The following is a 57,003-nucleotide window of genomic DNA, read 5'->3' on the forward strand; positions in this document are numbered from 1 at the left end:
TATGCTTCTTTTTTATCCAAAGAGATGCCGGACTACGATCTACGACTCCGTCCGGACGCCTGGGAGATTTTTATACGACACAGCTGTGGGCCTGCCCCCTCCTGACGGCCCCCACTTTTTGTACCCCCTTCGGCAGTACAACACGCTGGCCCCGCTTCGGGCCTACCAAAACCCCGCGGCTGTCGCCGCGCCCCCTTGAGTCAAGGGGGCGCGGCGACAGCCGCGGGGTTTTGGCAGGCCCGAAGCGGGACCCGCGTTTTGTACTGCCGCAGGCGGTACAAAACGTGGGCGCCTTCAGGCGGGCGCAGCCCGACAGAAGGCGGCGGAGCCGGCCGATAAGCCGGGTTCTGTCGTGGACAGTCATTCGTCTAGGCGCCGCGTCACCGCGGCGCTCGAGCAACCTACCCGGATCCAGCGCGGGCCACGCCAATGGATCCCTATTTGGTCTTGCTCCAGGTGGGGTTTGCCGTGCCGGTCCGTTACCGGACTCGCGGTGCGCTCTTACCGCACCATTTCACCCTTACCGGCCCCTCGAAAGGAACGTAGGCGGTATCTTTCTGTTGCACTTTCCGTCGGCTCGCGCCGCCCAGGCGTTACCTGGCACCTTGCCCTATGGAGCCCGGACTTTCCTCGGCACTCTTGCGAGTGACGCGACTGCCTGGCCGACTCCGCCATGCCTATTGTCGCATGTCTGGCCGAGCACCGGCGCAGCCAGAGCGTGTGATGCACGTTGAGACGAGATGCGTGGGCCGTCAGCGGTGCGGAGCGGGTGCTGGGTGGCGCCGGCCTGGGTGGCGACAAGGCAAGCCGCGCGGCGCGCTCCGTGCCGCTGACGGCCAACCCTCCGGGAAGCGCCCTGCGGCGCGCCGAGACCGCGTTGTGCGCCTTGTCTCGACGCGCCACAGGACGCTTCGCACTTACCCAAAGCACATAACACGCTCTAGTCCTGGCGATTGCCGTACAACGCCTTGCGCGGCGCACCGGTGAGCTCGGCGGCCAGCTTGGCCGCCGTGGACGGCGGCAGGTGCTCGACCAGCTTGGCGTAGACGCGGCGACCTTCGGCCAACTGGCCATCACTGGCGTCGGCAACGCCCTGCACCATCACCACGAACTCGCCCTTGCGCTGGTTGGGGTCGGCCTCGACCTGCGCCAGCAAGTCGGCCAGGCTGCCGTCGAGCACGGTCTCGAACAGCTTGGTCAACTCGCGGGCAATCACCGCCGGGCGATCGTCGCCAAACGCCGCGCGCAGGTCGGCCAGCGATTCGACGATGCGGTGCGCCGATTCGTAGAACACCAGGGTGCGGGTTTCCCCGGCCAGATGCGCCAGCCGTTCGCGCCGGGCGGCGGCCTTGGCCGGCAGGAACCCTTCGAAGCCGAAGCGGTCGCTGGGCAGGCCGGCCACGCTGAGGGCGGCGATCGCCGCACAGGGGCCTGGCACCGGACTGACACGGATGCCGGCGGCACGCGCCGCGCGCACCAGCCGAAAGCCCGGATCGCTGACCAGCGGGGTGCCGGCATCGCTGACCAGGGCCAGCGACTCGCCCTCGCGTAGCCGCGCGACGATGCGCTCGGCCATCGCCTCCTCGTTATGGTCGTGCAGGGCCAGCAGTGGTCGTTCGACACCGAAGTGGCTCAGCAGCTGGCGCGTGTGGCGGGTGTCCTCGGCGCAAATAGCGGCCACGCCACGCAGCACCTCCAACGCACGGGTCGATAGGTCGGCCAGGTTGCCGATCGGCGTGGCGACCACGTGCAGGGTTCCAGCAGACGTCATCAGCGGTGTTCCAGGGGCAAAGGGTAGAATCGTAGCGGGTTTCACCGGTCCGCCCCCGCGGCCCCTGTCCAATGGATCTGAAATGAACAAGCGTGTTGCCAGGATCTTCGCCCTCTCCCTGCTGGTCATGCTGGTGGCCGGCTGTGCCACCAGCAGCGTCACCCAGACCGCCTCGCCGACGCCGAGCGCGGCGCTGGCGCTGCTGGATCAGGGCAAGCCACGCGAGGCTGCGCAGCAGCTGGAAGCCGAGGCGGCCAGCGCCAGCGGTGCCCAGCGCAGTCGCCTGCTCGCGGCGGCCGCGTTCGGCTGGCACGATGCCGGCGACGATGCGCGTGCGCGCAACCTGCTGACGCAAGTGGTCCCGCGCCAGCTGGCGGCCGATGAGCGGGCCCGTCTGGGCCTGCTGGAGGGCGAGCTGGCCATCATCGACAAACAGCCGGCCAAAGCGCTGCAGGCACTGGGCGAGGATCCCGCCGGCCTGCCGCCGGCCTTGCAGACGCGCTGGCTGATCGCGCGCGGCACCGCGCTGGAAGCGCACGGCGATCTGTTCGCCGCGGCCGCCGCACGTGCACACGCCGATACCGGCCTGGACGGTGCGCCGCGCAGTGCCAACCAGCGGGTGATCGTGCGCCTGCTGGCGGCACTGGACGACGCCACCCTGAGCAAGCGCACCGCCGCCCTGCCCGCCGGCGATCCGCTGTACAACTTCGCTGGCCGCGCCTTGATCAGCCGCGGGTTGCCACTGCCACGCGCCTTCGAGCGCGATGCACAATGGGGCTTAGATACCAGCAAACGGCCGCCGGCCGAGCGCGATGGCTATCGCCCGCCGGTCAAGCTCGGCGTGCTGCTGCCGCTCAGCGGCGGCCTGGCCACCGCCGCCGCGCCGGTTCGCGACGGCTTGCTGGCCGGCTACTACGCCGAGACCCGCCGGCGTCCGCAGTTGCAGTTCTTCGATACCACCGGCACCCCCGCCGGCGCCAACGCCGCGTACGACAAGGCGGTAGCTGCCGGGGTGGACTATGTGGTCGGCCCGCTCGGCCGCGACGAAGTCAGCGCCCTGTTTGCGCGCGGCCAGCTCGGCGTGCCGGTGCTGGCGTTGAATCGCCCGAGCGACAACAAAGCCCCGCCCGCCGGCAGCGCCGGCTTCTCGCTGGCGCCGGAGGACGACGGCATCATGGCCGCCGAATACCTGTTGTCGCGCGAGCGTCGCAACGTGCTGGTGATCGGCACCAGCGACGACAACGGCAAGCGCACGCTCAAGGCCTTCGGCGACCGCTTCAAGGAGCGCGGCGGCCAGGTGATCGGCAACATCAGCGTGGCCGATATGCCGGGCGACATCAGCGCGCAGCTGCGCACCTTCGGCAACGCCGATGCGGTGTTCCTGGCCGTGCGCGGCGGCACCGCACGCGCACTGGCTCCGCAGCTGGCCTTGACCGGCTTTGCAGGCAAGACGCGGGTGGCCACGCCACAACTGACCGCCGGAACCGGCAAACCCGAAGAGGATATCGCCCTGGACGGCATCGTCTTCCCCAGCGAAACCTGGAGCGCGCTCGGTGTGTCCGGCCTGCCGGCCGCCAGCCAGGTCGCCACCAATCTGCCCAGCGCGCGTGGCCTGGGCACGCGCCTGTTCGCGTTCGGCTATGACGCCTGGAAGATCAGCGCCTACCTGGAAAAACTGGCCACCGGCAGCGATGGCGGCCTGCGCGGCGCCACCGGTGTGCTGCATCTGGACGGCTTCGGCAACGTCCTGCGCACGCCGGCCTGGTCCACCTTCAGCGGTGGCCACGCGGTGCCGATCGCCGACGGCCGCTGACGCCATGCCGGCAGTGCGTCAGCAACGCGGCGCAGCGGTGGAAGCGGCCGCGCGCGCGTTGCTGGAGCAGGCCGGCCTGCGGTGGGTGGCAGGCAACGCCAGCTACCGGGGTGGCGAACTGGATCTGGTGATGCGCGACGGTGCGGCGCTGGTGTTCGTGGAAGTGCGCTACCGGCGCGACACGCGCTTCGGCGGCGGTGCCGCCTCGGTGGATGTGCACAAACGGCGCAAGCTGGTGCTGGCTGCGCAATTGTTCCTGGCCTCCCACCCGGCACTGGCCGCGCTGCCCTGCCGCTTCGATGTCGTCCAGGCCAGCGGCGATCCACCGCAACTGCACTGGATCCGCGACGCGTTCCGCGCCGACGATTGCTGAGGACGCGCGGACGTCGATGCCGACCATCATGACCCACGCCGCCGTGCCGCTGGCGCTTTGGTGCGCCAGCGAACGCGGTCGCCTCTCATCGCGCCTGCTGGCTGCCGGCATCGTGGCGGCGATGCTGCCCGATGCCGATGTGCTGGCATTCGCGCTGCACATTCCTTATGCCGACGCCTTCGGACATCGCGGCGCCAGTCATTCGCTGCTGTTTGCCGGTGTGCTGGGCCTGCTCGGTGCGCTGGCGCATCGCCTGCTGCGTGCCGATGCGCTGCAGGCGGCACTGTGGCTGCTGGTCTGCAGCGCCTCGCATCCGCTGCTGGATGCGATGACCTCCGGCGGCCTGGGCGTGGCGCTGGGCTGGCCGTGGGACCAGACGCGCTGGTTCGCGCCCTGGCGGCCGATCCGGGTCTCGCCACTGGCCTCCGGTTTCTTCAATGCGCGCGGCCTGGAGACACTGCTCTCCGAACTGCGCTGGGTCTGGCTGCCGCTCGCCACCGCCGTGCTGGGATGGAAATGCCTGCAGCGCCCCCCACCACAGGAGCATGTGTCATGAGCGACGTTCTTCCCACCGCGCTGAGCGAGCTGCTGGCGGCGCGACTCGGCAGCGATGGCTGGTTGACCGGCGAGACGGCGCGACGCCGTCATGGCGAAGACGATTCGCGCCGCTGGGCCTTGCCGGCTGCCGTCGCCTTGCCGGGTACGACCGAGGACGTGGTGGCGATCGTGCGGGCTTGCCGCGCGCACGGGGTGCCGATCGTGGCACGTGGCGCCGGCACCGGCACCACCGGTGCGGCAGTCCCGTTCGACGGCGGCGTGGTGCTGTCGCTGGCGCGCATGAATCGCATCGTGGCGCTACGCCCGCAGGATCGCTGCGCAGTGGTGCAACCGGGCGTGCTCAACGACGATCTGCAGCAGGCCTTGCAACCGCATGGACTGTTCTGGCCACCGGACCCGTCCAGCGCGACGCAGTGCAGCGTGGGCGGCAACCTGGCGACCAACGCCGGCGGTCCACGCGCGGTCAAATACGGTGCCACCCGCGACAACGTGCTTGGCCTGGTCGCGGTGACCGGCAGCGGCGATGTCATTCACTGCGGCGGCGCCTACACCAAGAACTCCACCGGCTACGACCTCACCCATCTACTGGTCGGCAGCGAGGGCACGCTGGCGATCATCGTGGAGGCGACCTTGAAGCTGAGCCCGCGCGCGATCGCGCAGGCCGGACTACGGGCGCTGTATCGCGACGCCGCCAGCGCTGCGGCGGCGGTGTCGCGGATCATGGCGCAACCGACCACGCCGACGATGCTGGAATTCCTCGATGCGCGCGCCATCGCGCTGCTGCGCCACAACGGCAGTGACGTGCCGGAGGCCGGCGCGATGCTGCTGATCGAAGCCGATGGCGATGACGACACGCTGCCCTACGCATTGCAGGCCCTGCATGCCGCCGCCGATGGCGAGGGCGTGCTGAGCCTGGACATCGCCGCCGACGGCAGCGCGCGCGACAAACTGTGGGCGGCACGCCGTGCGCTATCGCCGGCCTTGCGCACGATCAAGCCCGGCAAGATCAACGAAGACGTGGTGGTGCCGGTGTCGCGCATCCCCGACCTGGTCGCAGGCGTCGAGGCGTTGGCGGCCGAATACGCGCTGCCGATCGTCAGCTTCGGTCATGCCGGCAATGGCAACCTGCACGTCAACATCATGTACGACCCCGCCGATGCCGACGAAACCGCGCGCGCGCAGGCGGCGCTGCCGCGGCTGTTCGCACTGGTGCTGGCGCTGGAAGGCACCTTGTCGGGCGAACACGGGATCGGCGTGGCCAAGCGCGATTTCATGGCACAGGCCTTCAGTGCGTCGACGCTGGCCGCGATGCGCGCGCTCAAGGCCGCACTGGATCCAGATGGCATTCTCAATCCGGGCAAGGTCTTGCCGCCTGCCGAGGGCTGAGTTTGCCGGCTGATCGTCCTGCGCGCGGAATGGGGTCGCTGACACATCCACGGCGATGACAGAGACGCAAGGGGCATCGCCCACCTCTGGATAGCGCGCGAGTGCGCGCGTCAGCGTGCTACGCCGATAAAGCGCAATCCCACGCCCGGCTCGGTGACGATGTAGTGCGGATCGGCGGCATCGTCGCGCAGCTTCTGCCGTAGCTTGCCCACCAGGATGCGCAAGTAATGCGTGTCCTCTTCATGGGTCGGACCCCAGACTTCGCGCAGCAATTGCGGCTGCGTCACCACTCGGCCGGCATGCTTGAGCAATAGCGCGAGCAAGGCGTATTCCTTGCGGCTCAACGGCACCGGTTCGCCATCCAGGGTGACTTCGCGCAGGCCCAGGTGGATGTGCAGGTGGCCGTCGTCGAACACGCTTTCCTCGACGCTGGTGCCGGCACCGGCCTGGCGCAGCAGCGCGCGGATGCGCGCCATCAGTTCCTGCACACCGAATGGCTTGGTGACGTAGTCGTTGGCACCGGCGTCGAGCGCAGCGACCTTCTCGGTCTCACCGGCGCGCACGGTGAGCATGATCACCGGCACGGTGGACCATTGCCGGATCTCGGCCAACACCTCGTGGCCATCGCGATCGGGCAGGCCGATATCGAGCACCACCAATTCGGCGCCCTGTGCGGCCAACAGCGCCAGCGCCTCCTCGGCCGTCCCGGCCTGGAGCACGCGGTATCCCTGCGCACGCAGGCTGATATCGAGGAAGCGGCGAATCTGCGGCTCATCGTCGACGATCAGCACGCGTGGGGGCGGGATGGCAGTGGCGTCAATCGGCATGGGGTCGGGGCGGCGCGGCGGGAACGAGCAACGGCAGCGTAATGCGGATCGTGGTGCCTTGACCATGCGGCCCCGCCAAGGCCTCCACGCTGCCGCCATGCGCCCCGATCATGCCCTGGCAGATGGTCAGGCCCAGTCCGGTGCCGTGACGGCCGCGATCGCCGCGCTCCACGCTATAGAACATGTCGAAGATGCGCGCACGTTCGTCTTCGGGAATGCCAGGACCACGGTCGCCGATCTCGATCTGCAGCGCCCCGCCCTGCATCATTGCCTGCACGGTCACCGCCTCCTCCGGCGGAGAGAACTTGGCCGCGTTCTCCAGCACATTGAAGATCGCCTGCTCGACCAGCGCCGGATGCACCCAGATCGCCGGCAGCTCGGGCGCCAGCTCCAGCTGCACGCGCACCTGCGGCTGGTAGCGCTGCAGTCGACGGATCGCCGAGCCGAGCAACTCGTCCACGCCGATCCAATCGCGGTTCAAGGTCAGCCCGGTGTGGCCCAGCCGGGTCATGTCGAGCAGGTTCTGGATGTAGCGATCCAAGCGCTCGCCTTCCAGTTGGATGGTATCGAGCAGGCTGCGCCGATCCTGCGCGTCCATCGCATCGCCATAGCTGGCCAGGCTGCTGGCCGAGCCGATCATCGAGGCCAGTGGCGAGCGCAGGTCGTGCGACACCGAGGACAGCAGCGCCGAGCGTAGCCGCTCGGTCTCGCCGCTGACGCGCGCGCCTTCCAGGTCCGCCACCAATCGCGTCCGCAGCGCGGCCTGGCCGATGTCCTCGACCATCGCTTCGGCCAGACGCCGCTGCTCCAGCCCGGGCCGCTGCGCCGACTGCCGGAAGCGCAATGCCGCCACCCCCAGGGTGCCGCGTTCGTGCCGCACTGGCAGGCACCACCAGTGCGCGCCGGCCAGGGTGTCGGTGAAGCGACCGGCTGGCTGGCCGTGCCGCTGGGTCCAGTCGGCGGCATTGCGATCCAGCGCCCCGAAGCTAGCCGGCGCCTCACTCTCGCGCTGCTCCAGTCGCAGCCAGACTTCGGCATCCAGCGCGGTGGCCAGCGCGCGCCGGCCGGCTTCCAGCACCTGGCCCAGGTCCGCCGCCGTGCTGAGCTGACGCCCCAAGGCCTGCAACGCATTGGCATGCCCATTGGCCGCACGCAGCGCCAGCACCTGGCTGCGTAGCCGCGAGGCCAGTCGCCCGGCTACCAAGGCGGCGAGCAGGAACAGACACACGGTCACCAAGCCCTGGCGTGCACTGATGTACAGGGTGAAACGCGGCTCGATGAAGAAGAAGTTGTAGGCCAAAAAACTCAGCAGCGCGGCGATGAACGCCGCCGCCATGCGGGTGCGCGAGGCCACCAGCACGACCGCCACGATGAACACCATCGACAGGTCTTCGATGTCGGTCCAGCGCTGCAGCAGCCAAGCCACGCCCACCGCACCGGCCGCGGAGACCGCCGCATAGACCAGGTCATAGCGCTGCAGCCACTTGCCTGGATTGCGCCAGCGCTGGCGTGCGCGGGCGCGCGCATCGGCAGAACTGACGATGACCAGTTCGTAATGGGCACCCCGCTGCAACAGTTGCTGGGTCAGGGTGCGATTGAACATGCGCGCCAGCGGCCGCTCGCGGGTGCGGCCGAGCAACAGGGTGGAAACACCGTTCTGCGAGGCGAAGTCCAGCAATGCCTGGGCGACATTGGTTCCATGCAACAAGGCAGTCTCTCCGCCGAGCCGACGTGCCAAGGCAAAGGCGCGATCGATTTCTAGTTGCCAGGCAGCATCGGCCACGGTCTGGGTCTGCACGGTGACCACCGTCCAGGGCGCATCGCGGCGCTCGGACAGCCGCCGCGCCACCCGCACCAGATAGTCGGAGCTGCCGCGTCCATCGATGGCCACCACCACCCGCCGCCGCAGTGCCGTGGTACCGGGCAATCCGCGCGCGGTCTGGGTGTCGCGCAAGTCGCTGTCGACGCGATCGGCGGCGGTCTGCATCGCCAACTCGCGCAGCGCGGTCAGGTTCGACGGCGAGAAGAACGCCTGCAACGCCTGGCTGGCCTGCTCGGGCAGATACACCTTGCCCTGCTGCAGGCGCTCGATCAGTTCGCGCGGCGGCAGGTCCACCAGCACGATGTCGCGCAGGCGGTCGAACACCGCATCCGGCACCGTCTCGGACACGCGCACACCGGTAATGCGCAGCACGATGTCGTTGAGGCTCTCCAGGTGCTGAATGTTGACCGTGGTGTAGACGTCGATGCCGGCATCGAGCAACTCGACGATATCCTGCCAGCGCCGCTCGTGCCGGCTGCCGGGCACGTTGCGATGGGCCAGCTCGTCGATCAGGCTCAACTGCGGTTTGCGCGCCAGCACCGCATCCAGGTCCAGCTCTTCCAGCGCGCGTCCCTGGTAGTTGACGCGCTTGCGCGGCAGCAGCGGCAGCCCGTCGAGCAGCGCGGCGGTTTCGCTGCGTCCGTGCGTTTCGACGATGCCAGCCACCACATCCACGCCCTGGCGCAAGCGCTCGCGCGCGCGCGACAGCATGGCGTAAGTCTTGCCCACACCAGGCGCCGCACCCAGAAATACCGTCAGCCGCCCGCCGTGTTCGCGCTGGAGTTCGCCGATCAGGGCATCGGCTTGTTGGGTGCGGGCGTCAGGCATCGAGGCGTTGGCGGTGGAGATGAGGGGACGGCGAGGCGGCGGTCCCGGGTGCTCGGGACCCGGGACCCGGGACCCGGGACCCGGGACCCGGGACCAGCAAGAGCCTACCGCGCAATGCGGTCGGTGACGGGTTTGGCGTTAGCGTTTCCCGGCCTCATCCGCATCCAGCGCCAGGTTCAGCGCCAGCACATTGATCCGCGGCTGCCCCAGCAAGCCGTATTGCGGGGCTTCGGTCGCCGCCTGCACCAGCGCGGCGACCCGCTGCTCGGGCCAACCGCGCGCCGCAGCCACCCGGCGGATCTGCACTTGTACGCCGGCCGGACTCAGGTGCGGATCCAGCCCGCTACCGGATTGGGTCAGCAGTTCCGTGGGCACCGCCGCCGGATCGATGCCATCGCGTGCCGCCACGTCCTTGCGGGCAGCGTCGATGCGTGCGATCAGCTCAGGATTGGAACGCGCCTGGTTGCTGCCAGACGCTGCGGTCGGATCGTACTTGGCCGCCGACGGGCGCGGCTGGAAGTAGCGCGCTGCGGCGAATGGCTGCGCCACCAGCGCCGAGCCGACCACCCGCTGCTGCACGCGCAGCAGCGAGCCGGTCGCCTGGCTGGGGTACAAGGCGCCGGCCAAGCCGGTGGCCAGCAGGCTGTAGATCAGCCCTACCCCAAGCAGCGTAAACACGGCCAGGCCCAAGGATGCCCGCAGGACACCGCCATCACGCAGAGGAAGCACGGAAGACATGGAAGAAGAATCGCTAGAAGTAGTCATGAGTCAGGCCCCCAACACGGCGACCAACGCCAGGTCGATCAGCTTGATCGCGACGAACGGCAGCAGCACGCCGCCCACGCCATAGATCAACATGTTCCGCCGTAGCAGCGAGGTCGCACTCGATGGACGAAAGCGCACGCCGCGCAGTGCCAACGGAATCAGTGCCGGGATGATCAGCGCATTGAAGATCAGCGCGGCCAGCACCGCATGCCGCGGGCTGGACAGCTGCATGATGTTGAGCGCCGCCATCGAGGGGATGGCCGCGGCAAACAACGCCGGCAGGATCGCGAAATACTTGGATACGTCGTTGGCCAGCGAGAAAGTCGTCAGCGCGCCGCGGGTGATCAGCTGCTGCTTGCCGACTTCCACCACCGACAGCAGCTTGGCCGGATCCGAGTCCAGGTCGACCATGTTGCCCGCTTCCTTGGCGGCCTGGGTCCCGGAATTCATCGCCAGGCCGACATCGGCCTGCGCCAACGCCGGCGCATCGTTGGTGCCGTCGCCGACCATCGCCACCAGGCGGCCACCGGCCTGCTCGGCGCGGATCCGCGCCAGCTTGTCCTCTGGCCTTGCCTGGGCGATGTAGTCGTCCACGCCGGCTTCCGCCGCGATGGCAGCCGCCGTGAGCGGGTTATCGCCGGTGATCATCACCGTCTTGATGCCCATCGCACGCAGCTGGGCGAACTTTTCCTTGATGCCCTGCTTGACCACGTCGCTGAGCTCGACCACGCCGAGCACATGCCGGCCTTCGGCCACCACCAGCGGGGTGGCGCCACCGCGTGCGACTTCCTCGATGCGCCCCTGCAATTCCGGCGACACCGTGGCGCCCTGCGCCTGCACGTGGGCGACAATGGCATCGCCGGCCCCCTTGCGGATGCTGCGCCCGCCCATGTCCACGCCGGACATGCGGGTCTGCGCGGTGAAGGCCACGAAGTGGGCGCCGTCCGGCTCCACCACCACCGCACCCTGCTGGCGTGCCAGCTTGACGATGGATTTGCCTTCCGGCGTCGGATCGGCCAGCGAGGCCAGCATCGCCGCATCGCGCAACTGGGCGCGGTCGACGCCGGCCAGCGGATGGAAGGCGGTGGCCTGGCGATCGCCATACGTGATGGTGCCGGTCTTGTCGAGCAACAGCACGTCCACGTCGCCGGCCACTTCCACCGCCTTGCCGGACTTGGCCAGCACGTTGGCCGACAACGCCCGGTTCATGCCGGCGATACCGATCGCCGGCAACAGGCCGCCGATGGTGGTCGGGATCAGGCAGACCAGCAACGCGATCAGCAGCAGCGGGTCCAGCGTGACACCGACGAATCCGGCGATCGCCGGCAGCGAGGCCACCACGATCAGGAAGGTCAGCGTCATTGCCGCCAGCAACAGGGTCAGGGCGATTTCGTTGGGGGTCTTCTGCCGGTTGGCGCCTTCCACCAGCGCGATCATGCGATCGAGGAAGCTGTGGCCGGGTTCGGCGGTGACCTTGAACACGATCTCGTCGGACAGCACGCGGGTGCCGCCGATCACGCCGCTGCGGTCGGTGCCGGCCTCGCGCAGCACCGGCGCCGATTCGCCGGTCACCGCTGCCTCGTTGATGGTGGCCAGACCACGCACGATTTCACCGTCGGCAGGAATGAACTCGCCTTCGGACACCATCACGTAGTCGCCCGGCTTCAATTCGGCCGCCGGAATCCGCGTCTCGCGGCCGCCGAGCGCGGTTTCCACCCGCCGCGCCACCAGGTCCTTGCGCGCCCGCCGCAACGACGCCGCCTGGCCACGGCCGCGGGCCTCGGCCACCGCTTCGGCGAAGTTGCCGAACAGCACGGTGACTAACAGGATCGCGGTCACCGCCCAGCCGAAGCCGGCATTGGACTCGCCGCTGGCGCTGATCACCGCCGCCAGCAAGGTACCGCCCATCACCACCGCCATCACCGGGCTGCGCAGCAGATGCCGCGGCGCCAACTTGACGAAGGCCGCGCGCATTGCCGCGGCGAGGATCGCGCCGTCGAACAGCGCAGCGTCGGCGCGCTCGCGTTTTTCAGTCACAGGAATCGTAGACATCGTTCAGAACTCTCAGGACGCCGCCAGGGCGAGGTGTTCGGCAATCGGGCCCAGCACCAGTGCCGGCATGAACTGCAGCACGGTCAGCACGAGCACGATGGCGATCACGGTCAGCGAAAAAGTCGGGGTTTCGATCTGCAGGCTGCCGGCAGACTCGGGCGCGCGGCGCTTGACGGCCATCCGCGCGGCGACCATCAGCGGCAGGATCAGCGCCGGATAACGGCCTAGCGCCAACACCACCGAGCAACTGAGGTTCCACCAATACGTGGCATCGCCCAGCCCCTCGAATCCCGAACCGTTGTTGGCGAACGCCGAGGTGTACTCGTAGAACACCTGGCTGATGCCGTGGAAGCCCGGATTGGAATTGGCGGTGAACTGCGGCAGCGCCAGCGCAGCAGCCGTGAAGCCCAACACGACCAGCGGCTGCAGCAAGATCAGCAGCGCCAGCAATTGCACTTCGCGCGCTTCGATCTTGCGCCCGAACAGCTCTGGCGTGCGTCCGGTCATCAGGCCGGCCAGGAACACGCTCAGCAGCAGGTAGACCACGAACTGCTGCAAGCCGCAGCCGACGCCGCCCCAGATGGCGTTGATCAGCATGTCCACCATGGCCACCAGGCCACTCAGCGGACTGAGCGAATCGTGCATCGCGTTGACCGAGCCGTTGGAGGTCTGCGTGGTCAGCGCGGCCCACAAGGCCGAGGCATCGGCGCCGATCCGCACTTCCTTGCCTTCCATCAGTGCCGGCGAAGCCGCACTGGCCGAATGCCCCTCGGCCCACAGCATGACCGCGGTGGACGCCGCCGACATCGCCAGCATGGTGCCGAACACCAGCGCGGTCAGCCGTTTGCGTCCGGTCAGATAGCCGACCATGAACACCACGCTGATCGGCAGCAGCACGATCGCCAGGGTTTCCAGCAGATTGCTCAGCGGGGTGGGATTTTCCAGCGCCACCGCGCTATTGGGGCCATACCAGCCGCCGCCGTTGGTTCCCAGCTGCTTGACCGCAACCATCGCCGCCACCGGCCCAACCGGAATGGTCTGATGCGCCATGCCGGCGCTGGCATCCACCGGCGTGGCGCTGGTTGCGCCTTGCATGGTGGAAGGCACGCCCTGCCAGGCCAGCAGCACCGTCCACAACAGGCACAAGGGCAGCAACACCCGCACGCTGGCACGAATCACGTCGGCCCAGTAATTGCCCACGTCCGCCTCGGGCAGGGCGTCCAGTGCGGCACCGGACTGAGGCCGTGGCTGCTGCGTCGCCGCCGGTTCCACCTCGTCAGAACCGGCCAGCGCTGGCCGGGCACTCGCCGACAAGGCGCTGCGTCCACCGAACAGCGCGCGCAAGGTCGCCACCGCCAACGCCAGTCCCATCATTGGCGTGACCACCTGCAGACCGACGATGCCGGTCATCTGCGACAGATAGGACAGCTGCGCCTGACCGGAGTAGTGCTGCTGATTGGTGTTGGTCACGAAAGACACCATCGTATGCAGCGCGGTATCCCAACGCAGGTTGGGAATGGCATCGGGATTGAACGGCAACCAGGCCTGGGTCATGAACACCAGCCAGGTCAGCACGCCGACCACCAGGTTGCTGACCAGGAAGGCCGCCGCATACCCGCGCCAGGACATGCCTTGCTGGGGACGCGTCCCCAGCAGCGCGTACAACGGCCGTTCGATCCAGCCGAACACGGCATCGCAGCGCATCGGCGCACCGCGCATCACCGCGGCCAGATAGCGGCCCAGGGGCCACGCCAGCACGATCGCCAGCGTGTAGACAAGAAAGGTTTCAATCATTGGAGCGCACTCGCATCAGAAGTCTTCGGGCCGCAGCACCACGTACAGCAGGTACGCAGCGGCCACGAGCACGGCCACGCCGCACAACCAGGACAACCAGGAAGACATGGCGGCTACTCTCCGCAGGGGGCGCGCAGCGGCGCCGGGATGAGCGAGCGCACCGGCACCGTGGCCGTGGCCTGTGCGCAACGCGTTGCCGCACCGTGCGCAGGGCGCCGATGGGGCAGGCAGATCAGGTGATGCATCGGAATGGTCCACGGCGGAACCCCTCCGCCAGTGCGCGCAGTGTCTTCCTGCGTTGCGTAAAGTCGCTATCGACCTGCTGGCGGCGCCGCGTAAAGTCCGCATAAACATCGCGCGGCGACCCACGCTGCGTTCATGCAGCCAGCGCCGTCACTGCGGAGACCTTCAAGCGCGCGTCATGTACACGCCCCCGGCTTGAGAGGACTCACGTGCCAACGCCCCAGACGGGCCGTCGCGCCGGTGCTGCTCACCGTTTGCACGACGCCGCTTCCGCTCGACCTAGGCGGCCGCCCTGCCGCCAGGATCCCGCGAGAGGCGCGCGTCCGCGCCCTGCAGCCGGTTCGACCCAGGACGCAGATCGCGCCGATCGATGCGCGTGCGGACGCCAGCCGCTTACCGCAGCGGCACGTCCAGCACCGAAGGCATGGCAACCGGCGATGTCAACGTCACCGTGCCGCCGCCGTCGCTGATGCTGCTATAGCGCGCATCGCGGGTGTCGATCACCAGCACCAGCCGCTGCCCGGCAGGAATGTCGGCTGCGGCGGCCTGCAATGGCCACGTCAGCGTCACCGGCTTGCCAGGCGTGGTGTCGCGCAACGAATACGGCGCATGGGTGATCAGTTGCGCCACGCCCAATGCATCCATCCGATACAGATACGCGAACAGGCTGACATTGGACTGACTGGGCACCACCGTCACCCGCAACGAAGGACTCCCCGCAAGGCGTCGCGCGCTGCTCGACGGCGCCCCGACCCAGACTGCAGCGCCGGCGCGGTTCACTAGCGGGATCGAGGTGGTCACCGGCACCCCAATGCCTTGCAACAGGCCGCTGACCAATACCACGCCCGAGTCGGCCAGCGTCGGCACAGCGGTCGCGATGCGCGACTGCCAACCGGTGGCGGTGGTACCCAGCAGACCACCAGTCGGGCTGAGCACACCGCTCGGTGCGGACAGGCCCAGGCGCGTGCTGCCCTGCTGCACTGCTGCCCAATCGGGATAACCGATCCATTGCCCGGCACCTGGCGACAACCGCACCGGGGCCTCGCTGTCCACGCCGTTGCGCTGCTGCTTCAGATAGCGGTCGAACCAGCGCGTGGTCGCGGTGTAGATCTCATTGGGCAGGCCGAGCGCGCCAGGCAGCTCGGCGGTGGCGTGGTCGCCCTGGCTGAGCAGCAGTTGCTTGGGACCTTGCAGTTGGTTGAAGAAGGCAATGGCCTGGTTGGGCGGGAACAAGCCATCGTTGAACGCATTGCCTAGCAAGACAGCGGTACCGCGCGCATTGAGCGCAGCCACGTCGGTGGCTGGACTGCGCGAGGCCGCGTTGGGCAGAAAGCCCTGCACCGCGCCGTCGTAGTCGCCGCGGGCCACCCGCGCACCGATCTGCGCCAGGTCCGGTCCCGGCCGCCCGGTGAGCGCACCGGCGCCGACCAGCAAGCCGACGCCTTGCTGGCTGACGGTGCGGTTGGCGTAGAGCGACGCCTGCAGATCGGCCCAGCCGCTGAGCGCGGCCACTGCCTTGATGCGCGGGTCGCGCTCGGCCGCCAACAGGCTGATGCCCGCTCCGTAGGAGATACCCGATGCGCCGATCGCATTGGGATCAGCCGGCGTCTTGGCCAATGCCCAATCGATCACCGCGCTGACGTCCTCGACCGTATCCGGCCCGGCGATATCGATCTGCCCGGCCGAATCCCAGAAGCCACGCGCGGTGTAGCTGACGACGACATAGCCATCGCTGGCCAGCTCGGTGGCGCGGCCGAGATATTCCAGGTTCGACAGCGACCAGCTGGCCGGCATCACGATCAACGGAAACGGCCCATTGCCCTGCCCCTGCGGGACCAGCACCAGCGCGCCCAGTTGGGTGCCATCCCAGCCGGGAATGCGCTCGTAACTCTGACGGTAGGCCCCGGCCATTGCCGAGGCCGAGGACAGCAGCAACGCCAGGGAGGCGATACCTGCGAACCAACGCTTGCTCATTCTGCTCACTCCACGCGAAGGCTGGACCGGGATGACCCAGCGGCAGTTACAGCGGCATCCAGCGGTCGTCGGGGGAGACGTCAGCGCCAACGTACCAAACGGTACGGTACGGATTCAAGTCGCGTCCGCTTGCATGCGTCAGAGTCGGCTCAGGTCTCGCGGTTACACCCTGCACTGGGCCCAGCGTCTGCCTTACGTCGAAGCGATGCCGTGGCGTCAGCCGACGAAGTGCTGGTAGCCGCGTTGCGCTGGCTGCCAGGGACTGCCAGCGGCATCCAGGACCACGACGCCGGGCGCAGCGACGATGCGGCCGATGCGCGTGGCCGCGACCTCGGTGCCTTGCAAGGCCTGCAGCACTGCCTGCCGCTGCGTCGCTGGCGCGGTGAAGCACAGCTCGTAGTCGTCACCACCGCCCAGTTGCCAGTCGCGCACCTGCTGCGGGCTGGCGAGCTCGCCATGCGCCATCGGCGGCAGCGCCTGCAGCGACAGCGCGGCGCCCACCCCACTGCGCTCGCACAGATGACCGAGGTCGGCCAGCACGCCGTCGGAGATATCCACGCACGCGTGGGCGATGCCACGCAGGCGCAGGCCTGCCGCCACCCGCGGCTGCGGACGCAGCAAACGGGCGCGCCAGTGTTCCAGCAACGGCAGGGTCGCCGGGCGACTGACGTCCAGGCGACCGGCCTGCCACAGCGCCAGTGCTGCGGCGGCCTCGCCCGGCGTCCCCGTCACCCAGACATCGTCGCCGGGCCGGGCACCGTCCCGGCGTAACGCCAGTCCCGGCGGCACGCTGCCGATTGCGGTGAGGGCGCAGGACAGCGGGCCGCGGGTGGTATCCCCCCCGACCAGGGCGATGTCATGCGCATCGGCCAGGGCGAAAAAGCCATCGGCAAAGGCATCCACCCAGCCGGCGTCGTCCTGCGGCAGCGACAGCGACAGCGTGCACCAGCGCGGCTGTGCGCCCATGGCGGCCAGGTCGGACAGATTGACCGCCAACACCTTCCAGCCCAGGTCTTCGGCCGGCGTTTCCTGTGGGAAATGCACGCCGACATTGAGCGTGTCGGCGGTGATGGCCAATTGCTCGCCATCCGACGGCTGCAGCAGCGCCGCATCGTCGCCGATCCCCAACGGCACGTCGGCGCGCGCGGCGATGCGGGCGCGCAGACGGGCAATCAGATCAAATTCGGGCATTGGCAGGGCCGAAACAGGGAACGGGTGAGTCCGGATGCGTCACGGCGCTTCTGCAGGAACGGGCGACTCGGCCGACCGCGGGTCCCGCTGCCGAATCCCGCAGCGCTCAGGCGCCGCTGCCCGACTCGAGCTTGCGCCATTCCACCGCGGCGCGATCCAGCACGCCGTTGACGTAGGTGTGGCCATGTTCGGAGCCGAAGCGCTTGGCGGTTTCGATCGCTTCGTTGATCACCACGCGGTACGGCACGTCCTGCCGGTACAGCAGTTCGTAGGCGGCCAGGCGCAGCACTGCGCGCTCGATCGCGTCGACGTCTTCCACGCCACGGTCCAGATACGGCGTCAGCGCGGTATCCAGTTCGCCGCGATGGGCCAGGACGCCTTCGACCAGATTCTCGAAATAGGCCAGGTCGGCAACTTCGTGCGCCTGCTCGTGGGCGAACTGGGCGATCACCTGCTTGGCGAAACCGCCGGAGATCTGCCAGGCATACACCGCCTGCAGCGCACGTCGGCGCGCGCGCGAACGCAACACCGGATCGATGCCATCGCGGCGGCCATGACGGTGCGAACCGCTGGGCTTGTTCATGGCAGCAGCTCCATCAGGTTGACCATTTCCAGCGCCGCCAGGGCGCATTCCTCGCCCTTGTTGCCATGGCTACCGCCCGCGCGCGCTTCGGCGTCTTCCACCCGCTCCACCGCCAGCACGCCGTTGAGCACCGGCACGCCGGTCTGCAACTGCACGCTCATCAGGCCCTCGGCGCAGAGGTCGGCGACGTGTTCGTAGTGACGGGTATCGCCACGGATCACGCAACCCAGCGCGATGACGGCGGCGTGCTGTCCCCCCTGGGCCACGCGGTTGGCAGCCATCGGGATTTCCCAGGCGCCCGGCACGCGGACCACGTCGATGGCGTCCTCGGCGATGCCGTTGCCGGCCAGGCTCTGGCGCGCGCCGGCGACCAGCACATCGGTGATGCGGGCATTCCAGCGGCTGGCAACGATGGCAAAGCGCGCGGTGGTGGGGCGGAGATCGCCTTCGTAGTGGGTCATGTGGATCGACAACGCGAGGGGGCAGCAAGTTTAACAGCAGCCGGGGGCCATCCTGGCCGGCTGGGATGGCGCGGCCGGGTCCGTGAGACAGACCCCGGCCGCGACCCAGCGAGGACTAGGGCGAGGTCACCGGCGCCACGGCGCGCGCGCCCTGGCCCGGATGGCATTCCAGGAATTCCACCACTTCCAGGCCGAAGCCGGCCAGGCCGACCTGGCGACGCGGCGTTCCCAGCACGCGCAACTTGCCCAGACCGAGCTCGGCCAGGATCTGCGCGCCGGCGCCGTTGCGCCGCCACTGGCTGACGTCCTTGGCGTTGGCAGCCAGTTCCGGCTGCTGACGCAGCCGGGCCAACAGCGCCTCGCTGTCGCGTGGAGCCGACAGCACCACCATCACGCCCTGCCCTTCGGCGGCGATCGCGCGCAGCGCATCGGTGGCCGCCACACCAAAATCCTCGCGCTGCCAGTGCAGCAGATCGGCCAGCGGGTTCTCCACCTGCACGCGTACCAACGTTGGCGTGACCGGATCGGGCTGGCCACGCACCAGTGCGAAGTGCAGGTCATGGGCGATACGGTCGCGGTAGGTGACCAGCTCGAACGGGCCGAACTCGGTGTCGATGGCGCGTGCGTCCACGCGCTCGACGGTGTGCTCGTTGGCCAGGCGATAGGCGATCAGATCGGCGATCGAGCCGATCTTCAAGCCATGTTCGCGCGCGAACACCTCCAATTGCGGCCGCCGCGCCATGCTGCCGTCCGGATTGAGCACCTCCACCAGCACGCCGGCTGGCTCCAGCCCGGCCAGCATCGGCAGATCGCTGGCCGCCTCGGTGTGGCCGGCGCGGGTCAGCACGCCGCCGGGCTGGGCGATCAGCGGAAAGATGTGGCCCGGCTGACTGAGATCCTGCGGCTTGGCATCTGGCCGCACCGCAGTCCGCACGGTATGCGCACGGTCGTAGGCGGAAATGCCGGTGGTCACGCCCTCGGCCGCCTCGATGCTGACAGTGAAGTTGGTCTGGAACTGCGCGGTGTTGTTGCGCACCATTGGTGCCAACCCGAGCTGCGTGCAACGCTCGCGGGTCAGCGACAGGCACACCAGTCCGCGCGCATGGGTGACCATGAAATTGATGTCCGACGGCTTGACCAGCTCGGCGGCCATGATGAGATCGCCCTCGTTCTCGCGATCCTCGTCGTCGACGATGACCACCATGCGGCCGGCGCGCACTTCCTCCAGCAGTTCGGGGATCGGGGCAAACTTCATGCCTCACCTCGCGCGCCGAGCAGGCGTTCGACATAGCGTGCGACCAGGTCGATCTCCAGGTTCACTGCCGCACCGACCGCAGTCTGCGCAAACGCAGTGTGGGCCACGGTATGCGGAATCAACGCGACCTCGAAACCGTCTGCGTCCACGGCATTGACGGTCAGGCTGACGCCATCCACGCAGATCGACCCCTTCTTGGCCACGTAGCGCAGCACCGCGGCCGGCGCACGGAAACGCCAACGTTGCGCACGCGCATCCTCATGCACCGCCTCGACCTGGCCCAGGCCATCGACATGACCGCTGACCAGGTGCCCACCGAGGCGATCGGTCGGGCGCATGGCGCGCTCCAGGTTGAGCAGCGCGCCTTCCGGCAGCTGACCCAGCGTGGTCAAGGCCAGCGTCTCGGTGGAGGCATCGGCCTGAAAACGATCGGCGTCGAACGCGATCACGGTCAGGCAGACGCCATTGACCGCGATGCTCTCCCCCAACTGGACCTGCGCGAACGGCAGGCTGCCGACGGCAAAGGTAAAGCGGATATCGCCGCCTTGCGGCTGGCGGGCGAGCAGGCGGCCCACGCCCTCGATGATGCCGGTGAACATCAGCGCACCTCCGCTGGGCGGATGCCGCGATGGCCCAAGCAAGAGGGAGAAGCCGGCGTGCGACGCGGCGTTTGGAACAGGTTGGACATTCGTCGTTTCTCGCAATAAGGAAGCGAAAAACGCCACAAGGCAAACAGGCACGCGCGCAGCCGCAAGGGCTGCGCAGGGGCCGTCTTCTTTCATCCGGACTATACCGTCGGCTCCGGCATCGCACCGGATCTGCTGACCTTGCACACGCGCCGGCAGCAACAGCCAGGCCGGAACATGCGCAAGCGCTCGCGGGCTCGCCCGCTTGCGCAGGCCTACCGCCGGTGGGGAATCGCACCCCGCCCTGAAGACGTTCGTGGTTGCCGGCAAACCGGCGTAGGCAGTCTACAGGACACCATCGCGCCCCTCCGGCCCGGAGCGAGGCGATGGATGGAATGCTGCGTCATGTCGGGAAACTCCCCACAGCCAGCATTGTGAAGATAATGTTAAGCTAGCGAACGCGACGGGGAGACGTCGCCTTTCCGCCCTGCAATGGGGCGGGGACATGGACATCTAATCGAGAGAGAGACCACCAATGCGTAACACCCTGATTCTGGCTGCCCTGCTGGCTGCCGCACCGTTTGCCGCATCGGCCGAAGGCCTGAGCTACAGCTACGTTGAAGGCGGCTGGAACCGGACCGACTTCAACGTCAATGACGACAACGAGGGCATCAACGGCGGCTACCTGCGCGGTTCCTGGCAGATCGCCCAGCCGATCTACGTCTTCGCTGGCTACCAGCGCGCCACCAAGGACTACAACCTCGGCAGCGGTTTCACGATCGACGGCACCCTGACGCAGACCAACCTCGGCATCGGCTACCGCCAGGAAATGACCGAGCGCGTCGAGTTCATCGCCGACCTCAGCGTGCTGCGTACCAAGGTCGACGCCGATCTGCGCCAGCGCGGTCGCTCGCTGGGCAGCAGCTCCGACTCCACCACCCTGGGCTGGGCCAACCTGGGCCTGCGTGGCAAGCCCTCGCCGCGCACCGAAGCCTGGGTCAAGGCCGGCTACATCGACGGCAATGACGTGGACAAGGGCGAGTTCGTCGGCACGCTGGGCGGCCAGGTGAACTTCACCCACACCTGGGGTCTGGTCGGCGAAGTGCAGTTGATCGACAACGCCAACCAGTACCGCGTCGGCGTCCGCGCCAGCTTCTAATCGCGACGTCTGGCGTGATCCAGAAGGCCCCGCAATGCGGGGCCTTCTGCGTTTTGCACGTGGATGGCTGTCGTGCAACAAACGCTTGCGCCACGGCAGGCCATTGTGCGCGACACGCTTGCACGACGACGGCGTTGCGACCCAGCAGCCGGGCGCGCACGCACGCCGCGGCTACCGCGCGACGGAGGCGACCGGCATGTAGCGCAATCGCAGGTCCTGCTCTAACTGCCGCGTCTCCACCAGTTGCAGCGGATAACGCTGCGCCATCGTCTCGATGCCAAGCCCGGCCAGCAACGGCCTGGCGGTGTCGCCCAACAGCACCGGCGCCAGGTAGACCAGCAGTTCGTCGACCAGTCCGGCCTGCAGCAATGCGCCGCTCAGTGTCGCCCCCGCTTCCACGTGCAGCTCGTTGATGCCGCGCTCGGCCAGCAACTGCAACACCGTCGGCAGCGCAAAGCGTCCGTCCTGCAACGGCACGCCGATAAACTCCGCATCGTCGTGCGCCGGCGGCATCAGCGCATCGTCGTGCAGGTACAACGTGGGCGCGTCGCCCGCACGGATATTGCCGCGCGCCAGCGTGCGCAACCCGGCGTCGAGCACCACCCGCAGCGGCGGCTGCACCGGAGTATCCTCGTCCAGGCGCACCGTCATCGACGGATCGTCGGCCAGCACGGTTCCCGCACCGGTCAGGATGGCGCTGGCGCGTGCACGCCAGTGCTGCACGTCGGCCCGCGCAGCCGGTCCAGTGATCCATTTCGACTCGCCACTGGCCAGGGCCGTACGGCCATCCAGGCTCGCGCCCAGCTTCACCCGCACCCACGGCCGGCCACGCTGCACCCGTGACAGGAAGCCTTGATTGAGCGTGCGCGCCTGCGCTTCCATCACGCCGCTAAGAACGTCGATGCCGGCTTCGCGCAGCAATGCGAAACCACCGCCGTTGACCTGCGGGAACGGGTCGGCCATCGCAGCCACCACCCGGCGTACGCCGGCCTCGATCAACGCCAACGCGCAGGGAGGCGTGCGGCCATAGTGCGCGCAGGGTTCCAGGGTGACGTAGGCCGTGGCGCCGCGTGCGCGCTCACCGGCGGCGCGCAGCGCAAACACCTCTGCGTGCGGACCGCCGGCGCGTTGGTGATAGCCGTCGCCCACGCACACGCCATCGTGCACGATCACGCAGCCGACCATCGGATTGGGTCGTGTGGTGTAGGCGCCAAGTTCGGCCAGGCGCAAGGCCTGCGCCATCCATCGATGATCGTCAGCGGTTGCGTTCATGCGTTGCGCGCTCCTGGCGCGATCGCCATCACCACCACCGGCATCGGCCCCAGCAGTAGGGTGGTCTGGGTGTGCCAACCCAGCCGCTGGTAAAACGGCTGCAGGGCAGGAAGACAATACAGATGCAGCAGGCGCAGGCCCTCGCACGCAGCCACTTGCACGCAGTGCGCGACCAGGCCGGCACCGATACCCCGCCCGCGTGCCTGTGGCCGCACGTACAACGACGCCAGCCGCGGTGCCGATGGCACAGCCTCGTCGGCGTCGAGCAGACTCACCGATCCCAGCCACTGCGAGGACGCAAGTGCGACCCAGGTGGACGGCAATCGGTCGTCGAGCGTGTGGGCGTGGAGTTCAGCGATGGCGGCCTGCTGCGACCACTCCGGCGCCAGGCCGCCAAACGCGCGACGATGGGCGCGCGCGATCGCCGGCAGGTATTCGCTCGCCTCGGCCAGGTGGGCGATGCGCATGCGCTCAGCGCTTGCCGGGCTTGCCGGCGCGCTCCAGCGCTGCCTCCAGCAGCGGCAACTGCTCGCTACCGACCGGCAGCTCGCGTTCGAGCTTTTCGATCTCCTCGCGGAAATCGGCCACGTCCTGAAAACTGCGGTACACCGATGCGAAGCGCACATAGCCGACATGGTCGAGCTTGCGCAGCTCGGCCATCACATATTCGCCCACCCGCAGCGAACCGACCTCGCGTTCGCCGGACATGCGCAGTTGATGCACCACCGAGCGCACCGCCGCTTCGATCTGTTCTTCGGCCACCGGCCGCTTCTGCAAGGCGCGATCGAAACTGGTGCGCAGCTTGCGGGCATCGAACGCCTCGCGCCCGCCATCGCTCTTGACCACGGTCGGCAGCTTGAGTTCGATCGTTTCCAAGGTGCTGAAGCGCTCGCCGCAGGCCTCGCACTCGCGCCGACGACGGATCGTGGTGCCGTCTTCGGAGACGCGCGAATCGATCACGCGAGTGTCGTTGTGCTGGCAGAACGGGCAGTGCATCAGTAGAGCCGGGACCCGGCAAAAAGCACACAGAACGCCAGCGGCGACGCTGGACGTGCATCGGCCGGAATCCCCGCTCTCGCGGGTCCCGGATCCCGAGGCCCGAGTCCCGACATCTCAGCCATACACCGGATACGTGCGGCACTGCGCGGTGACCGCGTCGCGCACCTTCGCCAATACCGCCGCATCGGACGGTGCATCCAGCACATCGGCGATCCAATTGGCCAGGTCCACGCAATCCTGTTCCTGGTAGCCACGGGTGGTGATGGCCGGGGTGCCCAGGCGCAGGCCCGAGGTCACGAACGGCGAGCGCGGGTCGTTGGGTACCGAGTTCTTGTTGACGGTGATGTGCGCCTTGCCCAACGCCGCCTCCGCATCCTTGCCGGAGACCTCGCGCCCGATCATGTCCACCAGCATCAGGTGGTTCTCGGTACCGCCGGAAACAATCTTGTAGCCACGCGCGATCAGCGTCTTGGCCATGGCCTGTGCATTCTTCACCACCTGCTGCTGGTAGGCCTTGAACTCGGGCTCCAGCGCTTCCTTGAAGGCCACCGCCTTGGCGGCGATGACGTGCATCAACGGACCACCCTGGATGCCCGGGAACACGATCGACTGCAGCTTCTTGGCCAGCTCCTCGTCGGCACCCTTCGCCAGGATGATGCCGCCGCGCGGGCCGCGCAGGGTCTTGTGGGTGGTCGAGGTGACCACGTGCGCGTGCGGCAGCGGGGTCGGATACACACCGGCGGCGACCAGGCCGGCGATATGGGCCATGTCCACGAACAGATAGGCACCGACCTTGTCGGCGATGGCGCGGAACCGCGCCCAATCGACGATCTGCGAATACGCCGAAAAGCCTGCCACCACCATCTTGGGCTGGTGTTCGACCGCCAGGCGCTCGACTTCGTCGTAATCGATCAGACCCTGGTCGTTGACGCCGTACTGCACGGCGTTGAACAGCTTGCCGGAGGCGTTGACCTTGGCGCCATGGGTGAGGTGGCCGCCATGGGCCAGCGACATGCCCAGGATGGTATCGCCGGGCTTCAACAGCGCCAGGTACACCGCCTGATTGGCCTGCGAGCCGCTATGCGGCTGCACGTTGGCGTAGTCGGCGTCGAACAGCTGCTTGAGACGATCGATCGCCAACTGCTCGGCGATATCGACGAATTCGCAGCCACCGTAGTAGCGCTTGCCCGGATAGCCTTCGGCGTACTTGTTGGTCAGCTGGCTGCCCTGCACGTCCATGACCAGCGGGCTGCAGTAATTCTCGCTGGCGATCAGCTCGACGTGGTCCTCCTGCCGTCCGGCTTCGTCGGCGATGGCCTTGGCCAGTTGAGGGTCGTAGGTTTCCAGTCGGACGTCGCGCGAGAACATCGGAACTCCGGGGCAGCCATGGCGTGTAGGGCCGCCGATTGTAAGCCCCCGGGCCGGGGGCTGACCAATGGCGCGGCGCAGGCCCGCCACAATGCGACAGGGCGCACCGAAGCACGCCCTGTCGCCGTGACCGCTCCGCCGGCCACGCCTGGCCGCGCAGGTACAGGCCTATCCTCAATTGTTGAGCACCAGGTCGGCGATGATGCCCGTCGCAATGGCGACCAACAGCAGGTTGCCGCGGTCGTCGCGCTGCCAGCGATACCCGTACGGCGGACGCCGCAGGTGGTAGCGGTCGTAGTCGTTGATCACGTAAACCGGGCCGTGATACCGCTGGCCGCGTGCCCAGTAAGGACGCGGCGGCGGGGCTGGCCGGTAATAGCCGTAGCCGCTGGGCTGGTAATAGCGGTCGCGACGGTAGGCGTCGCGATAACCCTCGCGGTAGCCGTTGCTGTAGATGTGACGGTCGCGACGCCATTCGCGGCGCTCGACGTGGCGATCATGGCGCCACTCACGGCGATGGTCGCCGTGGTGCCCAGGCCCGCGGCGGTCGCGCTCCCAGTCGTCGGCGAACGCGGCCGGTGCGAACGCGCCCAGCGCCAGAACGGAAGTCAGTACTGCGGAAACGAGGCGATTGCGGTTCATGAGCGCTCCTGTTGGCGATGTCGCAATTGCATTAAGTGGCGGACGGCCTTAACGCTTTCCTGCTGGAATCGTTTGCGAAAATCCCCATTCAGGTGGCGGGTAAGCCGGCGTTTAGCCGCAGAACGCGTCGGCGGCCGACAGCGCTTGTCGGTATACTGCCGACATCCCTTTTCCGCCGCCCCCGGCCTTGGCCGGCGGGCTGCCTGCGTCCGGAGACCCCATGTCGCAATACATCTACACCATGAACCGCGTCAGCAAGGTGGTCCCGCCGAAGCGGCAGATCATCAAGGACATCTCGCTGTCGTTCTTCCCCGGCGCCAAGATCGGCCTGCTCGGCCTGAACGGCGCGGGCAAGTCCACCGTCCTGAAGATCATGGCCGGCGTGGATACCGATTTCGAGGGCGAGGCACGCCCGCAACCGGGCATCAAGGTCGGCTACCTGGCGCAGGAACCGCAGCTCGACCCCAACCACACCGTGCGCGAGGCGGTCGAGGAAGGCGTCGGCGACGTGTTGCAGGCACAGGCCGCGCTGGACCGCGTGTATGCCGCCTACGCCGAGGAAGGCGCCGACTTCGACGCGCTGGCCAAAGAACAGGAGCGCCTTGAAGCCATCCTGGCCGCTGGCGATGCCAACACCCTGGAACAACAGTTGGACGTGGCCGCCGATGCGCTGCGCCTGCCGCCGTGGGACGCGGTGGTCGGCAAGCTGTCCGGCGGCGAAAAGCGCCGTGTGGCGCTGTGCCGCCTGCTGCTGCAGAAGCCGGACATGCTGTTGCTCGACGAACCGACCAACCACCTGGACGCCGAGTCGGTGGAGTGGCTGGAACAGTTCCTGGCCCGCTACACCGGCACCGTGGTGGCGGTGACCCACGATCGCTACTTCCTCGACAACGCCGCCGAGTGGATCCTGGAACTGGATCGCGGCCGCGGCATTCCGTGGAAGGGCAACTACACCGAATGGCTGATGCAGAAGGACGAGCGCCTGAAGCAGGAAGAGAACCAGGAAAAGGCGCGCCAGAAGGCCATCCAGAAGGAGCTGGAGTGGGCCCGGCAAAACGCCAAGGGCGGTCGTTCCAAGGGCAAGGCACGTCTGTCGCGCCTGGACGAACTGCAATCGGTGGACTACCAGAAGCGCAACGAGACCAACGAGATCTTCATCCCGCCGGGCGAGCGCCTGGGCAACTCGGTGATGGAATTCAAGAACGTCTCGAAGAAGTTCGGCGATCGCCTGTTGATCGACAACCTGTCGATGATCATCCCGCCCGGCGCCATCGTCGGCATCATCGGTCCCAACGGCGCCGGTAAGTCGACCCTGTTCAAGATGATCACCGGGCAGGAAAAGCCGGATTCGGGCGAGATCGTGGTCGGTCCGACCGTGCAGCTGTCCTACGTGGACCAGAGCCGCGACAAGCTGGAAGGCAACCACAACGTCTTCCAGGAAATCGCTGGCGGCCTGGACATCCTCAACATTAACGGTATCGAAATCCAGTCGCGCGCCTACATCGGCCGCTTCAACTTCAAGGGCCAGGACCAGCAAAAGATGGTCGGTTCGCTGTCCGGCGGTGAACGCGGCCGCCTGCATATGGCCAAGACCCTGCTGCAGGGAGGCAATGTGCTGCTGCTGGACGAACCGTCCAACGACCTGGACATCGAAACCCTGCGCGCACTGGAAGATGCGCTGCTGGAGTTCCCCGGCAACACCTTCGTGATCTCGCACGATCGCTGGTTCCTGGACCGCATCGCCACCCACATCCTCGCCTTCGAAGGCGATTCGCACGTGGAGTTCTTCCAGGGCAACTACCGCGAGTACGAAGAGGACAAGAAGCGCCGCCTGGGCGATGACGCCGGTCCCAAGCGCCTGCGCTTCAAGGCATTGAAGTAAGCGCGCGTACGGCAGTGCTGCAACGACCACGGCCCGCCTCGCGCGGGCCGTGGTCGTTCTGGACGTTGCTGACGACCCGGACGACGTAGCGGCGATTGCTCCAGCGGCGCAGACATCGATCGATGACGCCCTGCCTGTTCGCACACCGATGTCGCCCGCCGCAGAAGCGCACGCAAACGCCAAGCGATCCTGCCGCGGCCACCACTACAAGTCGTAGGACAGCACGTCCTCGAAGCCGAAGGTGGCGAAGTTTTCGATCCGCGAGGGGTAGAGCCGGCCGATCAAGTGGTCGTATTCGTGCTGGACCACACGCGCATGAAAGCCCTCGGCCTCGCGTTCGATCACCGTGCCGTCTGGCGCCAGGCCGCGATAGCGGATGTGGCGATGACGCGGAATCACCGCACGCAGGCCGGGAATCGATAGACAGCCTTCCCAGCCGTGCGCAATCTCGTCCGACAATGGCGTGATTTCCACGTTGGCCAGCGCCGTGCGCGGCACCGGCGGCGCCTCCGGATAGCGGGGGCTGGCGTCGAAGCCGAACACCATCAGCTGCAGATCCACCGCGATCTGCGGCGCGGCCAGGCCGACGCCATTGGCCGCGTCCATGGTCTCGAACATGTCGCTCACCAGCGCCTGCAATTCGGCGCTGCCGAGGTTGGTGACCGGTGGGGCAACACGCAGCAAGCGCTTGTCGCCCATCCGAATAATCTCGCGAAGCATGACACCCTCCTGAGCTCGAACGTCGATCTTAGACCGGCTCGCCGCCCGCTGGTAAACACCACGAAAAAGGGCGTGCACCAAACCACCGTCCCGCCAAGGCTTGCGCGACAACTGCGCAGGCGATCAGCCCTGCAGACGACGCCCCTGCGCATCCAGCACCGGTTCGCCATCTTCCTTGACGAAGCCGCTGGTGGCCGGTGGCAGCAGGTCCAGCACCCGTTCGGAGGGGCGGCATAGCCGGGTACCCAACGGCGTACGCACGAACGGCCGGTTGATCAGGATCGGATGGGCGAGCATGGCCGCGAGCAGGTCGGCCTCCGTGCGCGCGGCGTCGTCCAGCGCCAGTTCGCGATAAAGCGCTTCCTTCTGCCGAATCGCCGCACGGACCGACAGTCCCGCATCGACGATCCATGCCTGCAGTTCTGCGGGCGTCGGCGGCTGCTCCAGGTAAGGAATGATCTGCGGCTCGATGCCGACATGGCGAATCAACGCCAGGGTATTGCGGGAGGTGCCGCAGGCGGGGTTATGCAGGATGACGGCATGCATGGGTGGACTCGGAGGCAGCCGCGACCTGCGGCAAGGCGGGCATGGTAGACCGCCGCGCTGCCACCATGCGCCGGCGTTCTGCTCGCTCCATGCACGCTTCCCGACCGCGGGCAGGCTACCGGGCAATAGCGCCAGCCAGAGCGGGCACGGGCGTGCGGCATTGCGCAGCGGGTACGGGCGTTGGGGCTCCAGAAGGTCGGCTCAGGCCGAATTTCGAAATCACGTGAAATGCAAGCACATCAATTCTTCGTGCGGGCCTCGACTTCGCTTCATGCACAGCGTCATGTCAAAAAATTGACGAATTGCACATATTCATGTTTCAGTCATGTCTAGATTGCGTTGGAAGGATCCCCCGATACGCCGGCTACCTCGGCGTTTTTCCCCTGTAGGACTCAAGGAAACCCAGTGATGAAGAGCCTTCGCACGCCCGGATGGGCGCTATCCGGCCTGTTGTGCCTTGCCTGCCTGCCAGCCGTGGCCGCGGCGCAGGAAACGACCACCGCCTCCAAGGTCGGCATCGATCCGGTGACCGGCAAACTGCGTCCCCTCACCGCCGCCGAAAGCGCCGCCCTCGATCAGCAGGCGGCCGCCCCGGCGGGTTCGGCCGCACGCAGCGCCAACCGCCCGGCGCTTCCGCAGACCGAGGCCGCCGCCCGCGCCAGCGAGCGCCGCCTGCCCAATGGCACCGTCGCCCGCAAGATGCCGCTCAGCCAGATGAGCTCACTGACGGCGACCCGCCAGGCCGATGGCGGCCTGGTCATCGAGCACGAGGACGAGACCGGATCTGCCCACACCGAGCACGGAGCGCTGCCGCATGAATAAGTCCCTGTTGCTGCTGTCCCTGGGCGTGGCCGCCGCCTTGGCGCCACTGCACGCGTCGGCTGCCAATCTCACCCTGATCAACGGCGACGCCGGCACCACCGTCGGCCTCAACGACGCGACCCCGGTGGCGCCACTGGGCGGCAATCCCGGCCGCAGCGTCGGCGAGCAACGCCGTATCGCCTACCAATACGCGATGGACCTGTGGGGCGCGGTGCTGCAAAGCAATGTCGAGATCAAGGTCTACGCCTCGTTCGCCCGGCTCTCCTGCACTGCCACCGGCGGCACGCTGGGCCAGGCCGGACCGAACTGGATCGTCAACGACTTCCCCGGCGCCAAGCCCAATACGCTGTACCCCTCGGCGCTGGGCGACGCGATCGCCGGCCAGGACCTGGTGCCCGATCCGAACGATCCGGCCGACGTGTTCTCGCAGTTCAATGGCGATCTCGGCAAGCCGGATTGCCTGTCCGGTTCGGGTTGGTATCTGGGCCTGGACGGCAAGACGCCGCAGGGACAGATCAACTTCCTCAATGTGGTCATGCACGAGATCGGCCACGGTCTGGGTGCGGCAGGATTCCTCAACAAGACCACCGGCCAGTTGGGACTGGGCAGTAACCTCACCGACGTCTACACCTCGCAAGCGTTCGACAACGTGCAGAACAAGCGCTTCGACGACCCCAGCATGACCGATGCATTGCGCGCCGAAGCGATGCGCACGCCTGGCCGCACGGTCTGGGCCGGCAGTCGGGTCAATCGCGAGGCCGCCCTGATCCTGGATCCGCGCACGCTGCTGCGGGTCACCGCTCCGGCCAGCGCCGCCGGCAAGTTCGAGGTCGGCTTTGCCGATTTCGGCCCGCCGGCCACGCCGGCGAACTTCCCGGCAAAAACAATCGTGCTCGTCGACGACGGCGTCGCTGCGGCTTCTGCCAGCGATGGCTGCGAGACGCCGTTCGTCAACGCAGCCGCCGTGGCCGGCAAGGTCGCGCTGATCGATCGCGGCACCTGCGCCTTTGCGGTCAAGGCCAAGAACGCCCAGCTCAACGGCGCTGTCGGCGTGATCATCGCCAACAACACCGGTGGCGTGCAGACGATGGGCAATGCCGCACCGCCGATCACCGACATCACCATTCCGGCCGTGATGGTCTCGCAGGCCGATGGCGCGCGGTTGAAGAGCAGCACTGCCGTGGTCGCTGCGCTGTACGAGGATCCGGAGCTGCTGCAGGGCACCGATGGCCAAGGCCGCACGCGCCTGTACGCGCCCACCGTGGTCGCCGGTGGCTCGACGTTCTCGCACTTCGACACCGATCTGCAGCCCAATGCGCTGATGGAGCCGTTCGATACGCCCGAAGTGCAGGCCCAGCTCAATGTCGACCTGACCCCGGCGCTGTTTGCCGATATCGGCTGGACCCTCAACCGCGGGCTGGCCAAGCTCGGCAGCTGCAGCACGCTGGTACCGACGCTGGAAACCGGCGGATTGATTCCCGGCGCCAATGTCTCGGCCGAGAGCAATCTGTGCAAGACCCAGAATCCGGGCAACCGACTGGGCTATCTCACCTGCATGAACGACCATATCAGCGCGCTGGAATCGCAGGGTGCCATCAGCCGGCTGCAACAGGCTTCGGTGTTCCTGTGTGCGACCAAGGTGCGGCCATAAGGTCTGGCCCACGCACTGGGCCATGAGCGAACGGCGCCGTCATGGCGCCGTTTTCTTTGGGTCCGCCATCCGCCGCTGACATGCCGACGGCGGACAGGCGCGTCATGTCAGTGCCGGTCGGCTCGCGACATCCCCCGCCCTGCTTCGCAACGCCTGCCATGTGCGACGCAGCGGCACCGAGGATCACGCCTGCGCGGCAGGCGGCAGACCGAACACGTCGCGCAGATAACGCAGGTAGCCCTCGTCCTCGCACATGCTCTTGCCCGGCGAATCGCTGAGCTTGGCAACCGGCTGGCCATTGCAGCGGACCATCTTGATGACGATCTGCAGCGGCGTCGGCCCCAGGTCGTTGGTCAGACTGGTGCCGACGCCAAATGCCAGCCGGCATCGGGTGTGGAAATGCGCGTACAGGCGCATGACCTTGTCGATGTTCAATCCATCGCTGAACACCAAGACCTTGCTGCGCGGATCGATCCGGTGCGCCTGCAGATGCGCGATCACCCGCTCGCCCCAATGGAACGGGTCGCCCGAATCGTGGCGCATGCCATCGAACAGCTTGCAGAAGTACAGGTCGAAATCGCGCAGGAAGGCCTCCAGTCCGACCACGTCCGACAAGGCAATGCCGAGATCGCCGCGATACTCGCGCGCCCACGATTCCAGTGCGGCGACCTGCGAATCACGCAGCCGCGGCCCCAATGCCTGGAAAGCCTGCAGATACTCGTGGGCCATGGTGCCCAGCGGAGTCAGTCCGAGGTGCTTGGCGAAGTAGACATTGCTGGTGCCGACGAACTGCTCGCCCAGACCGCTGCGCAGCAGCGGCAGCAACTCGCCATGCCACTGCCGCGAGTAGCGTCGGCGCGTGCCGTAGTCGGCGATGCTGCAGGCCGCCGGCATGCCGCGCAGGTGCTGGATCTTCTCGGCCAGGCGACTGCGGCCTTCCTCGAAATCCGGCGCCGAGGTATTGCGGAACCAGACCTCGTTGATGATCGCCAGCAGCGGCACCTCGAACAGGATGGTGTGCAGCCACGGCCCCTGGATGCGCAACTCGATCTCGCCGGCGGCGACCGTCGAGGCCGATAGCTGCAAATACTTGCGATCCAGGTGGAACAACGCCAGGAAGTCGGCGAAATCCGGCTTGATGAAGCGCAGGCTGCGCAGATAGTCGACTTCATCCTCGCGCAACCGCAGCCGGCACAGCGCATCGATCTCGTGCGAGATCTCATCGAGGAATTGCGCCAGATCCACTCCGGGCGTGCGGCACTTGAAGCGGTATTCGACCTGCGCGGCGGGATGCTGATGCAGCACCGCCTGCATCATGGTGAATTTGTACAGATCGGTGTCGAGCAAGGAATGGATGATCATGCCGACCGATTATGCCCGCGGCGTCGGATGCACCGTGAGTGCGCGCCGGCAAGCGGTGTCGGCCACGGCGCCGCAGCGCCGCCGTTGCTGCGGCCGGCAGTCCTCAGCGAGCCAGCACCTGCTGCGCCGGCTTGCCCTGCACGGTGAAGTCGCTGTCCTCGCTGCCACCGGCCTTGGGATCGGTATACCAGCACCACAGGGCGATCCCGGCCATGCCATGGGCCTGCAACACCTGCCGCCATTGCCGCAGGACCTGCAACTGCAGGCCGGTATCGACCTGTGCCGCGCGCTGCTCCGGGCTCTCCCAGGGTGCGGCCAGGCTGCCGCGCGCCGAGCGCAGACCCAACTCGGCCACCCAGACCGGCTTGCCCACGCGCTGGCCCAACTGCTGCAATCGTTGCGCGGCGGCGGTCATTTCGGCGCTGCGGGTATCGCGCGCATCGGACAGGCGGGGATACAGGCTGGTCCCCACCGCATCGAACAGCGACCAATAGGGAAATGTTTCGGCATGCTCCATGCCGTCGGCCACATACAGCAGCGGGCCGTGGTAGACAGCGCGCACCGCTGCCACCAATGCCGGCCATTGCGGGGCGCTTTGCAGCTGGCGCAATTCGGTGCCGACCACCAACGCCTGCGCCTGCTGCTGCTGCGCGACCTGGGCCAGCGACAGCAGCGCACGCTGGTACGCAGCGAACCAGGCCGCCTGATCGCTGGGCGCGGCGTCGCCGGCCCAATGGCCGGGAATCCACAGATGCACCTTCAAGACCGGCTGCAGGCCGGCCGCGCGCGCCTGCTGCAAGGCCGCACGCATGTCTTCCACGCGGCTGTCGCTGCCCAGCACTGGATCGTTGGACTGCGGGGTTGCCTGCCAGACGAAGGCCACCAGCAACGCCCGACTGGCCCCGCTGTCGGCCAAGTCCTGTAACGAGCGCGCCGCCGCGGCGCTGCCCCAGGGCGCGTCGGCCGAGACCTTGACATTGGCCCCCATCCAGGTCGGCGCGGCGGCACGGCAGCCATTGGCCATCAGGCAGGCCCCGAGCAACAGCAGGACGATTAGCGCACGTCCGGACATGCCTGCGATCCCTGAGCGGCCGTCAGCGTCGACGCCTGAACGCAGTGCGCCAGCGACGCGCCCGCCGTGCCGACGCTGGGTGACGCTGCACCGACCGCCATGGTTTGGACTGCATCGGCGGCGACCACTGGCAGTGCGCTGGGCAACCGGCTGTCGGCGACGGACGCAGCCTCGCCAGGCGCCGCTGGTTGCACGTCCGCGCGGGCGTCAACGGTCTGCGACAGCGCCTGCTCCTCGAGCGGCATCGATCGCCAGCCCGTGCCCCAACCCTGCGGCTGCACCCAGGCCGCGCCCAGCAGGCCGAGCGCCAGCAGGCCGGCCGCCTGCACGCGCTGATCCGGCAGCAACGCCCGCAGCAGCAGCGCCGCCGGCACCCACAACAACACCAGCGCATCGAAGCCCGCCCAACCGAACACGAACGACACCGCGGCCGCACTGACCACCGTGCCGACACTGGCGAGCACACCGCGCGCCAGCACGCCGCTGCGGCAGCGCGCGACCAACAGCAACAACGGGAAACCGGCCAATGCCGCCACCGCCCAACGCAGGGCCGGTGCCCAGTCACTGCCCTGCGCCGCCAACGGCAGCGGTAGCGGATGGCTGCCCTCGGCCAGGCTCGCCAGTGTCGGCCACGGCGCATTGAAGACGGTCAGATTGACGTAGGCCCAGATGCCGAACAGGAACACCACCGGCAGGTAGCACACCAGATAGAACGAACCCGGCGCCTTGCGCAGCATCTGCGGCGGCATCACCAGCAGCAGCCAGGGCGCGATCATCGTCGACAGCGCCAACGTCTGGACATCCAGGCACAGCAGCACGCATAGCCAGCCGGCGATGCGCAAGTAGGTGAACGCCTCCACCGGCACCTGCAGACGACGCAGGGTGCGACACAGCCCATAGAACGCCAGCAGGCCGACCGACTGGCTACCACCGGCGGCGATCGGCAGCAGGAACAGCGGATTGCAGCCGACCAACAGCGTCAAGCCGCTGGCCCAGCCGCGACCGAACACGCCGGCCAAGTCGCGCCAGAGCAGCGACAGGAACATCGCATTGGCGGCAACGGCGATCAGCGGCCACACCGGTACCGGCGCGGCCCATCGCTGCATCACCCACTCCACCGCCCACGACAACAGGCCGCCGGCTGGCAATCCGGTCACCGGCGCCGCGCTCGCCACCGGCGTGGCGAGCGATGGCGCCAGCAACGGCTGGCTGAGCAGCGACAGCGCGACGAGCGCCAGCAGGAATGCCGGCAGCCCGCTGTGGCGCTGCGCCAGCGCGGGCTCAGTCTTCGAGCGCGGCGCGGCGCTCTTCTTCCATGTGCTTGCTGATGCCATGCGTGGTCTTCTCCCAGTAGAACGGATTGCGGATCAACTGCCACAGGCCCTTGTAGGCCGCGATCGATTGCAGCAACCAATAGAACGGCACCGTCAGCGCGTAAGGCGCCAACTTGAAGTAGTCGCGCTTGAATGCAGCGACCAGGGTGATATAGATGAAGAACGCATTGGCCAGCAGCAGATTGACCAGCGACAAGGTGGCCAGCCAGGGCGGGAAGAAGCGATCGAAGGCCGACGTGCCGGTTGCCATCCAGACCGCGTACAAGGCCCACAGCACCGGCACGCCGAGCGCAGTGAAGAAGCCGCCGCCGATGAAGAACTGGAATCCCCAGAAGCCCTTGAACCCGGTGCTGCGGTACAGGTGCAGCGGGTCGCGCATGTGCACCAGCCAGGTCTGCATATAGCCCTTGAGCCAGCGCGAGCGTTGCCGGATCCAGTTGGGGATGCTGACATTGGCCTCTTCGAAGGTGGTGGAATTGACCACGTTGACGCGGTAGCCGTTCTGGATCAGCCGCACGCCGAGGTCGGCATCTTCGGTGACGTTGTACGGATCCCAGGCGCGCACCTGCCGCAAGACGTCCAGGCGGAAATGATTGGAGGTGCCGCCCAACGGAATCGGGATGCGCAGGTATTCCAACGCCGGCAGGTAGAAGTCGAACCAGAGCGTGTACTCCAGCGTGAACATCCGCGTCAGCCAGTTTTCGTTGGCGTTGTAGTAGTTCAAGCGCGCCTGGATGCAGACCACGTCCTGCTCGGCCTTACGGAACGCCGCCACCACCCGCTTGAGCTGATCCGGCTCGGGCTTGTCCTCGGCGTCGTAGATGGTCAGCAATTGTCCACGCGCGAAGTGCAGCGCGTAGTTGCAAGCCTTGGGCTTGGTCTTCGGTTGCGAAGGCGGAACCCGGATGATCTCGAAGAACGCTTCCAGGCCGAGCTTCTTGGCGGCGTCGATCGTCTCCAGATCGTCCGCCTCCAGCACCAGCTTCACGTCCAGCTTGCTGATCGGGTAGTCGAGTTTGCGCAAGGCATTGGCCAGGATCGGCAGGACCTCCGGCTCCTTGTACATCGGCACCAGCACCGTGTAGACCGGCAGGTCGTCGTCGCGCAGGGCGGCCACGTCCGCCTCGGTGACCTTGATGTCGATGCGGTGGCGCGAACCGAACCACACCAGCAGCAGCTTCAAGCCGAAGGTGGCCAGGAAACCCAGGGCGACGATGACGTTGATGGCGATCAAGGTGGCGACCGGGAAGACGGCCAGCGCGCTCACCAGCAGCGCTGCCAACGCCCATAGCGTGAACGCTTGCCCGCGCGTGACCACTTGTCGCGCCGAGTGCGTGGGAGCATGGGTGGCCAACAGGTTCAGGGCATTGTCGGTGAGCTGCTCGTCGGCATAGCGCTGCAGGCTCCAGATGATGTCGAACTTGGCGGTGCCGACGAAGCGCACGTCTTCGCCATAGTGACTACGCGCCCAGGCGAACACCGCCGGATCCGGGTCGGCCACCGCCAGCACCAGCACGCCGCCCTCGCGCCGCCACGGCAGCAGCAGGCGCTGCGCGTAGCTCTCCAGATCCGTCGACGCCAACAGGGTCGGATCGGGAGGCTGTTGCACCAGATCGACGAACTGCAGGCCGAAGTGCGCAGCGACGGTGGCGTAGAAGCGCTGTGCCGGCACCCCGCGCTGGGCCAGGATCACATCGCCCAACCGCGAATTCCAGCGCTGTTGCAGCGCCAACGCGGTACGTAACTGCTCGTCGCTGATGACGCCGGCGGTGACCAGCGCACGGCCCAACAGGCCACGCTCGCGACCGATGTCCGGTGCCCGTCCCAGCGCGTCCATTTCGCAGGTGACTGTCATGGCTGTCCGTTCCTAAAAGCGCCACCAGGCGGCGACGAAGGGTCCACCGGCCGCGCCGGTATTGCGCCCCATCACCGGCTGCTGATAACCCAGCTGCCACTGGCTGCCGCCCGCGGCGGTGTACAACGCCGACAATTGCAGCTTGGTGAGGTCGTAGTTGGTCCCGGTGGCCACATAGCTGGCGCCGCTGGCCACGTCGCTGATGACGTTGGCATTGTTGCGACCGTTGCCCAGGCCCTGGATCACGTTGAGCTCGCCCAGCAGCAGCCAACGCGAGGTGATACCCAAGCCGGTGGAGACATCCACCCGGGCCTCGTCGGAGGCCGCGCTGCCGCGCAGGCGCACGGCAGCGCCGAGATCGACATAGCCGTTGCGGTCGCCCAGGCTGTAGCCACGACCACGGCTATAGCGCAGTTCCAGGCCATAGTCGCCCAGACCCAGGGCCGGATCCGGGCTGGGATTGCCAGGATGGTAGGTCTTGTCGCGTCCGTAGGCCGGCACGCTCACCAGTGCCTGCACGGCGTCGTGCCAGACCGCGTCCTGCCCGTTGCCGAGCGCGTAGCGCAGCCCGATCTCCTGATCGGCCAGGCCGGTGGTGGTGCGGCGCACGCGCTGCGTGGTGTCGCCCTGCACCAAGTCGTTGTTGAAGCCAACCTGGGTCAGATAGAAATTACCGATCAGGCTGAGCCGGTCACTCAGGCCGTGCTCGAGATAGACATTGAGCTGGTCCTGCCGGCTGCGGCCGTTGTTGCCGAAGGTACCGCGATGGTGGCCATCGTCGAACCAGCCGCGACCGTCGCTGTGCAGGGCCTTGACGATCATCAAGGTGTCGCCGTCTGGCTGGGTCCAGGCGCCGGCCAGGGCGATGGCGGGCATGCCCGCCATCACGCCGCACAGCAAGGCCAGAGGCACTACGCCAGTACGAGGGGAGGCGGACGCAGCAGGGCGTCGGCGGCAAGATGTAAGCGAACTGGACTGCGAAAAAACAGCACATCGCGACTGGACCCGCGAGCGCGGGACGTGGGTTAGACGCATTGCAGGATTCCTGGTGGGGGACCCGAGAGGGCCAGGAAAGCAAACGGAAGCAATCACACTGCGGCGCGGAACTTATCACACTCCAAGCGCCAACCCATCACGGTTCACTCACTGAGACGTGAACACTGTCACGCGCTTCGCAGCAGGCGCGGCAGCTGCAGCAAGGCGTGGGCCCAGATGGCCCCCCACACCGCACAGCGCGTCAGCCACCCGCGCTGCTCCGCTTCGAACTTGCGGAAGTAGCGCCAGAGGCCGCGGTGCTTGTGCCATTCGACGAAAAACGGGCGGGCGCGACTGGACACCCCCCGCACATGCACCACCTGCAGATCGTTGGCGATGGCCACCAAGGCGCCTGCCTGGCGGGCGCGGCGGCAGAGGTCCAGGTCCTCCGCATGCAGGCGATAGCCGTCATCCCAGCCATTCAGCCGATCGAACAGGCTGCGCTGCATCAGCAGCAGTGCGCCGGATAAGGCCTCCACCGGCTGCAGCGACTGCAGCGGATCGGCGGCGACCGCCAGCTGGGCCGCGGCCCGTGGCGCGCGCAGCATCGCGGCGAAGTCCGGGTCGCGTCGGCGCACCGCTGGATCCGGGCACCCGTGTTCGTCCACCTGTTCCACCCCCAACACCACCGCGGGATAGCCGTCCGCACGCGCACACAGCTGCAGCAAGGTGTCGTACTCGACCAACAGATCGGGATTGATGAACACCAGCCACGGCGCCTGACTGGCACGCGCGCCCTGATTGCAGGCAGTGGCAAAGCCGGGATTGTCGGGATTGGCGATGAACTGCAGACGCGGATCGGCCAGGGCATGGCGCTGTACCACGTCGAGCGTGTCGTCGCTGGAGGCATTGTCGACCACGCGGATCTCGCTGACCCCGTGCGCGGTCCGCAGGCGCGACAGGCAGGCATCGATCGTGCTGCTGCTCTGATAGGTGACGACGACGGCGGCGATCTGGACGGAGGTCATCCGATCATTATCCGGCGCGCACGCCGGACAACGCCATCATGCTGCGCGCCGCCGACGTGGCGGCGGGCGACGCCAGCGGGCATACTGCGCGCCCCGGCGCCGCCCCTGGTAGCGACCGACTGCGCCCTGGGCGCCTTTCCGACCCTTCCGAGATGTCAGCCCGCGACCTTCCGGTAACGCGCTGCCCCTGTATTCCCCGCGTCGTGTCCCGCTGATGGGATGGACGGCGCCACGACGGCCCGGCAGCGCCGTCCTCGTCCCAGCCGGTGCCAGCACCGGGTCCGCGCCGTCACCCTGGCCATCCTGGTCTATACCACTCTCCGGCGAGGTGGGCGTATGAGCGCCCCGCATCAGGTCCATGGCATGGGCTGGACGCCGGCTGCGCCGGATTGGCCGGCCTTGACCCACGCCGAGATCGCGCAGGTGCTGCAGGCCTTCCCGCAACTGGCGCCAGTCGGCGCCGCGCAATGGCATAGCGCACGGCCGTTCTCGGCAGCCGCGCGCGTGGACACTGCGGCGGGAGCGGTCATCGTCAAACGCCACCATCTGCGTGTGCGCGATGCCGCCGCGCTGGACGAAGAGCATCGCTTCATGGCGCACCTCCGCGCGGCCGGAGCGCCAGTGGTGGAGGTGCTGTCCACCGCCGATGGGCGCACCGCGCTGCCGCTGGCGAGCTGGACCTATGAAGTGCAGCGACTGGGCGAGGGCGTCGACCTGTACCGCGATGCGCTGTCGTGGACCGCATTCCAGCAGGCGCAGCACGCGCACGCCGCCGGCCAGGCGCTGGCCCGGCTGCACGCCGCCGCGCGGGGCTTCGCCGCGCCTGCTCGCCACACCACCGTGCTGGTGGCCAACCTGCGGCTGTTTATGCAGCGCGACCCACTGCAGGCACTGAGCGAGGCCTTGCCGACCCGTCCGGCACTGGCGGCCGCGCTACACGCGCGGCGGTGGCGCCAGGATCTGGCCACCCACCTGATGCCCTGGCATGCGCAGGCGTGGCCGCTGCTGTCGCGCCCGAATGCGCTGCCTCCGCTGTGGACGCATGGCGACTGGCACGCGTCCAATCTGCTGTGGCAGCAACGCGACGGCCACGCCGATGTCAGCGCGGTGTTCGACTTCGGTCTGGCCGACCGCACCTGCGCGCTGTTCGATCTGGCCACCGCCATCGAGCGCAACCTGATCCCCTGGCTGGCGTTGGACCTCGGCCAGCGCGCGCCACCGCACCTGGACCAGCTCGATGCACTGCTGGACGGCTATGCGCTCGTGCAACCGCTCGATGCTGCCCAGTTGCAGTGCCTGGCTGCGCTGCTGCCACTGGTGCACGCCGATTTCGCGCTGAGCGAACTGGCCTATTTCACCGCCATTACCGGCTCGACCGAGAACGCCGAGCTGGCCTATCACCGCTATTTGCTCGGTCACGCGGACTGGTTCGCCAGCGCCGATGGCCAGCGTTTGCTCGAACGGCTGCATGCGCGTGCGCGCTGCCTGCCGTAGCTGCCGTCCTTTCCTTTTCGCCCGAGTCGTCCGCATGTCCCATCCCCGCCCTGCCCCGTGTTGCCATCCTCTCGCCCTGTCCCTGCTGGCCGGCCTGTCCGTGCCGGCGTTGGCACAGCAAACCCCAGCGCAAACCGCGATCGAGCTGGATGCAGTCACTGTGCGCGGCGAGCGCAGCGATCCGACCACAGCGCTCGGCGGCTTCGGTAGCAGTCGCCTGCTGGATGCGCCAGCATCGATCGCCGTCATCGACCGCCAGCAGCTACTCGATCGGCAAGCGCGCGTGCTCAGTGAGGTGTTGCGCGCCGATGCCTCGGCAGGCGACGCCTATGCGCCGATCGGCTACTACGAAAATTTCCTGCTACGCGGCTATTCGCTCAATGCGGCCAATAGTTACCGCATCAACGGTTTGAGTGCGGTGGGCGAGCAATCGATCGCGCTGGAGAACAAGCAGCAGGTGCAGATCCTCAAGGGCCTGGCCGGGCTGCAGAGCGGCGTCAACGAGCCGGCCGGATTGATCGACTACCGCACCAAGCGTCCCGAACGTGTTCGCAGTCTGACGCTGGGCACCGACGAACAGGGCTCGCGCTATCTGGCCACCGATCTGGGCGACTGGTTCGGCACCGAACGCACCCTGGGCCTGCGTGTGAACGCCGCGCGCGAGGACATCCACAGCTATGTCGAACACGCCGACGGCTACCGCAATTTCCTCTCGCTGGCCGGCGACTGGAAGCCCAGCGCACAAACGCTGCTGCAGCTGGACGTGGACTATCAGCATCGCCAGCAGCGTTCGGTGCCCGGCTATGCGCTGCTCGGTGGAACCGACGTCCCGCAGGCGATCGACGTGCATCGCCTGCTCGGCTATCAACCCTGGTCGCGCCCGGTGGAGATGGACTCGCTCAACACGCAGCTGCGCTATGCCCATCAGTTCAACGAAGCCTGGCGCGCCAGCGTGGAGGCGGCACGCAGCCGTGCCACGATCAACGACTTCTCTGCGTTCGCCTGGGGCTGCTACGGGGCACCCAGCTGCGCCGGCATCGTCACCCCGAACTTCTTCAGCGCGCAGGGCGAATACGACATCTACGACTATCGCAGCCCTGACGACACCCGCGTGCACGACCAGGTGCGCGCCACGCTCGAGGGTCGCTTCGCCACCGGCTCGCTGCAGCATCAACTCACGGCAGGCGTGGACTGGTTGCGGCGGACGGTCGATCGCTATGGCTCGGTCAACGCATTCATCGGCAGTGGCCGCATCGATCGCGATCCGGACGTGTTCGCACCCACCGACGTGCCGCTAGGCCCCAAGCAGCGGCGCCTGGATAGCCGCCAACGCGCACTGGTACTGGCCGACCGCATCGGTCTGGACTCGCAGTGGGAACTGGCGCTGGGCGCACGCTACCTGCGTCTGGACGAACGCGCATTCGATGGTGACGGCCTGCTGCAGCGGCGCACTCGCAAGGATGCCGTGTTGCCGCAGGCAGCACTGCTGTTCAAGCCGCAAGCGCAGACCACGCTCTACGCCAGCTACGCCAAGAGCCTGGCTGCCGGCGGCACCGCGCCCTGGTTCGCCGACAATGCCGACACCATCCTGCCGCCCACCAACGCCTACCAGCTGGAAACCGGCGCCAAGCTCGAGCTGGATGGACTGCGGCTGGGCGCGGCAGTGTTCGACATCCGCCAGGCCTATCAGTTCACCCAGCCGCAGCCTGACGGTGGCCTGCTGTACCTGCAGCAGGGCCAGTTGCACAACCGTGGCCTGGAACTGTCGGCCGATGGCGCCGCAACCGCGCAGCTGCGGCTATTCGCCAGCGTTGCGGCAATCCGTGCGCGCGCCGAGAACACCGGGTTCGCGGCTTACCAGGACCACCAGGCGATCAACGTCCCGCGCTTGCGTGCCAGCCTGCAGGCCGACTACCGCGTCGCCGCCATCGACGGGCTGGCGCTGCTGGCGGGCGTGCAGTACAGCGACCGCAAGTTCGCCGACCGTCTCGGCAATACCAGCGTACCGGCCTATGCCGTGGCCAATCTCGGTGCCCGTTACGCCACTGCCGTCGGCGGCCTGGCCACGACCTGGCGGCTCAGCGTGGATAACCTGTTCGATCGTCGCTACTGGCGCGACGCCGGCGAGTACCTGGGCGATGCCTATCTGTTCCCGGGCGCGCCACGCACCGCACGGTTGACGGTGCAGGTGGATTTTTGATCGCTGCTACCCCCCATCCGCCCTTCGGGCACCTTCCCCCGCAAGCGGGGGAAGGGCGCAGTGCTGGTGCGGTGAGGACCACTCGCTTGCAGGGCGATCCGCCACCACAGAGACACGCGCCGTTGCCTTCTCCCGCCAGCGGGAGTGGGTGGTGCGCAGGGTGATGACTGACCGGCAGCCGCACGCTCGCCCCCATCCGCCCGTCGGGCACCTTCGCCCGCCAGCGGGGGAAGGGCGCAGTGCTGGTGCGGTGAGGGCCACTCGCTTGCAGGGCGATCCGCCACCACAGAGACACGCGCCGTTGCCTTCTCCCGCCAGCGGGAGTGGGTGGTGCGCAGGGTGATGACTGACCGGCAGCCGCACGCTCGCCCCCATCCGCCCGTCGGGTACCTTCCCCCGCCAGCGGGGGAAGGGCGCAATGCTGGTGCGGTGAGGGCCACTCGCTTGCAGGGCGATCCGCCACCACAGAGACACGCGCTGTTGCCTTCTCCCGCCAGCGGGAGTGGGTGGTGCGCAGGGTGATGACTGACCGGCAGCCGCACGCTCGCCCCCATCCATTCTTCGGGCATCTTCCCAAGGACGCCGGAATCCGCTCCAAGACGCAGCATCGCCTTTACCCAACTCTCCACTTTCCACCAGGCCTCGCATGACCCTGCTCGAATCCATCGCCGTCGTGATCAACCTGCTGGGCGTGTGGCTGACCGCACGCCGCATCCGCTGGTGCTGGCCGGTGGGCGTCGTGGCGGTCGCGCTGTACGCATGGCTGTTCTACCGCTGGAAGCTGTACTCGGACATGCTGCTGCAAGGCGTCTACCTGCTGACGCAGCTCTACGGTTGGTGGCAGTGGCAACGTGGCCTGGCGGCGGACCAGCGTATTCGCCCGCTGCCACTGCCGCGCACGGAAGGATGGCTGTCGCTGATCGCCGGCACCGTCCTGGCCACCGGCCTGGGGGCCTATATGCACTTCCGCACCGACGCCGCATTGCCGTGGCTGGACGCGGCACTGGCCAGCTTCAGCCTGGTCGCCACCGTCTGGGCCGCGCGCCGACGCATCGCCAATTGGCCGCTGTGGATCGTGCTCGACTGCGTCTACGTCGGCGTCTTTCTCGCCAAAGGGCTGTATCCGACCGCCGCGTTGTACGCCGGCTTCGTGGCCCTGGCGGCCTACGGCTGGCGCAGTTGGCACGCCCAGCGCAACCTGATGGCCGCTGGCACGCACTGACAGGATGCCACCGTTGGGTGGTTCTTCTTTACCATCGCTGCCTTCCCACCTGGATGGACGACTACCTTGCTCCCGCGCCCGCCGCTGACGCCCCGCCCTGCCACATGACTCTGTCGCGTCAACACCGCATCACCGAATCCATTGCTGCCCAGATCGACACCGGCGAGTGGGGACCGGACCAGCGCCTGCCGGTGGAGCGCGCGCTGGCCGAACGCTTCGGCTGCACCCGCATCACCTTGCGCGAGGCACTGCAGCAGCTGGAGGCGGATGGCCGCATCTATCGCGAAAATCGCCGCGGCTGGTTCGTCAGCGCGCCGCGTGTGCGCTACGACCCCACCAGCATCGCCGGCTTCATGCAGTATGTCGGCGCACAAGGGCGGCGGCCACGCACCGAATTGCTGAGCGCAAGCCGGCAAGCGGCCGGTCCCGACTATGCCGCTGCCTTGCGTCTGCCGTCACCGGAGGAAGAGGTGTTCGTGCTGCAGCGCCGGCGCTGGATCGACCGCCGCGCGGTCCTGTTGGAAACCAACGTCGTGCGCGCCAGTTGGGCACCACGCCTGCTCGAGCACGATCTGGCGGGTTCGCTGTCGCAGGTGTTCAACCAGAAGCTGGGGGTGTTCCTCAGCCGTAGCCAGTTGTCGATGCATCCGGCCGGGCTGGATGCGGCGCAGGCACTGCTGCTGCAATCGACCACCGGCACGCCGTGCTTTCGCCTGCGCCGGATCAGTTTCGCCGAGGACGGCAGTGCGGTGGAACTGGACATCGAATCCTGGCGCCACGACGCGCTGGAGGTGGTGGTGCGCACGCAAGCGCCAACGCGCGGTGCCGATTAGCCGGATCGAGCCAGCATGTGCTCAGGACACTGCGAGGAATCGGTGGTTGCTGGCCAAGGCGGGCAAGCCGCCGACGCCCATGATCGCGTTATCGAAGGCCAGCGCGTGGATGCCAGTCGCCAAGGCAGGCGCGCACGGACCGATTCGCATAGACGCCTGTTGGGCGATGCATTCGGCACGCCGTTCTGCTGAGCCCTGGGCCGATACGCCGCTGGCAGAAGCGCACGTCAGACGCGACCGCCGGGTCGATGCGTGCGTGCTCGAGCCGGCATCCCCCTCAGCCGAACAGCGGGCGTTGCGGATTTGCCGGCGGCAGCTCGGCCAGCAAGTGCGTCAGTTGCACGCGCTGGGCGTGCAAGGGATCGTGCATCAACAGATGCGCCAGGCGTGCGTGCCAGGCGGGCCAACGCGTTGCCAGCGCATCCATGTCGCCATCGGCAGGACGCCCTTCGGCGGTCGCCGCGACGAACGCGGTCTCGCACAACACGTTACGCCAGCCCAGCCCGGCCATACGCAGGCTCAGATCGATCAGCGCCGCGTACCAGCTGCCATAGCTGCTGGCATCCAGGCCGCCGGCCTTGCGCCGCGCGCTACCGCGCAACAGCACGGCATGGCTGGCGGCGGAAGGCAGCTCCGGATACAGCGGCGGCATCGCCGCGCAGGCGGCCGACAGCCGCTGCGGATCATCCGGCAATGGATTGATCTCGCCCAGGCGCGGCCAGGCACAGGCTTCGCCAGCATTGCTCCACGGGGTGGCGGTGGCGATCGCCGCATCGTGCCGAAAGCAGGCCTGCAGCGCCGACAACCAGCCCGGCAACGGGCGGGCGCCGCTGCCGAGCACGACCACGTCGGCGTCGCCGCAGGCCGCCAGCATCTCATCCAGATGCGCCACCTCCCCCAGCCGACGCTGGCGGCGGGTGTAATGCGCCTGCAGCGGTGTCCGCGCCAACCAGTGCTCGATCACCGCCACACCGCGTGGCCCGGCCTGCGCATCGTCGGCCAACCACACCGGCGTTCCGGCCGGCGTGCCGCTGTCGAGCGCGCCCAGGCAGGCGTCCAGCGCTTCGTCATCCACGCCGACCGGCAATAGGAGGACCGGCAGCGGGTCGCTCACTGCGCCTTCTGACCCGGACGCAACGGCTCCATGGCCTTGAACTTCTGCCCATACTCGTCGGTGAGATTGCGCGCTTCCTGTGGGTTGCGCACGATCGACGGGGTGATCAAGACGATTACTTCGCGGCGATTGCTGGTGCGGCTCTTGGTGCCGAACAGCGCACCGACCACCGGCAACTTGCTCAGGAACGGCACGCCATTGCTTCCGTTGGTGGTGCTGTCGTCGATCAAGCCGGCCAACATGATGGTGTCGCCGCTCTGCACGGCGGCTTCGGTCTTGACCCGACGGGTGTTGATGTCGACGTTACAGGCGGCCGCGTTGATGGTGGCGGTTGCGGACAAGCACGCGGTCGGTCGATCGCCCGGGCTGCTGACCTCCTGCACGATATCCAGGAACACCATGCCGTCCTTGGTGACGCGCGGGCGTACCTTGAGGATCACACCGGTATCGATGTACTGCACCGACGAGTAGCTGCTGTCGACGCCGATACCGGTATTGATCGAGGTGGAGTTGATGGCGATGCGCGAGCCCACGTTGAGCGTGGCCTCGGCATTGTTGCGTACGAATACCGACGGGGTCTGCAGCAGACGCACGTCGGTGACCTTGTCCAGCGCAGTGATGATTGCGGCGGCATTCTTGCCAAGGAAGCTCCACGCCACCCCGTCACCAGTGACCTTGCCGGCAATATCGCCCCAGATATTGCGCCCTGCCGCGCTGGGAAGTCCCGCGCCAAGACCGATACCGGTTCCATTCGATGCGCCAGAGTCGGTCGCCGTGCTTGGAGCATTGACCGCATTCTCGAAATACCAGTTGACGCCGTAGCTCAACTGACCGGTCAGGTTGACCTCGGCCACCTGCGCCTCGATATGCACCTGCATCGGCATGACGTCGAGCTTTTCGATGACGTCGCGGATCGAGCTCCAGGCCTGCGGCGTGGACCGCACCAGCAAGGTATTGGTCTCGGCCACTGCCGACACGCCGACCTTGTCGCCCGCAACCTCCAGCGTCACCGCGCCATTGCCATTGGTGCGCGGGGACAGCTGCAGACTGCCATTGCCCAGGCCGCCGCTGCTGCCACTGCTGCCGCCGAACCCACTGCCGCTGCCAAAGCTACTCCCCGAACTGCCCGAGCCGCTGCTGTCGGTGGAATCGCTCGAGAGGTTGCCCATGTTGGCATCGCGATTGCCCAGGCCGCCGATCACGCTGCTGTCCGCGCCCGGAGCCAGCGAGGCATTGGAATCGCCGCCGCTGCTGCGGCCACCGAACACTTCCGACAATCGGTCGGCCAGGTCCTTGGCCTTGATGTACTTCAACTCGTAGGAGAACAGCCGCACGCCGCCGCCGGCGCTGTCGATGCGATCCAGCCATTGCTGGATCTGGTCCAGGTAACGCGGCTGCGGGGTGATCACCAACACCGCATTGGCGTTTTCCAATGGCATGAAACGAAACATACCGGCACTGGGCGTCTTGCTCTGTTCGCCGAACACCTTCTCCAGGTCGGCGGCCACCTTCTCGGCCTTGCCCGACTGGATCGGGAACACGCCGACCGACATGCCCGAGAGCCAATCGACATCGAACACCTGCACCGTCCGTAGATAGTTCTCCAGCTCGGCGCGCGTACCGCCCAAGGTGATGACATTGCGCGCCGGGTCGATGCCGACGATCGCGTTGGGCCGCGCATACGGCTCCAGCACCTTCTTCATTTCGCTGGCGGAAATGTATTTCAGCGGCACCACGCGCACCTCGAAGCCGCGCGCGGCCGCCGGCGATGCAGTGCTGGGCGCAACCGTCCCGGCCAGCGCCTGATCGGCCGGGACGATGTTGTAGCGGCCGCCACTGAACACCATGCGCGCGTTATTCCAACCCAGCACCATCTCCAGCAGGTTCAAGGCCTGTGCCGGCGAAACCGGCTTGGGCGTGGCCAGGGTCACGGTGCCCTGGACACCCGGCGCGATCACGTAGTTCTGTCCCAGCATGTCACCCAGGATTGCCTTGACCACCGCCTGCAGCGACTCGCCTTCGAAATTGAAGGTGGCGCTGCCGCTGCTGGCCATGCCCAGCGTCGGCGCCGGGGCGGCGGCCGCGCTCTGGTTGATCATCGTGCCGGAGCCACGGCGGATCACCGGGCTGGGCTTGGCGTCGGCATTGCCGTCGGTACGCTGCTCGCCGGTGCCCGTGGTGGTGCCGGCGGCGCCCACCCGCGGATCCAAATGCGCGTCGCGACGCACGTCCGGCGGTGGAGTGGTGGCGCAGCCGGCCAGCAGGCCGATCAGCAGGGACACGGAGAACAGGCGCGGGGTCATGCGATCACTCATTGGGTCTGACCGGGGGAAGAGCCGCTCTGGCGCTGCTGTTGCAGCTGACGGCGTCGGGCTTCGATGCGCTCGCGGATGGCGCGCATCTGTTCATCGGAGGGACGTGGGGCTTCCTGCGCGCCGTCGCTGCGTTGCGGCGGCTGCGTGCTTCCAGGCGGCACGCCCGCTGGCTGCGGGGGCGCCGGCGTCGGCTGTACCGGCGTCGGTTGCGCTGCCCCCTGCTGCGGCGGTTGCGGTTGCGGTGGCGCCTGCGTGTTGACCGGCGAGGTTCCCGCCGGAGTGCGCGTATTGGCGGTGGGCGGCTGTCCGCCCTGCCCGTTGAAGACGTGCAGCTCCAAAGTCTGCGGACCGCCGGGACCTTCGATGGTGGCACTGCGCGGTTCCAGTGCCAGCAGGCGCCACCCCTTGACCGCCTCGCCGCCCAACTGGACGCGAATCGAATCGCTGGGCTCCAGCGTCAAGGTCGCCATCTTGAAGTTGGGCGTCAGCAAGACGCCGGTCAGGCGGACCGACGATGCCGTCGTACTGCCGTCGTTGCCGGACAGGAAGAACGGATGCGGCAGGCGGTCCTCGGCGAAGGCCGGACGCGCGGCGATCTCCGCGTACTTTTCGAACGGCCCCAGGCGCTCCGGCGCCGGTGCCGGCAGTGTCGGTAGGCGTTGCACCAGTGCCGGATCGTCGGCCAGCAGGTCGACCCGCTTGCCGAGCCCGGCCACCGCCAGCACGCAGACCAGCAACGCCCAACCGACCACGGTGGCCAGCAGCCAGGTGCGCAGACCGATCGTCTCAAGGCGCATTGGGGGCCTCCTTGACGGTCGCCGCCGCCGGTGCGGCGTCGTTGCTGCCCGGGCGCAGATAGCCGGCCAGCTCGAAGGCGATGTCCAGGCCATTGCCGCTTTCGTTCGGCGACAGTTGGTAGCGCTGGGCCATGACATTGAGATTGTCGACGAACAGCCTGGGTGCGCCCTTTTCCAGGTGGTACAACACCGACGCCAGTTCCGGCGTACCGCAGCGCAGACGCACCTGTACCGCCACGCGGGTGAAGCGGTCCTTGGTTTCCGGCTGCAGCGGCGAGCGATTGCTGATCGCGCAACTGCGATTACCCGGGCTGGCGTCGCTGACCGCGCGCTCCAGCCGTTGCACCAACCCGGCCGAGGCCAGTTCGGCGGAGGTTTCCGGCAGGAATCCGGGGCGCTGCTCCAGCGTGGCGCGCGCCTGTCGCAAGCGCTGGCTGATCTCCGGCGCCTGTTGCAACTGCACGCGCACGCGCAGCTCGCGCTCGCGCAGCGAGGTCAATTCGTCCTGGATGGCGAGCAACGGCTGGGTAAACCACGGGTGCACCAGCACCAGGTAGCCCACGCCGATGGCCAACAGCAACAGGCCCAGGGCGGCCCAGCGATCGCGCTTAACGCTGCTGGGCATCGTTGGCCTCCTTCGCATCGCCACCGGCGAGTTCGGCGGTAATGGTGAAACGATCGACATTGCGCCCGGCATCGCTTTGCAGCACCCCGGTCAGCGATGGCGTGCGCCACAGCGAAGAGCCTTCCAGCCGGCGCACCAACGAGGATGCCTCGTTACTCAAGCCGATCAATTGCAGCTGCCCGCCTTCCACCGAAAATTTCTCCAGGTAGGTTCCCGGCGGCAGCCGCCTGGTCAATTCGTCCCAGATCTCCACCGAGGTCGGACGCGTGGCACGCAGCCGTTGGAAGAATGCTGCGCCTTCGACCAGGTCCAGCAATTGCTGACGTTCGGCAGCGACCTGGCGCGCGCGCGCGGCGCTGGCCTGCACGCGTGCACGCAGGTCGTCAGCTGCCTGTCGCCGGTTGTCCAACAACAGCCAACCGGCGATCGCCACCAACACCAGTGCCGCCATGCTCAGCAAGAGATTCCAGCGCTGCATCGGGTCGCTGCGGCGCACGCGCCGCGCCGGCGGCAGCAGGTTGACTCCCAACGGCAGGCCCTGCGCATCGGCCACATCGATGCCAGAAAGCGCGCCGCTCCAGCTCTCGGGGACGCCGGACGGACCATCGAGCACGCGGCGCGGCACGACCACCAGCTCGGCATCGAGCTGACCGTCCTCGCGCAAGGCCAGCAAGCGCGCATCGAAATACACCTGATCGGCGCTGAAGGGCGTTTGCCGATCGATCTCGAAACGCGCCACGTCCTGCAGCCGCGGTGCGGCCGCCGCCGGCAGCCGCAGCGGACGTCGCAGCGCCTGTGCGGCGGGAAGCAACCAGTGCCGCGGCAAGGCTTCCAACGCGGTCGGCAGCACCGAGGCCAGTTCCTGCGGCTGCAGCGGCCAAGGCAGGGCAACGATCGGCTCGCAACTGTGGTCGCGCTGCCGCGCCAGCTGCAACGTCGCGCCGTCGGGCTTCAGCAGCAGGCGCGCTGGCGACAAGCCCAGCTGCCATTGCCAGCCACGCGGCAACCAGGCCAGCAAGGATTGCTGCCACCAACGCCAAAAGCCGCCAGCGCCTGGCATGGCGCGTACGCCGATCCGCCCCAAGGTATCCCGCCACGCGGTCATTGCACTGCTGCTCCCTCTTCCCAACGCAATACGGTATAGGCGGCCCCTGGCAAGGCCGATGCATTCATCGTCACCACCGCCCGCAATATGGCCTCGCGTCCCTGCTCCAGTCGCGCTCGGCTCTCAATACTATAGGTGTCCGAGCCACCGAACGTCGCGTCGCCCCCCGGCAAACCCGGCGGCGCATCACGCTGAGCGAGCACTTGCTGCGCATCCAGGCCCATCGCGGTCAGCACCGGTGCCTGCGCAAACCGCGCCTCCGGGCGCGAGCGCCCGCTGTAGAGCGTCACGTTGGGCAACAGCTTGCGATAGAGCTCGCCATCCATGCCCAACACCAATCGCAACTCGCCGAGGGTCTCGAAGGGCGCGTCCTTGGCGCCGTACGGCAGCCCGGCATCGGCGTAGTCCCGATCCTCGGCACCGCCGCCTGGCTGGGTCAACGAATCGGTGTCGCGCCAATCCACGATCGCCCCGGCCAAGCGGGTGGCGCGCGCCTGTTCGACGCCCAGCGCACGCAGCAGACCGGCCAGCAGTGCCGGCTCGGCCATGTTCAGATCGACCTTGCCGCTTTCGTCGACCACCCGAATATCCACCGTCGCCTCGCCCATCCGCCATCGATAGCGGCGGCCATCGGCGCGCCAACGGGTTTGCGCGTCGTTGCTGCGCAAGCGCATCAACGCGTACTCCAATCCGGAGCGCGCATATTCCTGCGCCTGGCCGCCGTTGCGCAGGGTCGATCCCTGGAACGCCTCGACCCTGGCAGTCAACGCGAACGCACCGATCATTGCGGTGAGCAAGGCGATCAGCCACAACACCAACACCAAGGCCGCGCCGCGTGTCCGCTTCATCGCGCCAGCGCTCCGCCGTTGGCCGCCTGCGGCAAAGCCACCACCAGCGGCGGCCAGTCCGCATCGTTGCTGCGGATGTCGATCTGCACCAGCAGAGGCAGACGATCATGCCATTCCCATTGCGGCAACCAGTCGCTGAGCTTGCCGCTTTGCGGATCCAGGCCGCGATAGCGCAGGCGCAGCTGCTGCACGCCGTCAGCCAGGCGTTCCGGCGGCAGCGCGGCGCTTTCCTCGATCGGCTTGCCAGACTGCAGCATGGTCAGCGCGATCTGCAGCACCCGCGCGTCGCCGTCGCCGGCCAGCGACAGATCGTGCAGATAGGGACCGCCGCGCCCGAGATAGTCGGGCACATCGGCGGCCCAGCGCATGCGTTGCGGCTCGCCGACGAACAGGATCGGCTGCTGGCTCTGTTGATCGATGCCCATGGCGATCGGCAAGGTGGCGGCCAAGCGTCCGCGCAGGAACTGCTCCACCGCCCTGAGCTGCTCGCTGCGCTGGGCGATCGCCTCGCCGCGTCGACTGACGGCATTGGCCGAGCGCAAGGTGGCGAACGCCAGCGCCAGGCCACCGACCAACAACATCGTGGCCAACAGCACTTCGATCAGGGTGAAGCCACCCGCACGTGCACGGCTCATGCGCCAACGCCCTGCGGATTGGCCGCCACCAGGCGCAATGTGCGCCATTCCAGACGCTGACTGGGCTGTTCGCCCCAGCGCACCACCAGCGTCAGCTGCAGCAATTGCGGCGCGCCCGGCGCGACCGGCGCCTGGTCGTTGCGGCGCGGATCGTCATAAGGCCGGACATCCAGCGACCACTGGAAGTGCCCGTTCTCGAAACTGCCGCGCTGCTGTTCGGGCACCAGCGGTTTGTCCACGCCCTGCAGCGCCAGCAAGGACTGCGCATGCAAGGTCGCACGCGTGGTTTCATCGGCCGCGCGGACCTGCCGTGCTGCGCCCGACAGCGATCCCAGCAGCAGGCTCAATGCCAAAGCCAGCAAGGCGAACGCCAGGATCACCTCAATCAGGGTGTAACCGCGCTGCCGTTTCATGGCGTGGCCGTCCGCAATGGCGCCGAACGCACCTCGCCGGTAATCCAGCCCACATCCACACGCCAGCGCGCATCCTTGACCGCCAGATCGATCCGGCCGCCAGTGGATGCGCCGTCGGCGAAGAACTGAATCGCGCCCTGGTCCTGGCGTGGCTGCACCTGGCGAGCGCCGGTAAAGCGCACCTGCACGGCAGCCGGCCACTCGCCATGATGACCACCGGGCGCTTCCCAGCGACGCTGCGCTGGATCGATCACGAAGCGCTGCGGCACGCCGGTGGCGATGGCCTGGGTGCGCGTATAGCGCAGCTGCGAGGCGATCGCCTTGCCGGCGCTACGCAGCCGCATGCCATCCACGCCACCGCTCAGCGCCGCGGCCGCAAGCACACCGGCGATGGCGATCAGCGCGATCACCAACAACATCTCCAGCAACGACGTACCGCGATGGCGCACAGGCGCAGCAGACGCGACGCGCCGAGGCTGCAACGACAAGTGCGCGCGACGCACGATCACGCCTTATTGGTTCTTGATATCCGCGTCGTAACTGCTGCCGCCGGGACGCCCGTCCTTGCCGAGGCTGATCAGATCGAACGGTTGGCCTTCGCCAGGCACGCGGTATTCGATCGCATGCCCCCACGGATCGTTGAGTTCGGCTGGTTTGGCATACGGGCCGAGCCAACCACTGCTGCCGGCCGGTTGGGTGACCAGGTCGTCGAGCTTGCTGGGCAGCTTGCCGGTATCCAGCTGGAAGTTCTCGACCTTGCCGGCCAGCGTCAGGATCTGCGACTTGGCCAGGTTGGCCTTGCCGCGATCGGCGCCGCCAAGCACGCGGCTGCCGACCAGGGTCAGGACCGCGCCGATCAGCACGATGACGATGATGATTTCCAGCAGCGTCATGCCGGCCTGGCGGGCGCGTGATGGGCTGCGGGTAATGGAGCGCTTGATCATGAACGATTTCCTTGCACGTCGATGAAAATGAAGGCGTTGCCGCTCAGGCAGACTGCCAGCCGCTGCGAAGGTTCCCGGACACCCATGGCCTGGTCACTCCACAGCGATGATGAATGCGCTGCGGCGATCATCCGATCGCATTGGTCAAGTCATACAGCGGGACCAGCACTGAAATGATGACAAGCCCCACGACCGAGGCCAACACCAGGGTGATCAGTGGGACCAACGCAGCCAGCGCGCGGTCGATGGCCTGGGCGGTTTCCACCTCGAAAGTGTCGGCGGTCTTCAACAGCATGGTATCGAGCGCACCTGACTCCTCGCCCACCTGAATCATCTGGATGGCCAGGCGCGGAAAGCGCTTGCCGCGCGCCAGCGCAATCGCCAGTCCGTGACCGTTCTTGACCTCGTCGGCGGCGGTGCCGACATCCTCGACCAGGGCCAGATTGGTCATCACGTTGCGGGCGATGCCCAGCGCCGCCAGCAATGGCACGCCATTGCGCAGCAAGGTGCCCAAGGTCCGGGTCAGTCGCGCGGTTTCCAGTCGGGCGATCAGGCCGCCGATCAGCTTCTGCCGCAACAGCCATTGATCCAGCGCCGCACGGAAGGCCGCATCGCGACGCTTGCGATCCAGCCATAGCATCGCCAGCCCGGGCACCACCACCAGCACAATCCACCAGTCGCGCACCAGCAGGCCGATGGTCAACACCGCCTGGGTGAACCAGGGCAAGGCAACGTCCAGACTCTCGTACATCTGCGCGAACTGCGGCACCACGTAGCCGAGCAGGAACAGCAGCGCACAGCCGACCACGGCCATCAGGATCGCCGGATAGATCAAGGCATTGATCACCTTGCCGCGCAGCGCGCGGCTGCGTTCCAGGTAATCGGCCAGGCGCTGCAAGGTGTCCTGCATGCTGCCCCCAGCCTCGCCGGCGCGCACCATGTTGATGTACAGGCGAGAGAACAGCCCATGCTGGCGCTCCAATGCCGACGACAACGGCGCGCCACCACGCACGGTGTCGCGGATGTCGGCGATGATGCGCCGGCTTTTCTCGTCGTCGGGCAGTTCCATCAGGATCGACAGCGCACGATCCAGCGGCTGGCCGGCCCCGATCAGGGTGGCAAGTTGCTCGGTGAATTGCACCAACGCGGCGTTGTCGAACGGCTTCTTGCGCAGCAATGCCCGCAGCGGCCGCGAGCCGCTATCGCCGGTCGCCAGCCGCGTCTCCACCGGCAAATGCCCCTGCTCCTGCAAACGCAAGGCCACCTCGGCATCGCTGGCCGCTTCCATCTGGCCATCGAGCATCTCGCCGTGCGCGTCGAGCGCTTTGTAGCGGTAGAGGGGCATCAGGGAAGGCTGGGATGTTGAGTGCCGGGACCCGGGACTCGGGACCCGGGACCCGGGAGAAACGAAAAGCCGGGTCGCGTAAGACCGACGCAGCCGCGATTTGCACGAATCCCAATCGCAGCACGCGCGCCGCTTTTGCTGTTCCCGGGACCCGGGAGAAGCGAAAAGCGGCCTCGCGCGTTGCTGACGCAACCGCGATCTGCTGGAACGAAAAGCGCAGCCAACGACACGCTGTGGCTGTTCCCGGGACCCGGGTCCCGGGTCCCGGGTCCCGATATCCCGAGTCCCGGCCCCCTCACGCATCCTCCGTAACGCGCAGCACTTCCTCGATCGTGGTTTCGCCACGCAGCGCCTTGGACAGGCCATCCTCGTACATCGTGCGCATACCGGCCTGGCGGGCCAATTGTTCGATCTCGCCCATGCCGGCGCGCCGCATCACCGCACGCCGCAACTCGTCGTTCATCACCAGGAACTCGACGATGGTGGTGCGGCCAAGATAGCCGGTCGGTGCGGCGGCCGAGGCGCGTGGACGGTAAAGACAGATCTCTCCGTCCGGCTGCAAGCGTCGCAGCCCGAAGCGTTCGATCTCCTCCGGCGAGGCGGCATAGCGCTCGGCATTGGCCAGGTCCAGCCGGCGCACCAGGCGCTGGGCCAGGATGCCGTTGATGGTGGAGGTCAGCAGGTAATCCTCCACGCCCATATCCAGCAGACGGGTGATGCCGCCGGCTGCATTATTGGTGTGCAGCGTCGACAGCACCAAGTGACCGGTGAGCGCAGACTGGATGGCGATCCGAGCCGTTTCCAGATCGCGCATTTCGCCGATCATGATGATGTCCGGATCCTGGCGCACGATGCTGCGCAATGCATTGGCGAAATCCAGGCCGATCTGCGGCTTGGCCTGGATCTGGTTGATGCCTTCGATCTGGTACTCGACCGGATCTTCGACCGTGATGATCTTGACGTCGGCCGTATTGAGCTGGCTCAGCGCGGTGTACAGCGTGGTGGTCTTGCCCGAGCCGGTGGGGCCGGTGACCAGCAGGATGCCGTGCGGCTGCTCCAGCACCTTGCGGAACTGCGGCAGGAACTGATCGGTGAAACCGAGTTTGTGGAAATCGAACACCACCGTTTCGCGATCGAGCAAGCGCATCACCACGCTCTCGCCGTGCGCAGTCGGCACGGTGCTCACGCGCAGGTCCAGTTCCTTGCCCTGCACCCGCAACATGATGCGCCCGTCCTGCGGCAGCCGACGCTCGGCGATGTTGAGCTTGGCCATGATCTTGACGCGGCTGATCACCGCGGCGGTCAGCTTGGCCGGTGGGCTTTCGCCCTCCACCAGCACGCCATCGACGCGGTAACGCACTTTCAAGCGACTCTCGAACGGCTCGATATGGATATCCGAGGCCCGCAACTCCACCGCGTGCTGGATCACCAGGTTGACCAGGCGGATGACCGGTGCCTCGGAGGCCAGATCGCGCAAAGCCTCGATATCGTCATTGCTGCTGGTATCGCCATCGGCAGTCTCGACGATGGTGCCCATCGCACTGCGTCCCTGGCCGTACCAGCGCTCGATCAGATCGTCGATTTCCGACCGCAGGCCGACTTGCAACACCACCGGCAGGCCGGTCGCAAGACGCACGGCGTCGATGGCGTAGTCGTCGTAGGGATCGGCTGCCCACAGCAGCAAGTGGCCGGCCTGTTCGGCCACCGGAATGAGATGGAATTGCTTGAGGAAGCGCAGCGACAGGCTCTGCACTTCGGGCAGCAGTTCCGGCGGCGTGTCGCCCAGTTGCCGCGCATCCACCAGCGGCAGGCCCAGCACGTCGGCGCAGGTCTCGGCATGGTCGCGTTCGGACACCAGCCCCAGACGACCGAGCAAGGCCAGCAGCCCCAGGCCCGACTCGGCCTGCAACTGACGCGCACGCAACAGATCGGACTCTTTCAGGCGACGGCGTTCGAGCAAGGCCTCGACGATGCGCGTCTCCGCGCTGCGCTGCTCAATTGGATCGACGGCAACCGCGTTCACACTCGCCTCCACTGGTCCGGCGCCGACTGTAGCAGTTTGCCGCGACAATCACGCCAGCCCCGGCTGACAGGGCGCAAAAAA

50 protein-coding genes, 1 other RNA gene and 1 riboswitch are annotated in these 57,003 nt (G+C 67.4%); of the genes, 12 read left to right on the plus strand and 39 right to left on the minus strand.

All coding sequences use genetic code 11. The annotated features are described in order from the left end of the window. Positions 1 to 320 precede the first annotated feature (320 nt). An RNA gene (gene rnpB / locus CKY51_RS15190) (RNase P RNA component class A) lies at positions 321 to 670 on the minus strand. Between the two features lie 270 nt (positions 671 to 940). Further along, a complete protein-coding gene (rsmI, locus tag CKY51_RS15200; RefSeq protein WP_022971019.1) occupies positions 941 to 1,771 on the minus strand; it encodes a 16S rRNA (cytidine(1402)-2'-O)-methyltransferase in 831 nt (276 codons plus the stop codon). A gap of 82 nt (positions 1,772 to 1,853) precedes the next feature. Here rsmI and CKY51_RS15205 point away from each other — a divergent pair, with 82 nt between their 5' ends. From CKY51_RS15205 to CKY51_RS15220, 4 genes are read left to right on the plus strand one after another with little or no spacing between them, the layout of a single operon-like run. Next, a complete protein-coding gene (locus tag CKY51_RS15205; RefSeq protein WP_022971018.1) occupies positions 1,854 to 3,584 on the plus strand; it encodes a penicillin-binding protein activator in 1,731 nt (576 codons plus the stop codon). 4 nt (positions 3,585 to 3,588) lie between these two features. Further along, a complete protein-coding gene (locus tag CKY51_RS15210; protein WP_022971017.1) occupies positions 3,589 to 3,957 on the plus strand; it encodes a YraN family protein in 369 nt (122 codons plus the stop codon). 16 nt (positions 3,958 to 3,973) lie between these two features. After that, positions 3,974 to 4,513 (plus strand): metal-dependent hydrolase, encoded by a 540-nt coding sequence (locus CKY51_RS15215; RefSeq protein ID WP_022971016.1) that lies wholly within the window; start codon positions 3,974 to 3,976, stop codon positions 4,511 to 4,513. Further along, a complete protein-coding gene (locus tag CKY51_RS15220) occupies positions 4,510 to 5,901 on the plus strand; it encodes an FAD-binding oxidoreductase (protein WP_022971015.1) in 1,392 nt (463 codons plus the stop codon). The genes CKY51_RS15215 and CKY51_RS15220 overlap by 4 nt, the downstream gene beginning before the upstream one ends. Before the next feature lie 110 nt (positions 5,902 to 6,011). Here the strand turns inward: CKY51_RS15220 and CKY51_RS15225 are convergent, their stop codons facing one another. The 12 genes from CKY51_RS15225 to CKY51_RS15280 form a co-directional block, all read right to left on the minus strand. Further along, positions 6,012 to 6,728, minus strand: coding sequence for a response regulator (locus tag CKY51_RS15225; protein ID WP_031338604.1), 717 nt, complete (start codon positions 6,726 to 6,728; stop codon positions 6,012 to 6,014). After that, entirely contained in the window at positions 6,718 to 9,378 is a 2,661-nt protein-coding gene (locus tag CKY51_RS15230; RefSeq protein ID WP_022971013.1) for a sensor histidine kinase, read from the minus strand. Before CKY51_RS15230 ends, CKY51_RS15225 begins: the two co-directional genes overlap by 11 nt. Positions 9,379 to 9,516: 138 nt before the next feature. Beyond that, complete coding sequence (gene kdpC / locus CKY51_RS15235; RefSeq protein WP_022971012.1) at positions 9,517 to 10,116, minus strand: potassium-transporting ATPase subunit KdpC; 600 nt, start codon at positions 10,114 to 10,116, stop codon at positions 9,517 to 9,519. Positions 10,117 to 10,146: 30 nt separating this feature from the next. Then, the gene (kdpB, locus tag CKY51_RS15240) at positions 10,147 to 12,195 is read right to left on the minus strand and encodes a potassium-transporting ATPase subunit KdpB (protein WP_022971011.1); all 2,049 of its coding nucleotides are present in this window, start codon (positions 12,193 to 12,195) and stop codon (positions 10,147 to 10,149) included. A 12-nt stretch (positions 12,196 to 12,207) separates the two neighbouring features. Continuing rightward, positions 12,208 to 13,989, minus strand: coding sequence for a potassium-transporting ATPase subunit KdpA (gene kdpA / locus CKY51_RS15245; protein ID WP_022971010.1), 1,782 nt, complete (start codon positions 13,987 to 13,989; stop codon positions 12,208 to 12,210). A gap of 15 nt (positions 13,990 to 14,004) precedes the next feature. Next, on the minus strand, positions 14,005 to 14,097 hold the full coding sequence (locus CKY51_RS15250; RefSeq protein WP_031338601.1) for a potassium-transporting ATPase subunit F: 93 nt from the start codon (positions 14,095 to 14,097) through the stop codon (positions 14,005 to 14,007). Between the two features lie 528 nt (positions 14,098 to 14,625). After that, positions 14,626 to 16,206, minus strand: a complete 1,581-nt coding sequence (locus tag CKY51_RS15255) for a CocE/NonD family hydrolase (protein WP_022971008.1) — start codon at positions 16,204 to 16,206, stop codon at positions 14,626 to 14,628. A 216-nt stretch (positions 16,207 to 16,422) separates the two neighbouring features. Further along, positions 16,423 to 17,397, minus strand: coding sequence for a thiamine-phosphate kinase (gene thiL / locus CKY51_RS15260; RefSeq protein WP_022971007.1), 975 nt, complete (start codon positions 17,395 to 17,397; stop codon positions 16,423 to 16,425). A 106-nt stretch (positions 17,398 to 17,503) separates the two neighbouring features. Then, on the minus strand, positions 17,504 to 17,980 hold the full coding sequence (nusB, locus tag CKY51_RS15265) for a transcription antitermination factor NusB (RefSeq protein ID WP_022971006.1): 477 nt from the start codon (positions 17,978 to 17,980) through the stop codon (positions 17,504 to 17,506). After that, positions 17,977 to 18,441, minus strand: coding sequence for a 6,7-dimethyl-8-ribityllumazine synthase (gene ribH, locus CKY51_RS15270; protein ID WP_022971005.1), 465 nt, complete (start codon positions 18,439 to 18,441; stop codon positions 17,977 to 17,979). The genes nusB and ribH overlap by 4 nt, the downstream gene beginning before the upstream one ends. 115 nt (positions 18,442 to 18,556) lie before the next feature. Next, a complete protein-coding gene (gene ribB / locus CKY51_RS15275; RefSeq protein ID WP_022971004.1) occupies positions 18,557 to 19,696 on the minus strand; it encodes a 3,4-dihydroxy-2-butanone-4-phosphate synthase in 1,140 nt (379 codons plus the stop codon). Further along, positions 19,693 to 20,295, minus strand: coding sequence for a riboflavin synthase (locus CKY51_RS15280; RefSeq protein ID WP_022971003.1), 603 nt, complete (start codon positions 20,293 to 20,295; stop codon positions 19,693 to 19,695). Before CKY51_RS15280 ends, ribB begins: the two co-directional genes overlap by 4 nt. 167 nt (positions 20,296 to 20,462) lie before the next feature. After that, a riboswitch (FMN riboswitch) is annotated at positions 20,463 to 20,638 on the minus strand. A gap of 219 nt (positions 20,639 to 20,857) precedes the next feature. On the opposite strand from CKY51_RS15280, the gene CKY51_RS15285 reads away from it, so the two are divergent. Continuing rightward, positions 20,858 to 21,481: a hypothetical protein gene (locus tag CKY51_RS15285; protein ID WP_022971002.1), complete on the plus strand. Its 624-nt coding sequence runs from the start codon at positions 20,858 to 20,860 to the stop codon at positions 21,479 to 21,481. Positions 21,482 to 21,652: 171 nt separating this feature from the next. Here CKY51_RS15285 and ribD read toward each other — a convergent pair whose 3' ends face one another. The 5 genes from ribD to CKY51_RS15310 form a co-directional block, all read right to left on the minus strand. After that, positions 21,653 to 22,753: a bifunctional diaminohydroxyphosphoribosylaminopyrimidine deaminase/5-amino-6-(5-phosphoribosylamino)uracil reductase RibD gene (gene ribD, locus CKY51_RS15290; RefSeq protein ID WP_022971001.1), complete on the minus strand. Its 1,101-nt coding sequence runs from the start codon at positions 22,751 to 22,753 to the stop codon at positions 21,653 to 21,655. Further along, the gene (locus tag CKY51_RS15295; protein WP_022971000.1) at positions 22,750 to 23,220 is read right to left on the minus strand and encodes a GNAT family N-acetyltransferase; all 471 of its coding nucleotides are present in this window, start codon (positions 23,218 to 23,220) and stop codon (positions 22,750 to 22,752) included. Before CKY51_RS15295 ends, ribD begins: the two co-directional genes overlap by 4 nt. A 4-nt stretch (positions 23,221 to 23,224) precedes the next feature. Continuing rightward, positions 23,225 to 23,749, minus strand: coding sequence for a transcriptional regulator NrdR (gene nrdR, locus CKY51_RS15300; RefSeq protein WP_022970999.1), 525 nt, complete (start codon positions 23,747 to 23,749; stop codon positions 23,225 to 23,227). 117 nt (positions 23,750 to 23,866) lie between these two features. Continuing rightward, positions 23,867 to 25,120 (minus strand): serine hydroxymethyltransferase, encoded by a 1,254-nt coding sequence (gene glyA / locus CKY51_RS15305; protein ID WP_022970998.1) that lies wholly within the window; start codon positions 25,118 to 25,120, stop codon positions 23,867 to 23,869. A 174-nt stretch (positions 25,121 to 25,294) separates the two neighbouring features. After that, complete coding sequence (locus CKY51_RS15310; protein ID WP_022970997.1) at positions 25,295 to 25,762, minus strand: RcnB family protein; 468 nt, start codon at positions 25,760 to 25,762, stop codon at positions 25,295 to 25,297. A 220-nt stretch (positions 25,763 to 25,982) separates the two neighbouring features. Between CKY51_RS15310 and ettA the strand changes: the two genes are divergently transcribed. Then, on the plus strand, positions 25,983 to 27,644 hold the full coding sequence (gene ettA / locus CKY51_RS15315; RefSeq protein WP_152249465.1) for an energy-dependent translational throttle protein EttA: 1,662 nt from the start codon (positions 25,983 to 25,985) through the stop codon (positions 27,642 to 27,644). A gap of 204 nt (positions 27,645 to 27,848) precedes the next feature. On the opposite strand, the gene def is transcribed toward ettA, so the two are convergent. Together def and arsC are read right to left on the minus strand one after the other, a co-directional pair. After that, positions 27,849 to 28,364, minus strand: coding sequence for a peptide deformylase (def, locus tag CKY51_RS15320; protein WP_022970994.1), 516 nt, complete (start codon positions 28,362 to 28,364; stop codon positions 27,849 to 27,851). 123 nt (positions 28,365 to 28,487) lie between these two features. Further along, positions 28,488 to 28,910: an arsenate reductase (glutaredoxin) gene (gene arsC, locus CKY51_RS15325; RefSeq protein WP_022970993.1), complete on the minus strand. Its 423-nt coding sequence runs from the start codon at positions 28,908 to 28,910 to the stop codon at positions 28,488 to 28,490. 408 nt (positions 28,911 to 29,318) lie between these two features. Between arsC and CKY51_RS15330 the strand changes: the two genes are divergently transcribed. Continuing rightward, positions 29,319 to 29,732 carry a post-PEP-CTERM-1 domain-containing protein gene (locus CKY51_RS15330; RefSeq protein ID WP_022970992.1) on the plus strand — a complete coding sequence of 138 codons (414 nt, stop codon included), beginning with the start codon at positions 29,319 to 29,321 and terminating at the stop codon, positions 29,730 to 29,732. Then, positions 29,725 to 31,383: a PA domain-containing protein gene (locus CKY51_RS15335; protein WP_152249466.1), complete on the plus strand. Its 1,659-nt coding sequence runs from the start codon at positions 29,725 to 29,727 to the stop codon at positions 31,381 to 31,383. The genes CKY51_RS15330 and CKY51_RS15335 overlap by 8 nt, the downstream gene beginning before the upstream one ends. A gap of 183 nt (positions 31,384 to 31,566) precedes the next feature. Here CKY51_RS15335 and pncB read toward each other — a convergent pair whose 3' ends face one another. The 6 genes from pncB to CKY51_RS15365 form a co-directional block, all read right to left on the minus strand. Beyond that, the gene (gene pncB, locus CKY51_RS15340) at positions 31,567 to 32,745 is read right to left on the minus strand and encodes a nicotinate phosphoribosyltransferase (protein WP_022970990.1); all 1,179 of its coding nucleotides are present in this window, start codon (positions 32,743 to 32,745) and stop codon (positions 31,567 to 31,569) included. Positions 32,746 to 32,848: 103 nt separating this feature from the next. After that, complete coding sequence (locus CKY51_RS15345; RefSeq protein WP_022970989.1) at positions 32,849 to 33,817, minus strand: glycoside hydrolase family 113; 969 nt, start codon at positions 33,815 to 33,817, stop codon at positions 32,849 to 32,851. Further along, positions 33,799 to 35,151, minus strand: coding sequence for a hypothetical protein (locus CKY51_RS15350; protein WP_022970988.1), 1,353 nt, complete (start codon positions 35,149 to 35,151; stop codon positions 33,799 to 33,801). The genes CKY51_RS15345 and CKY51_RS15350 overlap by 19 nt, the downstream gene beginning before the upstream one ends. Further along, positions 35,099 to 37,006, minus strand: a complete 1,908-nt coding sequence (locus CKY51_RS15355) for a glycosyltransferase family 2 protein (RefSeq protein ID WP_152249467.1) — start codon at positions 37,004 to 37,006, stop codon at positions 35,099 to 35,101. The genes CKY51_RS15350 and CKY51_RS15355 overlap by 53 nt, the downstream gene beginning before the upstream one ends. Before the next feature lie 12 nt (positions 37,007 to 37,018). After that, positions 37,019 to 38,041 (minus strand): hypothetical protein, encoded by a 1,023-nt coding sequence (locus CKY51_RS15360; protein ID WP_031338588.1) that lies wholly within the window; start codon positions 38,039 to 38,041, stop codon positions 37,019 to 37,021. Between the two features lie 128 nt (positions 38,042 to 38,169). Continuing rightward, complete coding sequence (locus tag CKY51_RS15365) at positions 38,170 to 39,009, minus strand: glycosyltransferase family 2 protein (RefSeq protein ID WP_022970984.1); 840 nt, start codon at positions 39,007 to 39,009, stop codon at positions 38,170 to 38,172. A 336-nt stretch (positions 39,010 to 39,345) separates the two neighbouring features. Between CKY51_RS15365 and CKY51_RS15370 the strand changes: the two genes are divergently transcribed. The 4 genes from CKY51_RS15370 (at position 39,346) to CKY51_RS15385 (ending at position 44,758) form a co-directional block, all read left to right on the plus strand. After that, a complete protein-coding gene (locus CKY51_RS15370) occupies positions 39,346 to 40,503 on the plus strand; it encodes a phosphotransferase enzyme family protein (protein ID WP_022970983.1) in 1,158 nt (385 codons plus the stop codon). Positions 40,504 to 40,537: 34 nt separating this feature from the next. After that, positions 40,538 to 42,703: a TonB-dependent receptor gene (locus tag CKY51_RS15375; RefSeq protein WP_152249468.1), complete on the plus strand. Its 2,166-nt coding sequence runs from the start codon at positions 40,538 to 40,540 to the stop codon at positions 42,701 to 42,703. A 646-nt stretch (positions 42,704 to 43,349) separates the two neighbouring features. Then, positions 43,350 to 43,925 (plus strand): nicotinamide riboside transporter PnuC, encoded by a 576-nt coding sequence (pnuC, locus tag CKY51_RS15380; protein WP_022974376.1) that lies wholly within the window; start codon positions 43,350 to 43,352, stop codon positions 43,923 to 43,925. Between the two features lie 104 nt (positions 43,926 to 44,029). Next, complete coding sequence (locus CKY51_RS15385; RefSeq protein WP_022974375.1) at positions 44,030 to 44,758, plus strand: UTRA domain-containing protein; 729 nt, start codon at positions 44,030 to 44,032, stop codon at positions 44,756 to 44,758. Positions 44,759 to 45,035: 277 nt separating this feature from the next. Here CKY51_RS15385 and CKY51_RS15390 read toward each other — a convergent pair whose 3' ends face one another. From CKY51_RS15390 to gspE, 12 genes are all read right to left on the minus strand, one after another. Then, positions 45,036 to 45,872: a glycosyltransferase family 2 protein gene (locus CKY51_RS15390; protein ID WP_031340874.1), complete on the minus strand. Its 837-nt coding sequence runs from the start codon at positions 45,870 to 45,872 to the stop codon at positions 45,036 to 45,038. Then, positions 45,869 to 48,187 (minus strand): type II secretion system secretin GspD, encoded by a 2,319-nt coding sequence (gspD, locus tag CKY51_RS15395; RefSeq protein ID WP_152249469.1) that lies wholly within the window; start codon positions 48,185 to 48,187, stop codon positions 45,869 to 45,871. Before gspD ends, CKY51_RS15390 begins: the two co-directional genes overlap by 4 nt. Then, the gene (xpsN, locus tag CKY51_RS15400; protein ID WP_022974371.1) at positions 48,184 to 48,984 is read right to left on the minus strand and encodes a type II secretion system protein XpsN; all 801 of its coding nucleotides are present in this window, start codon (positions 48,982 to 48,984) and stop codon (positions 48,184 to 48,186) included. Before xpsN ends, gspD begins: the two co-directional genes overlap by 4 nt. Further along, positions 48,974 to 49,609 carry a type II secretion system protein GspM gene (gene gspM, locus CKY51_RS15405; RefSeq protein ID WP_022974370.1) on the minus strand — a complete coding sequence of 212 codons (636 nt, stop codon included), beginning with the start codon at positions 49,607 to 49,609 and terminating at the stop codon, positions 48,974 to 48,976. The genes xpsN and gspM overlap by 11 nt, the downstream gene beginning before the upstream one ends. Continuing rightward, positions 49,593 to 50,714, minus strand: a complete 1,122-nt coding sequence (locus CKY51_RS15410; protein ID WP_022974369.1) for a PilN domain-containing protein — start codon at positions 50,712 to 50,714, stop codon at positions 49,593 to 49,595. Before CKY51_RS15410 ends, gspM begins: the two co-directional genes overlap by 17 nt. Further along, a complete protein-coding gene (locus CKY51_RS15415; protein ID WP_022974368.1) occupies positions 50,711 to 51,562 on the minus strand; it encodes a type II secretion system minor pseudopilin in 852 nt (283 codons plus the stop codon). Before CKY51_RS15415 ends, CKY51_RS15410 begins: the two co-directional genes overlap by 4 nt. Further along, positions 51,559 to 52,197 (minus strand): type II secretion system protein J, encoded by a 639-nt coding sequence (locus CKY51_RS15420; RefSeq protein WP_022974367.1) that lies wholly within the window; start codon positions 52,195 to 52,197, stop codon positions 51,559 to 51,561. The genes CKY51_RS15415 and CKY51_RS15420 overlap by 4 nt, the downstream gene beginning before the upstream one ends. Then, complete coding sequence (gene xpsI, locus CKY51_RS15425) at positions 52,194 to 52,610, minus strand: type II secretion system protein XpsI (protein WP_022974366.1); 417 nt, start codon at positions 52,608 to 52,610, stop codon at positions 52,194 to 52,196. Before xpsI ends, CKY51_RS15420 begins: the two co-directional genes overlap by 4 nt. Next, entirely contained in the window at positions 52,607 to 53,116 is a 510-nt protein-coding gene (gene xpsH, locus CKY51_RS15430) for a type II secretion system protein XpsH (protein WP_425509519.1), read from the minus strand. Before xpsH ends, xpsI begins: the two co-directional genes overlap by 4 nt. Positions 53,117 to 53,122: 6 nt before the next feature. After that, positions 53,123 to 53,554 carry a type II secretion system major pseudopilin GspG gene (gene gspG, locus CKY51_RS15435; protein ID WP_022974364.1) on the minus strand — a complete coding sequence of 144 codons (432 nt, stop codon included), beginning with the start codon at positions 53,552 to 53,554 and terminating at the stop codon, positions 53,123 to 53,125. Between the two features lie 127 nt (positions 53,555 to 53,681). Beyond that, positions 53,682 to 54,899: a type II secretion system protein XpsF gene (gene xpsF, locus CKY51_RS15440; protein WP_022974363.1), complete on the minus strand. Its 1,218-nt coding sequence runs from the start codon at positions 54,897 to 54,899 to the stop codon at positions 53,682 to 53,684. 295 nt (positions 54,900 to 55,194) lie between these two features. Beyond that, positions 55,195 to 56,922: a type II secretion system ATPase GspE gene (gene gspE, locus CKY51_RS15445; protein ID WP_170292339.1), complete on the minus strand. Its 1,728-nt coding sequence runs from the start codon at positions 56,920 to 56,922 to the stop codon at positions 55,195 to 55,197. Between the last annotated feature and the right edge of the window lie 81 nt (positions 56,923 to 57,003).

The organism is Xanthomonas maliensis (assembly GCF_009192945.1).
In the GTDB taxonomy this organism is placed as follows: Bacteria; Pseudomonadota; Gammaproteobacteria; order Xanthomonadales; family Xanthomonadaceae; genus Xanthomonas; species Xanthomonas maliensis.

Excerpts from the sequence above, each read along its gene's own strand:
- rsmI (WP_022971019.1), bottom strand. The coding sequence starts at position 1,771 with ATGACGTCTGCTGGAACCCTGCACGTGGTCGCCACGCCGATCGGCAAC.
- CKY51_RS15205 (WP_022971018.1), top strand. The coding sequence starts at position 1,854 with ATGAACAAGCGTGTTGCCAGGATCTTCGCCCTCTCCCTGCTGGTCATG.
- CKY51_RS15210 (WP_022971017.1), top strand. The coding sequence starts at position 3,589 with ATGCCGGCAGTGCGTCAGCAACGCGGCGCAGCGGTGGAAGCGGCCGCG.
- CKY51_RS15215 (WP_022971016.1), top strand. The coding sequence starts at position 3,974 with ATGCCGACCATCATGACCCACGCCGCCGTGCCGCTGGCGCTTTGGTGC.
- CKY51_RS15220 (WP_022971015.1), top strand. The coding sequence starts at position 4,510 with ATGAGCGACGTTCTTCCCACCGCGCTGAGCGAGCTGCTGGCGGCGCGA.
- CKY51_RS15225 (WP_031338604.1), bottom strand. The coding sequence starts at position 6,728 with ATGCCGATTGACGCCACTGCCATCCCGCCCCCACGCGTGCTGATCGTC.
- CKY51_RS15230 (WP_022971013.1), bottom strand. The coding sequence starts at position 9,378 with ATGCCTGACGCCCGCACCCAACAAGCCGATGCCCTGATCGGCGAACTC.
- kdpC (WP_022971012.1), bottom strand. The coding sequence starts at position 10,116 with ATGTCTTCCGTGCTTCCTCTGCGTGATGGCGGTGTCCTGCGGGCATCC.
- kdpB (WP_022971011.1), bottom strand. The coding sequence starts at position 12,195 with ATGTCTACGATTCCTGTGACTGAAAAACGCGAGCGCGCCGACGCTGCG.
- kdpA (WP_022971010.1), bottom strand. The coding sequence starts at position 13,989 with ATGATTGAAACCTTTCTTGTCTACACGCTGGCGATCGTGCTGGCGTGG.
- CKY51_RS15250 (WP_031338601.1), bottom strand. The coding sequence starts at position 14,097 with ATGTCTTCCTGGTTGTCCTGGTTGTGCGGCGTGGCCGTGCTCGTGGCC.
- CKY51_RS15255 (WP_022971008.1), bottom strand. The coding sequence starts at position 16,206 with ATGAGCAAGCGTTGGTTCGCAGGTATCGCCTCCCTGGCGTTGCTGCTG.
- thiL (WP_022971007.1), bottom strand. The coding sequence starts at position 17,397 with ATGCCCGAATTTGATCTGATTGCCCGTCTGCGCGCCCGCATCGCCGCG.
- nusB (WP_022971006.1), bottom strand. The coding sequence starts at position 17,980 with ATGAACAAGCCCAGCGGTTCGCACCGTCATGGCCGCCGCGATGGCATC.
- ribH (WP_022971005.1), bottom strand. The coding sequence starts at position 18,441 with ATGACCCACTACGAAGGCGATCTCCGCCCCACCACCGCGCGCTTTGCC.
- ribB (WP_022971004.1), bottom strand. The coding sequence starts at position 19,696 with ATGAAGTTTGCCCCGATCCCCGAACTGCTGGAGGAAGTGCGCGCCGGC.
- CKY51_RS15280 (WP_022971003.1), bottom strand. The coding sequence starts at position 20,295 with ATGTTCACCGGCATCATCGAGGGCGTGGGCCGCCTGCTCGCCCGCCAG.
- CKY51_RS15285 (WP_022971002.1), top strand. The coding sequence starts at position 20,858 with ATGCGTAACACCCTGATTCTGGCTGCCCTGCTGGCTGCCGCACCGTTT.
- ribD (WP_022971001.1), bottom strand. The coding sequence starts at position 22,753 with ATGAACGCAACCGCTGACGATCATCGATGGATGGCGCAGGCCTTGCGC.
- CKY51_RS15295 (WP_022971000.1), bottom strand. The coding sequence starts at position 23,220 with ATGCGCATCGCCCACCTGGCCGAGGCGAGCGAATACCTGCCGGCGATC.
- nrdR (WP_022970999.1), bottom strand. The coding sequence starts at position 23,749 with ATGCACTGCCCGTTCTGCCAGCACAACGACACTCGCGTGATCGATTCG.
- glyA (WP_022970998.1), bottom strand. The coding sequence starts at position 25,120 with ATGTTCTCGCGCGACGTCCGACTGGAAACCTACGACCCTCAACTGGCC.
- CKY51_RS15310 (WP_022970997.1), bottom strand. The coding sequence starts at position 25,762 with ATGAACCGCAATCGCCTCGTTTCCGCAGTACTGACTTCCGTTCTGGCG.
- ettA (WP_152249465.1), top strand. The coding sequence starts at position 25,983 with ATGTCGCAATACATCTACACCATGAACCGCGTCAGCAAGGTGGTCCCG.
- def (WP_022970994.1), bottom strand. The coding sequence starts at position 28,364 with ATGCTTCGCGAGATTATTCGGATGGGCGACAAGCGCTTGCTGCGTGTT.
- arsC (WP_022970993.1), bottom strand. The coding sequence starts at position 28,910 with ATGCATGCCGTCATCCTGCATAACCCCGCCTGCGGCACCTCCCGCAAT.
- CKY51_RS15330 (WP_022970992.1), top strand. The coding sequence starts at position 29,319 with ATGAAGAGCCTTCGCACGCCCGGATGGGCGCTATCCGGCCTGTTGTGC.
- CKY51_RS15335 (WP_152249466.1), top strand. The coding sequence starts at position 29,725 with ATGAATAAGTCCCTGTTGCTGCTGTCCCTGGGCGTGGCCGCCGCCTTG.
- pncB (WP_022970990.1), bottom strand. The coding sequence starts at position 32,745 with ATGATCATCCATTCCTTGCTCGACACCGATCTGTACAAATTCACCATG.
- CKY51_RS15345 (WP_022970989.1), bottom strand. The coding sequence starts at position 33,817 with ATGTCCGGACGTGCGCTAATCGTCCTGCTGTTGCTCGGGGCCTGCCTG.
- CKY51_RS15350 (WP_022970988.1), bottom strand. The coding sequence starts at position 35,151 with ATGGCATCAGCAAGCACATGGAAGAAGAGCGCCGCGCCGCGCTCGAAG.
- CKY51_RS15355 (WP_152249467.1), bottom strand. The coding sequence starts at position 37,006 with ATGACAGTCACCTGCGAAATGGACGCGCTGGGACGGGCACCGGACATC.
- CKY51_RS15360 (WP_031338588.1), bottom strand. The coding sequence starts at position 38,041 with ATGCGTCTAACCCACGTCCCGCGCTCGCGGGTCCAGTCGCGATGTGCT.
- CKY51_RS15365 (WP_022970984.1), bottom strand. The coding sequence starts at position 39,009 with ATGACCTCCGTCCAGATCGCCGCCGTCGTCGTCACCTATCAGAGCAGC.
- CKY51_RS15370 (WP_022970983.1), top strand. The coding sequence starts at position 39,346 with ATGAGCGCCCCGCATCAGGTCCATGGCATGGGCTGGACGCCGGCTGCG.
- CKY51_RS15375 (WP_152249468.1), top strand. The coding sequence starts at position 40,538 with ATGTCCCATCCCCGCCCTGCCCCGTGTTGCCATCCTCTCGCCCTGTCC.
- pnuC (WP_022974376.1), top strand. The coding sequence starts at position 43,350 with ATGACCCTGCTCGAATCCATCGCCGTCGTGATCAACCTGCTGGGCGTG.
- CKY51_RS15385 (WP_022974375.1), top strand. The coding sequence starts at position 44,030 with ATGACTCTGTCGCGTCAACACCGCATCACCGAATCCATTGCTGCCCAG.
- gspD (WP_152249469.1), bottom strand. The coding sequence starts at position 48,187 with ATGAGTGATCGCATGACCCCGCGCCTGTTCTCCGTGTCCCTGCTGATC.
- xpsN (WP_022974371.1), bottom strand. The coding sequence starts at position 48,984 with ATGCGCCTTGAGACGATCGGTCTGCGCACCTGGCTGCTGGCCACCGTG.
- gspM (WP_022974370.1), bottom strand. The coding sequence starts at position 49,609 with ATGCCCAGCAGCGTTAAGCGCGATCGCTGGGCCGCCCTGGGCCTGTTG.
- CKY51_RS15410 (WP_022974369.1), bottom strand. The coding sequence starts at position 50,714 with ATGACCGCGTGGCGGGATACCTTGGGGCGGATCGGCGTACGCGCCATG.
- CKY51_RS15415 (WP_022974368.1), bottom strand. The coding sequence starts at position 51,562 with ATGAAGCGGACACGCGGCGCGGCCTTGGTGTTGGTGTTGTGGCTGATC.
- CKY51_RS15420 (WP_022974367.1), bottom strand. The coding sequence starts at position 52,197 with ATGAGCCGTGCACGTGCGGGTGGCTTCACCCTGATCGAAGTGCTGTTG.
- xpsI (WP_022974366.1), bottom strand. The coding sequence starts at position 52,610 with ATGAAACGGCAGCGCGGTTACACCCTGATTGAGGTGATCCTGGCGTTC.
- gspG (WP_022974364.1), bottom strand. The coding sequence starts at position 53,554 with ATGATCAAGCGCTCCATTACCCGCAGCCCATCACGCGCCCGCCAGGCC.
- xpsF (WP_022974363.1), bottom strand. The coding sequence starts at position 54,899 with ATGCCCCTCTACCGCTACAAAGCGCTCGACGCGCACGGCGAGATGCTC.